The following is a 57,671-nucleotide window of genomic DNA, read 5'->3' as shown; positions in this document are numbered from 1 at the left end:
AGCAACACTTAGGGTGTCAACTTTTGGCGTAAACTCTTCTCGCTGACGATCATGTGCATTAACCATGGCTAAAGCATAAAGGAATTCCTACAGCAATGACGACTCAGGCTCCTCCTACTTCTTTACTTCCGCTGTCGCCGGAACAGTTGGCCCGCTTACAAACAGCGGTTGGTGATTTATCGTCAACCCAAATGGCATGGCTGTCCGGTTACTTCTGGGGCATGGTTAACCAGCAACCCGGCGTGGTGGCATCTCCCGCCGCGATAGCGCCACCGGCGGTCACAATCACCCTGATTTCAGCGTCTCAAACCGGTAATGCAAGGCGTTTGGCCGAACAGTTACGTGATGACCTCGTTGCCGCTAAGCTCAGCGTGAATTTGGTTAATGCGGGTGATTATAAGTTTAAGCAAATTGCGCAGGAACGCCTGTTAGTTGTTGTCGCTTCTACTCAGGGTGAAGGTGAGCCAGCGGAAGAAGCTGTTGCATTGCACAAATTCCTATTCTCTAAAAAGGCCCCCAAGTTAGCTGAAACCGCTTTTGCGGTGTTCGGTCTGGGTGACACCTCTTACGAACATTTCTGTCAGGCAGGCAAAGATTTTGACAGCAAACTGGCGGAGCTAGGTGCTGAACGGTTATTAGATCGTGTCGATGCTGATGTGGAATATCAAGAATCAGCCCAACAATGGCGTCAGCAAGTTGTTGCAGCGTTGCAGGCCAGAGTTCCCGCTCAATCTACGGCGGCAGTAGTCGCAACGCAAAGTGGCGCAGTTGATGAAATCACGTCTAGCCCCTACAGCAAAACAGCACCCTTGACTGCGCAACTGTCAGTTCAGCAAAAAGTGACTGGCCGTAATTCAGAAAAAGATGTGCGCCACATTGAAATTGATTTAGGTGATTCTGGACTGCGTTACCAACCGGGTGATGCACTGGGTGTCTGGTTTGACAATGACCCGACTCTGGTCGAAGAATTACTCGCGCTTCTGTGGTTGAAAGGTGATGAGTTAGTGAGTATTGATGGGCAAAACATGCCGCTGCAACAAGCGCTGATCAGCCATCTTGAGCTAACACAAAACACCACCGTGATTGTCGATAAATACGCAGCACTGTCTCGTGATGAAGCCCTGATTGCATTATTGGCCGATAAATCGGCGTTGCAGCAGTATGCGAAAAACACCCCAATCGTCGATATGGTGCGTCAAGCCCCCTCTGATTTGAACGCTGACCAACTCGTCGCGTTATTACGACCACTGACACCGCGCCTTTACTCCATTGCTTCATCACAAGCTGAAACGGAAACTGAAGTGCATATCACCGTGGGCGTGGTGCGTTATGAGATTGATGGCCGCCCGCGCACTGGTGGGGCATCGGGCTATCTGGCTGATCGACTGGCGGTTGATGGCGATATCCGTATCTTCATCGAACATAACGATAACTTCCGTTTACCGGCGAACCCAGAAACGCCGGTTATCATGATTGGCCCTGGTACGGGTATCGCGCCTTTCCGCGCCTTTATGCAACAGCGTGAAGCGATTGGTGCTACGGGTAAGAACTGGCTGCTTTTTGGAAATCCGCATTTCACCGAGGACTTCCTCTATCAGGTTGAATGGCAGCGTTATGTCAAAGACGGTTTACTGACTCGCATTGATCTGGCTTGGTCGCGCGATCAGGCCCATAAAATATACGTACAAGACAAACTGCGCGAACAGGGCGCAGAGCTGTGGCGCTGGATTCAAGACGGCGCCCACATTTACGTCTGTGGCGATGCTAACCGCATGGCAAAAGACGTCGAGCAGGTTTTACTGGACGTGGTGGCTGAGCACGGTGCAATGGATACCGAGCAGGCTGATGAATATTTAAGTGAGCTGCGCTTGGCGCGCCGTTATCAGCGGGATGTGTACTGATGAAAGAAAAACACCCAGGACCACTGGTTGTCACCGGAAAACTCTCCGATGGCGAACGCATGAAGTCGGAAAGCCATTTCCTGCGCGGGACGATTGCCGAAGATCTGAATGACGGTCTGACCGGTGGTTTCAACGGCGATAACTTCCTGTTGATTCGCTTCCACGGCATGTATCAGCAAGATGACCGCGATATCCGTGCAGAACGTGCCGAGCAGAAGTTGGAACCTCGCCATGCCATGATGCTGCGTTGCCGCTTACCGGGCGGTATTATCACTCCGCAGCAGTGGCTGGGGATTGATAAGTTCGCAGCAGATAACACGTTATACGGCAGCATTCGTATTACCAACCGCCAGACATTCCAGTTTCATGGCATCCTGAAGGGCAACGTAAAACCGGCTCATCAGTTGCTCAATGAACTGGGGCTAGATGCCTTGGCGACCGCCAATGACGTTAACCGTAACGTGCTCTGTACATCGAACCCCGTCGAGTCGGTGCTGCATCAGGAAGCTTACGAATGGGCGAAAAAGATATCTGAACACTTGTTGCCGCGTACCCGAGCTTATGCCGAAATTTGGCTGGATGCAGAAAAAGTGGCGACCACGGATGAAGAGCCTATTCTCGGCGCGACCTATTTACCGCGTAAATTTAAAACCACAGTGGTTATTCCGCCGCAAAATGATGTCGATCTCCATGCTAATGACCTCAACTTTGTTGCTGTCGCGGAAAAAGGAAAATTGGTCGGCTTTAACGTGTTGGTAGGCGGTGGGCTTTCCATTGCTCACGGCGATAAAAATACCTATCCACGTAAAGCCAGTGAATTCGGCTATATCCCGCTGCAACATACATTGGCTATCGCTGAAGCGGTGGTGACGACCCAACGCGACTGGGGTAACCGTACTGATCGTAAAAATGCCAAAACCAAGTACACGCTTGAGCGTGTGGGTGTTGAGACCTTCAAAGCGGAAGTTGAAAAACGTGCTGGCGTGAGTTTTGGTGCCATCAAACCTTATCAATTTACTGGCCGCGGCGATCGTATTGGTTGGGTGAAGGGCGTCGATAAAAAATGGCATCTTACCCTCTTTATTGAGAATGGGCGTTTGCTGGATTACCCCGACCGTAGCCTGAAAACCGGTGTGGCTAAGATAGCTAAAATCCATCAGGGCGATTTCCGTTTGACCGCGAACCAGAACCTGATTGTGGCGGGCGTGCCGGAAAAAGAGAAATCGCGTATTGAGGCATTAGCCCGTGAGCATGGTTTGATGGACGATAATGTCAGCTCGCAGCGTGAAAACTCGATGGCTTGCGTGTCATTCCCCACTTGCCCACTGGCGATGGCGGAGGCTGAGCGTTTCTTGCCTGAATTCGTGACCCGCATTGAAGGTATTTTGCAGCAACATGGCCTGCCCGATGAACATATTGTCATGCGGGTGACTGGTTGTCCGAACGGTTGTGGTCGTGCATTGTTGGCTGAAATGGGGCTAGTGGGGAAAGCGGTTGGCCGCTATAACCTACATCTGGGCGGCAATCGGGAAGGCACTCGCATCCCTCGTATGTATCGCGAAAATATTACCGAAGATGAAATTTTGGCGATTACCGATCAATTAGTGGGGCGCTGGGCTAAAGAGCGTCATACCGATGAAGGCTTCGGGGACTTTGTGATTCGTGCGGGTGTGATTGCGCCAGTGATTGATTCAGCCCGTGACTTTTATGAAGTGCAGGAGGCCGTGTGAGCCGAATCAACCTGAGTGAGTTGAATTCATTACCGAAAGTCGAGCAGGTACTGGCATTGGCGGCGGTTAACAATGAACTTGAGGCATTATCCGCACAGGCGCGGGTTAGCTGGGCGTTGGATAATCTCCCTGGCGAGTTCGTGCTTTCGTCCAGCTTTGGTATTCAGGCGGCGGTCTGCTTGCATCTGGTCACCCGCCAGCGGCCGGATATTCCGGTGATCCTCACCGATACCGGTTATCTATTCCCTGAGACCTATCAGTTTATCGATGCGTTGACCGAGCAACTGCAACTTAACTTGCAGGTGTTTCGTGCACCGCAAAGCCCTGCGTGGCAGGAAGCCCGTTACGGCAAGTTATGGGAGCAGGGTGTCGAGGGTATCGAGCGCTACAATGAGCTGAATAAAGTGGAGCCAATGAATCGTGCGTTAGAGACATTGGGCGCGCAAACGTGGTTTGCTGGTTTACGCCGCGAGCAATCGGGTAGCCGTGCACAGTTACCGGTGTTGGCTATTCAGCGGGGGGTATTTAAGCTATTACCGATCATTGATTGGGATAATCGGCAGGTTTATCAGTATTTGACCCAAAATGGCCTGAGCTATCATCCGTTATGGGAGCAAGGTTATTTATCTGTCGGTGATACCCATACGACACGTAAATGGGAACCCGGGATGAGCGAAGAAGAGACTCGGTTCTTCGGCCTGAAACGTGAATGCGGTCTGCATGAAGGCTGATGCGGTAGATCAGCTGTTGATGCATCAACCATATACATATAAAGGGCGCAGGTTGCGGGTGAAGTCATTGAGCGAGTACCTGTTGCACTGATGACAGGCAGATCGTAAAGACGCCGTGAATCCGTCCTTGGAGGCTTGAGCCACGCCATCCTTGGTGCGGACGCTTTACTCTTCTACCTGTTATCACCGTTGTCAGCAGTCTAGGGCGCAGATAGCGCCCTTTTTCTCACGATATGGCGACTAACTGTTAATTCGCTCTCGGGCTAATTCGGCGAGAAACTGGCTTCGATTCTTATAACCACGATTTGTCGCAATAAACTTATCAATGGCTGTCAGCAGGTTTTGTGACATGGTCAGATTGAATTTAACCGCCTTGCTTTCATATTTGGCCGGATCAATTTCAACAAATCCCAATATCCCACCATCATTTTTTAAGCGAGGGTCACCAATGTAGTGTTGTGGATCTCTCGCGGGGGCCGGTAAAGGAAATCCTTCATCCATGAGTGCTTCAATGTGAACAGCAAAAGCGTCTTCCGCATTTTTACTGATATCGGTAAATGTATTGCCTGCAAAGAAGCAACCATCAATATCAGGAAAGTAGCCGTCGAATCCTTCATCGGTACTGAAGATAAAAATAGGGTAGATCATGGTTTACTCTCTCAGCATTTTTGCTTTGGTTAAATCAGTTAAGTCCGGCCGTTCGCATCGCTTGTCTTTGTACACCTATGGAGACATCCTTGCGTGGATGGGGTAGCGTGATAATTTTATAAACCCCTGGTTTGCATAGGGTAATATGGCTACCACCGTTCGTTTTCTTACCGCCCCTGATGTGCCAGCCTGTATTTTCTAATCGTTTTATTAATTCGCCACTCTCCATGTGATCTCCTGGTGAGTTACTGGTGGTTATTATACCTACCAGCAAGGTTGAGTCAATTAGTTGTAGGTATCATACCCACCGAGAGTTATACGCGAAAAAGATGAGAAAGGGCGGCCAATATGACCACCCTAGCGTTGATTTCATTGAGTTTCTGCTTGTTTTGCGCAGTATTTCGCAGGTTGAGATTACTTCTTAGCGGCAGCTAACGCTTCTATCAGCGGTTGCAATATCTTGACGGTATCGTGGGTACGTTTGGTGATTCGCCCTGGCAAGAACTTATCCAGATAATTTAAGTTATCGAGTTGGCTCTGGTGGCGGGTCGTGCCCTGTGGGAAGTGGGTGCTGATGGCGCGTTGCTGGCAACCGTCTTTCTTGCCCAAACTGGCGTTACTGGCCTCGACAGATAACAGCGGCAAGCCGGCTGCCTCAAAGAGGTTTTTATCAGCCCGACACGGCGATACGGCCTGATATTGCAGGGGAGCCGCAGAGATGCCATAACGCCGCGCCAGCTTCAATGCTTGCGTTTGCGCTGCAATGGCTGACGGTTGTTGATTGGCGCTAAAATAAAGGCGATCTCCGGTGATCAGGCTATCCAAATTAATGATCAGTAAGGTGTTCGCCTTCTCTGTTTGACTCATGCGCTCCAAATAGCTCTCGGTGCCTTGCGCCCCAATCTCTTCTGCACTGAGGGCGACAAAGCGCAAATCATAGCGCAACGGAACCGCTTTTAGGCGCTCTGCCAGTTCTAGCATAACACCCACCCCAGCAGCATTATCATCAACGCCTTGCAGCGTCAGGCCGCCAAGGTTGTTATCTAAATCCATATCGCTTTGCGGCGTGTAGGTATCAAAGTGCGCCATGATAACAATCTGTTTCTGCTCATCCGCTTTAGCCGCAGCATTGGACTGAGTCATGGTCGCATTACGGGCGGCAATCACCGAGGTTGCACTCAGTGTCCGCCAGCTTTGTTTGCCATTTTTACTGGTATAAAGATAGCGCGTATTAAAGCCGCGTAGGTTGCTTTGATAACCCATCTGTTGGAAACGATGATTGATGTACTCGGCAGCCAACAGCTCTGCTGGACTGCCCGCCATTCGGCCGGGGAAGTAAGTGCTAATATGGCGAGTTTGCTGTTCCGCAATTTTACCGACGGCTTGGTCGTTGGCGGCCTGTAAGGGCAGAGCGGTAGTGAAACACAGTGTGAATAATGCCCACTTTAGGCGACGGCGGGAAAACATACCGAAATATCCTTGTCATAGTTTGGGCCATGTCTGTTGGCATGGTTAACGCAGTGCTAAGCGGCACTTAGTATGAAACTGTCCGCACAAATTAACAATTTGTATGATTCTTAAATTGCAGAAAGATGAACCCAAAAAGCGTTTCAATGATAACGAGCAAACATAGCTGCAAGCTATACCATTACGGCTATATATCATTATGGAACTTGTAATTACTTTTAGTCATTTCATAAGGCCATGCCCCCCCCCTATAGTCACCCTACGCTTTATCATGTAATTGAAGGCCGTTGTGGATTATCTACCTCTATTTGCCGACTTAAAACAGCGCCCCGTATTGGTCGTTGGCGGCGGTGAAGTTGCTGCGCGAAAAATTGACTTGTTGCACCGCGCTGGCGCTCAGGTGCGGGTAGTGGCGCAGACGCTTTCATCTGAACTTGAACAACAGCATCAGGATGGCCGTATTCACTGGTTGGCGAAGGTTTTCTTGCCGGAGCAGCTAGATGAGGTGTTTCTGGTGATTGCAGCCACTAACGATACCGCACTCAATGCGGCTGTTTTTACCGCCGCAGATCAACGTCGTATTTTGGCCAACGTGGTGGATGATCAACCTCGCTGCTCATTTATCTTCCCGTCGATCGTCGATCGTTCACCCTTAGTGGTGGCGATCTCCTCTGCCGGTCAAGCGCCGGTGCTGGCGAGGATCCTGCGTGAAAAACTGGAAGCGTTGTTACCCGCCAGTCTGGGGGAAATGGCTGCGGTCGCGGGGCGCTGGCGTGGCCGTGTTAAGCAACACATTCAAACCATGGGTGCACGTCGTCGTTTTTGGGAAAACGCCTTCAGTGGCCGTTTTGCCAGTTTGATCAGTCGTGGTCAGTTAGCACAAGCAGAAGACGAATTGCAGCAATCGCTGGACGGGCAGGGGAGCACACTGGGTGAGATTGCCTTGGTGGGAGCTGGCCCCGGAGACTCTGGTTTGCTGACGCTACGTGGCTTACAAGTGATTCAGCAGGCTGATGTGGTGCTCTATGACCATTTAGTCAGTCCAGAAGTATTGGATTTAGTCCGCCGCGATGCTGAGCGCATTTGTGTCGGTAAACGGGCAGGCGCACATTCAGTCGCGCAGGAAGAAACGAATCAATTACTGGTGACTCTCGCACAGCAAGGCAAGCGAGTGGTGCGGTTGAAAGGGGGCGATCCCTTTATCTTTGGCCGAGGTGGCGAAGAGTTACAGGTTGCCGCGCAAGCCGGTATTACGTTTCAAGTGGTACCTGGGGTGACAGCGGCTGCGGGGGCGACGGCCTACGCGGGTATCCCTCTGACTCACCGTGATCATGCACAGAGCGTGACTTTTATCACCGGTCATTGTCGCGGTGATGGCGATGACTTGGATTGGCAAGCATTGGCACGTGGTCGCCAAACGTTGGCGATTTACATGGGCACGGTGAAAGCGGCTGAAATTAGCCAGCATTTAATGACACATGGCCGAGCGAGTACGACGCCAGTGGCGGTTATTAGTCGGGGCACTCGCGCAGACCAACAAGTCCGTATCGGTACATTAGCTGAGCTTGAATCGCTCGCGCATCAGGCCCCCACACCCGCCTTGCTGGTTATCGGTGAAGTGGTGGATTTGCATCACCAAATCGCTTGGTTTGGGCAACAACGACAGACTGAACAGGCCATTAGCCCGTCAGTCGTGAATTTGGCATAAAGGATCTGTTATGGACGAAAAACGACTCACTCATTTGCGGCAATTGGAGGCGGAGAGTATCCATATCATCCGTGAAGTGGCCGCCGAATTCGGTAACCCGGTGATGCTCTATTCCATCGGCAAAGACTCCTCTGTGATGCTGCATTTGGCGCGCAAAGCCTTCTTCCCCGGTAACTTACCTTTCCCGTTATTGCATGTGGATACCGGTTGGAAATTCCGTGAAATGTACGAATTTCGTGACCGCATAGCCAAAGATTTTGGCTGTGAGTTGCTGGTACACCGCAATCCAGAAGGTGTGGCCATGGGGATTAATCCCTTTGTGCATGGCAGTGCCAAACATACCGATATCATGAAAACCGAGGGCCTTAAGCAAGCCTTGAACAAATATGGTTTTGATGCCGCTTTCGGTGGCGCACGGCGTGACGAAGAGAAATCACGTGCTAAAGAGCGTATTTACTCTTTCCGTGACCGTTTCCACCGCTGGGACCCAAAAAATCAGCGTCCTGAGCTGTGGCACAACTACAACGGTCAGATTAACAAAGGCGAAAGTATTCGCGTCTTCCCGCTGTCCAACTGGACGGAGCTGGATATCTGGCAATACATCTTCTTGGAAAAAATCGACATTGTGCCGCTGTATTTGGCGAAACCACGGCCGGTGGTGGAACGTGATGGGATGTTAATGATGGTGGATGATGATCGCATCGATTTACAGCCGGGTGAGGTGATCACTCAGAAGATGGTGCGTTTTCGCACCTTGGGCTGCTGGCCACTCACCGGTGCGGTGGAGTCTGAGGCTGAAACCTTACCCGCCATTATCGAAGAGATGCTTATCTCGACCACCAGTGAACGTCAGGGTCGAATGATCGACCGCGATCAATCCGGCTCCATGGAGCTTAAAAAGCGTCAGGGATATTTCTGAGGAGCGCCCGATGAACACCAAATTACACATTAAACCTGTTGCGGTAGATCAATCAGCGCCCGATAGCCGGTCGATGATTTTACAAAGCAGCTCCATCGCCGAGCAAATTGCCAACGAAGGCGGCGTTGAGGCTTATCTGCATGCACAACAACACAAAACTCTGTTGCGCTTTTTAACCTGCGGGAGTGTCGATGACGGTAAAAGTACCTTGATAGGGCGTTTACTGCATGATACCCGCCAAATCTACGAAGATCAGCTAACAACGCTGCATACTGACAGCAAGCGATTGGGTACGCAGGGCGAAAAACTGGATCTGGCGTTACTGGTGGATGGGTTACAAGCTGAGCGTGAGCAGGGCATCACCATTGATGTGGCTTATCGCTATTTCTCGACAGAGAAGCGCAAATTTATCATCGCCGATACCCCAGGACATGAGCAGTACACCCGTAATATGGCCACGGGCGCATCGACTTGCGATTTGGCGATTTTGTTGATTGATGCCCGAAAAGGGGTGTTAGACCAAACTCGTCGCCATAGCTTTATTGCGACCTTGCTGGGGATCCGCCATTTAGTGGTGGCAGTGAACAAAATGGATTTGGTGGATTATCAGGAAAGTGTCTTCGAGCAATTTAAAGAAGACTACCTGAGTTTTGCCGAACAGTTACCGGCCGATCTGGATATTAAGTTTGTGCCACTGTCTGCGCTGGATGGCGATAATGTGGCCTCTCCTAGCGAGCGAATGAATTGGTATTCTGGCCCAACACTGCTTGAAGTGCTGGAAAGCGTTGATGTGGTGAATGCTCGTCGCCAACAACCGTTACGCTTCCCAGTCCAGTACGTCAACCGCCCTAATTTAGATTTCCGTGGTTATGCTGGCACCCTATCTGCTGGCGTGGTGCGTGTTGGGCAAAAAATCAAAGTCCTGCCTTCTGGTGTGGAATCGACGATTGCCCGTATCGTGACCTTTGATGGTGATTTGACTGAAGCTGTCCCCGGAGAAGCGATTACGTTGGTACTGACCGATGAAGTGGATATCAGCCGTGGTGACTTGCTGGTGGATGCCAGCGATACACTAAAAGCAGCGCAAAATGCGTTGGTGGATATTGTGTGGATGGCTGAGCAGCCGCTGGTGGTTGGTCAAAGCTATGACATCAAAGTCGCGGGTAAAAAGACCCGTGCGCGGGTGGAAAAAATCCAATATCAGGTTGAGGTCAACTCACTGACCCAGCGGGTGGTGGAAAGTTTGCCGCTTAATGGTATCGGATTGGTTGAATTGGCGTTCGATGAGCCACTGGTGCTAGATAGCTACCAGAGTAACCACGAGACTGGTGGCATGATCTTTATTGACCGGTTGAGTAATGTGACGGTGGGTGCGGGTCTGATTCGCGAAACACTGGAATCGGTCTACCAAGAAAGCACCGAGTTTAGTGCCTTTGAGCTGGAACTGAATGCACTGGTTCGTCGCCACTTCCCGCACTGGGGTGCGCGTGATTTATTGGGGGGGAAATAGCGTGTCAGTCGAACATGCCACGCCAGCCGATGAGAATATCGTCTGGCACCCTCATGCTGTCACTCGGCAGGATCGAGAACAGCAGCATGGACATCAGGGCGTCGTGCTCTGGTTTACCGGCTTATCTGGCTCCGGTAAATCGACCGTGGCCGGTGCGCTGGAACAGGCCCTGTTCGCTCGCGGTGTTAGCACTTACTTGCTGGATGGCGACAATGTTCGTCATGGCTTGTGCCGCGACTTGGGGTTTTCTGATGATGATCGCCGCGAAAATATCCGTCGGGTTGGCGAGGTCGCCAAATTAATGGTGGATGCCGGTCTGGTGGTGCTCACGGCGTTTATCTCTCCGCATCGTGCGGAGCGCCAAATGGTGCGCGATATGCTGGCACCAGGTCAGTTTATCGAGGTGTTTGTCGACACGCCTTTAGCCATTTGTGAGGCCCGGGACCCTAAGGGTTTGTACAAAAAAGCCCGCGCTGGCGAGCTCAAAAACTTCACAGGCATCGATGCCGTTTACGAATCGCCGGAAGACGCAGACATTCATTTGCAGGGTGAACAATTAGTAACAAATTTGATTGAACAATTGTTAGACGTACTACGCGATAGCGCTATTATCAAATCCTAAACCTATAACCTACGTCAATACAGCCGCAGGGCCATCAATTAACGTTAGTGTCGTACACTCGCCCGACTCTCTTACTGATGTAAGCATATCGGGCTGAGTCTGCGAGCTGGCGTTGATGAAAACTGCCGAGTTGTCATGCCAAAGACGTTGGTATTTAGGGACTTATTGTCACGGGCAAAACGTCTTTAGAACGTGCCGGTAAACTGTACCTACAGGATTTGTATGCTGAATGTCACCCAAATTATGATCGACGAACAACGAGAGCGAGATGAACCTTCATACTCCTTCCTCGGTGGCGTTACTGGTTTTGTGTTCTATTGGTTGGCATTTGCGATCCCTTTCTTTATCTATGGCCCCAATACCCTCTTTTTCCTGTTGTACACTTGGCCGTTCTTTCTGGCACTCATGCCGCTTTCGGTGTTGATTGGGATCATGCTCAGTGTGCTATCGCGCGGTAATTTACTGATAACCATCGGTGGAGCGGGGATTGCGGTGCTGTGTTTGTTCTGGATGTTATTCTCATTTCTCACCGGTTGGTGAGCAGCAATCTGCGGGCCATTGGGTTACCCCAGTAACAGCCCGCCAGTCGACTTTTTACCTGTTATCTTTGAGCTGAGAGCACCTTACTCAGGAATGCTTGTGTGCGCTGATTGCTTGGCGCAGTAAAGATCTCCTCTGGTTTACCCTCTTCTTGAATCACGCCTTGGTCAATAAACAGCACGCGGTCAGCGACATCACGGGCAAAGCCCATTTCGTGGGTGACGACGACCATGGTCATGCCTTCTAGTGCCAATGCTTTCATCACAGATAACACTTCCTCCACCAACTCAGGATCGAGTGCTGACGTTGGCTCGTCAAACAACATGATAGTAGGTTCCATCGCCAGTGCTCTGGCAATCGCGACACGCTGCTGTTGCCCGCCAGAGAGGCTACTCGGATAAGCATCAATCTTATCCAGCAAACCCACTTTGCGCAGTAACAACTCAGCGCGTTCGATAGCCTGTGAACGCGGCAGTTTTTTGACATCCATCGGGGCCATAATCAGATTTTCCAGCACGGTCATATGCGGAAACAGATTAAAGCGTTGGAATACCATACCGACACTTTCGCGCATACGATTGAGATCCGTCTTTGGATTGTGGATCTCAAAGCCGTTCACTGTAATTTCGCCACCGGACAAGGTTTCCAACGCATTTATGCAGCGTAAAAAAGTACTTTTCCCAGAACCGGATGGGCCAATGATGCAGACCACTTCTTTTGGCTGAATGTCACATGAAATGCCACGCAACACATGGGTTTCACCAAATTGTTTTTGCAGGTTATGTACGTGAATCACTTTTACCGAACCTCTTTTCCATATGTCGCACTAACAGCGAAAGTAAAAACGTAATGACCCAATAAACCACTGAAATAACCAAATAGGGTTCCCAATACGTGGCATAGGCACCGGAGACGGTTCGTGCGGCATAGGCTAAGTCAGCCAGCCCAATGGCTGATGCCAACGATGAGTCTTTCACAATCGCAATGGCGTTGTTCCCCAAGGGGGGCAACATACGGCGGAAAGCCTGCGGCAGAATCACCTTACGCATGGTTTTACCGTAGCTCATCCCCAGCGAGCGAGAGGCTTCCATCTGACCACGATCGATTGATTGAATACCCGCACGGAATATCTCAGAGACATAAGCCCCGGCATTGAGAGTGATCGCCACGATACAAGATAAAAAAGCACCATAATCAGAGCGCAGCATGCGGGCAAAATCAGAAGACATAATGCCATTGGTGACGAGAATGCCATCCCGCGGATTGATAAACAGCGGCACCAGCGCAAAGTGCACCACCATTATTTGCACAAACAGCGGTGTTCCTCGAATCGCACTGATATAGACACGTACTGGCCATTGAACACAGTAATGCAGTATGGGCTTCCAAATACCATGAGGTGCCTGCGCCAACCGCCCCAGTCCCAGCGTTAGCCCCCAAGTTGTCCCCAAAATCACACAGATAATGGTGCACTTAATCGTCATCCAAGCGCCATCCATAAACAGCGGGGCGTATTCTTGAATGATTTCCCAACGAAATCCTGACATATGAAATCCAAATACCCGAGGATCTTGACGCGAACACCAAGATCCTGAGGGCTAAAAGTGTATTAAAGAATTATTTGGTCGGCAGTGTTGGCACTTGTGCATCAAACCATTTTTCGTAGATTTTAGCGTAAGTCCCGTCAGCCACGATTTTTTGCAGGCCACTGTTGATTTTGCTGCGTAATTCTTCGTTACCTTTTGCAACCGCGATACCGAAATATTGGCGTTCAAACTTATCATCAGAAACCAGCTCAAACGCTTTTTCTGGATGTGTTTTCAGATAGAATTTGGCAACACCCACATCACCCACTGCGGCAGCGATACCATCTTCATATAACTCTTGCAGCATCAGCGGCGTATTATCGAAACGCTTAATAGCGGTGCTATTTTTACCGAGCACATCAGAGACCACGATATCGCCAGTGCTGGAGTTCACGACGCCAACGTTTAAGTTTTTCAGTGCCGCAATAGAATCCACTTTAGAGCCTTTAGGCACCACGATGGTTTGTTCTGCTGGGAAGTAAGGGTCAGAGAAATCCACCATTTGCTTACGTTTATCGGTGATGGTGATGCCAGAAATAATAATGTCGCGATCACCTGAACCTAAAGTGGCAAAAATCCCTTCCCAAGGTGTATTCACCAGTTTGATCTGAAAACCTTCCGCTTGGGCAACAGCTTTGATGATATCGATATCAAAACCTTCTAATTGCTTTTGGCTGTTTTCATACTCGAATGGGCGGTAGGTACCACCGGAGCCGACCACATAAGTGGGTTCAGCGGCAATAGCAGTACCTGCTGACAACACGGCGGCCAGACAAGTCCCGACCAACATTAAACGTTTAAACATGCGAATCTCCCGGTTAAAAGATAAAGATGAGTGAGAATACGATTTTTTTATTTATGCAGTTTGAGTGCATAAAAATATACGCTTATAAATGTAAACTCAACCGCGATAGGGACTATTTATTTATGGCGACATTAAATATGCAAAATTATTTTATTGGCTGGCATAAGGTAATGGAAAAATTCCATTTTCCAGTGTTTACTTCTGAATGATTGGGGCGTTTTTTTCATCGGTAGCAGCGGGGAAAGAGTGCTGAAAATTAGCATTTAATGACAATTTGTTGGTTGGCGTGCTATTTTTGCCGCAAATCGTCCTTAATCTGAGCGTTGTGGCCTATTTCCGTCACACAGTGGAGTCCGACGAAAAGTTGTGGGATGATTAGGCAGTTTTCGGGGGGCGGGAATGGGAAAACTTACATTACTTTTGCTGATAATACTTGGCTGGCTCCAGTATTCACTGTGGTTGGGTAAGAATGGTGTTCATGATTTTGTTCGGGTTAAGGATGACGTGGCTCTGCAAGAGACCAACAACGGTAAACTTAAAGCCCGAAACGACCAGCTATTTGCTGAAATCGATGATTTAAACGGTGGTCAAGAAGCGATCGAAGAACGCGCACGTAACGAACTGGGTATGATTAAACCCGGCGAAAGTTTCTATCGTCTGGTTCCTGACCAATCCAGACGCAATGCGAGTCCTCCTTCGACGCAAAATAACGCACAATAATAAATAATGAGTAATTTTGCAGTTTCCCTTCCTGAAGTGATTGCTGTCTTACCGGCGGCGGGTATTGGCAGCCGTATGCAGGCTGATTGCCCTAAGCAGTATTTAACGGCGGGCGGTAAGACGATCATTGAACATGCTATTTCTTCTTTGCTGGATCACCCGCAGATCCAGCAAATTATTGTCGTCATACACCCGCAGGATACGCAATTTTCTACGTTACCCATTGCGCAGGATAGCCGTATTCGCGTCGTTCACGGTGGTGAACAACGGGCCGATTCGGTGATGGCTGGTTTACAAGCTGCGGGGCAGGCGGGGTGGGTGCTGGTCCATGATGCGGCACGGCCTTGTTTACACCGAGACGATCTCGACCAGTTATTATCGATCATGCGTCATAGCAAGGTGGGCGGCATTCTGGCGGCTCCGGTGCGTGACACCATGAAGCGCAGTGAAGCAGGCGTACAAGCCATTGCTCATACTGTCGATCGTCAAGCACTGTGGCATGCCCTGACACCTCAACTTTTCCCGTTAGAATTATTAAAATTATGCTTATTCCGCGCGCTACAAGAAGGGGCGGTTGTCACTGATGAAGCTTCAGCGCTAGAGCATTGCGGTTATCACCCGCTATTAGTTTCTGGCCGTTCGGACAATATTAAAGTGACGCGACCAGAGGATCTGGCGCTAGCAGAGTTTTATTTAACGCGATCACATCATCTGGAGAAAAACTAATGCGGATCGGTCACGGTTTTGATGTTCATAAATTTGGCGAGGACGGTAGTGGTCCATTAATCATTGGTGGTGTACGTATCCCTTATGAAAAAGGCTTACTGGCGCACTCTGATGGTGATGTGGCATTGCATGCTGCCACCGATGCCCTGCTGGGCGCTGCCGCATTAGGTGATATCGGCAAGTTATTCCCCGACACCGATCCCGCCTTTAAAGGCGCTGATAGCCGCGGACTACTGCGCGAAGCTTACCGCCGTATTTTGGCGAAGGGATATAAACTTGGGAATTTGGATATTACGATTATTGCCCAAGCCCCTAAAATGCTCCCTCATATCCCGCAAATGCGCGTTCATTTAGCGGAAGACCTACAATGTCATATGGATGATATTAACGTCAAAGCCACCACCACGGAAAAGCTGGGTTTTACTGGCCGTGGCGAAGGCATTGCCTGTGAGGCTGTCGCCTTATTGGTTAAGGCATAAAGATTAGGTAACGCATAAAAATGGATATGGAAAATCTCACTTGGCTGCACGGTAAACCTCGCGCGAGCGGTATCTTAAAAGCTAATCCAGAAGATTTTGTGGTGGTTGAGGATCTGGGCTTTGAACCAGATGGCGAAGGCGAGCATCTTTTAGTTCGTATCCGCAAGAACGGCTGCAATACCCAATTTGTCGCTGATTATTTGGCTCGTTTCGCCAAGATTCACCCTCGTCTGGTGAGCTATGCGGGCTTGAAAGATCGCCACGCCGTGACCGAACAGTGGTTCTGCTTACATCTGCCAGGTAAAGAAGGCCCCGACCTTTCCACTTTCGAACTGGAAGGTTGTGAAGTGCTTGAGTCCGTGCGCCAAAAAAGAAAGCTGCGTATTGGTTCACTGAAGGGTAACGCTTTTACCTTGATATTACGTCACATTACGGATAATCAAGATGTAGAGCAGCGCTTGCAGAAGATAGCTGCTCAAGGCGTACCTAACTATTTTGGCAGTCAGCGCTTTGGTCGTGGCGGCAACAATCTAGTACAGGCGCGTTTGTGGGCGAATAACGATATTCGAGTTAAAGAACGCAGTAAGCGCAGCTTTTACCTGTCGGCCAGTCGCAGTGCCATGTTCAACTTGGTCAGCAGCGAACGTTTGGCGCAGCAACAGGCCACAACGGTACTTGAAGGCGATGCTATGCAACTTTCTGGCCGTGGTAGTTGGTTTGTTGCGGGGGCCGATGAGTTGATTTCACTACAGCAGCGTGTCGATGCTGGTGAACTGAATATCACCGCCCCATTACCGGGAGACGGTGAATTGGGTACCCAAGGCGAAGCATTGGCTTTCGAATTAGCCTGCTTGGCAGAACAGAGCGAATTACTGGCACTGGTGAAACGCGAACGTGTCGAGGGCGCGCGCCGTGCAATATTACTAAAACCACAGAATATGACGTGGAATTGGTGGGATGAGGTCACGCTGGAATTGAGCTTTTGGTTACCCGCAGGCAGTTTTGCGACCAGTGTGGTGCGAGAAATCATGAACTTGGATAATCTTGATGCTACGGATATTGCTGAGTAACGATGACGGGATTTCCGCACCGGGTATCCAAACGCTCGCCACGGCTTTGCGTGAGTTTGCTCAGGTGCAAATTGTTGCTCCCGATCGTAATCGCAGTGGTTCATCTAATGCGTTGACGCTTGATAGCGCATTGCGCATCACCACTTTATCGAGCGGTGATATCGCCGTTCAGCAAGGAACACCGACTGATTGTGTCTATCTGGGCGTGAATACATTAATGCGCCCTCGGCCCGATATTGTGATTTCTGGTATCAATGCTGGCCCAAATCTGGGGGATGACGTCATTTATTCGGGGACGGTTGCAGCGGCAATGGAAGGGCGACATTTGGGGCTGCCAGCTTTGGCCATCTCACTTAATGGCCATCAGCATTATGAGACTGCAGCGTCGATCACTTGCCGCATATTGCGCGCGTTACAACATAAACCATTGCGTACCGGCAAAATACTGAATATTAATGTACCTGATTTACCCTTATCTGAGATAAAAGGTATTCGTGTCACTCGCTGTGGTAGCCGCCATCCAGCAGAGCAGGTATTTTGTCAGCAAGATCCGCGCGGGCAAGATCTTTATTGGATAGGGCCGCCAGGTGAAAAATTTGATGTGGCACCGGATACGGATTTCGCGGCGATTGAACAAGGTTATGTTTCTATCACGCCACTTCAGGTTGATTTAACGGCCTATGCGGCACAAGACGTGGTTGAAAACTGGTTAGCCAGTATTTCTGGTTAACCGACAAGAGGTTGACGGTGAATGGTAAATAAACGCATGCAAACATTGTTGATGCAGTTACGTCAGCAAGGCATTCAGGACGAGCGCTTATTACAAGCGATCGAAGCGGTGCCGCGCGAGCGTTTTGTTGATGAAGCCTTCGCGCATAAGGCGTATGAGAACACGGCTCTACCCATTGGTTCTGGGCAAACGATTTCTCAGCCTTATATGGTGGCGCGGATGACAGAATTGCTGCAATTAACCCCTAAGTCGCGGGTTTTGGAAATTGGCACGGGTTCAGGTTATCAGACCGCAATTTTGGCGCATTTAGTTGAGCATGTCTGTTCAGTCGAACGAATCAAAGGGTTACAGTGGCAGGCAAAACGTCGCCTGAAACAGTTGGATCTGCATAATGTCTCCACCCGCCATGGTGATGGCTGGTTAGGTTGGGCATCACGCGGGCCATTTGATGCGATCATTGTGACAGCGGCGCCGCCAGAAATTCCGCAGGCATTACTTGAGCAGTTGGATGATGGGGGAATATTGGTCCTTCCCGTCGGTGAGCAGGCTCAAACATTGAAATATGTCCAGCGCCGTCATAATGAATTCCAGATTGAGACGGTAGAAGCAGTACGTTTTGTCCCCTTGGTGAAGGGAGAGTTGGCCTGACTTGAATGTTTTTATTTCAACCCTAACTCGTTCATCTCATCCAAGAAGTCTATTTATGCAAAAATCGATTGATATAAAAAAATCGGTTTACGTGAAAGAACGGCCAAAAATCAGTAACATAAATTTTATGGTATGGCAGGCGTGGTATTGATAGCATGCGCGCTTCTGTATTTGATACATCGCTAATTATTGCTGTCATGGGGGAAGCATGAGCATGGGAAGCCCAATGATTACATTACGCCGGGTCGCGGCATGTACGGTTATGAGTTTATGGTTAGTCGGGTGTAGCAATGAGAACACCACTTCTGCACCGATCAGTAGTGTCGGTGGTGATCGTTCAGGGACAATGCTAAGTGGCTCCAGCACGGATGCGAATACGTCGGGTGAACGTATCGTTTATAACCGTAGCTACGGCACTATCCCCAAAGGAAGTTACAGCGGTGATACCTATACCGTGAAGCGTGGTGACACGCTATTTTATATCGCATGGATAACGGGGAATGATTTCCGAGATCTGGCGGCAAAAAATAATATTGCTGAACCCTATAGCCTAAATGTGGGGCAATCCATTCAATTGGGGAATGGCTCAGGCGGTGGAATGCTCGCCGCGACTGATGCCACATCAGGCGGAATAGCAAAACCACCGGCAAATATTCAGGACACAACTAATATTCAGAACACAACTACAACGGTTGATTCTCAATCAACTAGCGGGTATTCTGGAAATTCGGGTAAACAGAATGTTGGTAAAATGTTGCCATCATCAGGGGCGGTTGTCGCAACAACAGCACCTGTTACTGCACCTAGCAGTGCCATCAGTGATCCAACCAGTAATGGTGGTCCAGTCAGTAGCTGGAAATGGCCAACTGAAGGTAAAACGATCGATAGTTTCTCCGCTTCAGAGGGGGGAAACAAAGGGATTGATATCGCCGGTTCTCGTGGGCAACCAATTTTCGCTACAGCAAATGGGCGAGTTGTGTATGCGGGGAACGCACTGCGGGGTTACGGTAATCTAATTATCATCAAACACAACGATGATTACCTGAGCGCCTACGCTCACAACGATACAATGCTGGTCCGGGAACAAGAAGAAGTGAAGGCGGGTCAAAAAATAGCAACCATGGGTAGCACCGGAACCAGTTCAGTAAGATTGCACTTTGAAATTCGTTACAAGGGGAAATCCGTAAACCCGCTGCGTTACCTTCCGCAGCGATAGATTGGGCAGAATACGCTGTATTCTGCTCGCCGGATTCACGGGTAGGAGCAGCATATGAGCCAAAATACGCTGAAAGTTAACGAGTTGCATGAAGATGCTGATTTTGATGAAAACAGTACGGAAACTGAAATTTTCGATGAAAAAGCATTAGTAGAAGATGAACCTACTGAAAGCGAGTTAGCGGAAGATGAGCTGTTGGCGCAAGGCGTTACCCAGCGAGTGCTGGATGCGACACAGCTCTACCTTGGTGAGATTGGTTATTCGCCGCTGTTAACGGCAGAAGAAGAGGTTTATTTTGCCCGGCGTGCATTGCGCGGAGATGTGCCTTCACGTCGGCGTATGATTGAAAGTAACTTACGGCTAGTGGTGAAAATCGCTCGTCGTTACAGTAATCGCGGCTTAGCGCTGCTGGATCTAATTGAAGAGGGTAACCTCGGGTTGATCCGTGCGGTCGAAAAGTTTGATCCTGAACGCGGTTTCCGTTTCTCCACTTATGCCACATGGTGGATTCGTCAAACGATTGAACGGGCCATTATGAACCAAACCCGAACCATTCGTTTACCTATCCATATCGTCAAAGAATTAAACGTTTATTTGCGTACCGCACGAGAACTTTCTCATAAATTGGATCATGAACCGAGTGCTGAAGAGATTGCTGAGCAACTCGACAAACCGGTCGATGATGTGAGCCGTATGTTACGCCTCAACGAACGTATCACTTCTGTTGATACGCCTTTGGGCGGCGACTCAGAGAAAGCCTTGTTGGATATTCTGTCTGACGAAAATGAAAACGGTCCGGAAGATACAACGCAAGATGATGATATGAAACAAAGTATCGTCAAATGGCTGTTTGAATTGAATGCAAAACAGCGCGAAGTATTGGCCCGTCGTTTTGGTCTGTTGGGGTATGAAGCTGCAACGTTAGAAGACGTTGGCCGTGAGATTGGCTTAACACGTGAACGTGTTCGCCAGATTCAGGTAGAAGGCTTACGCCGCCTGCGGGAAATTTTGCAGACTCAAGGTTTGAGCATTGAGGCATTATTCCGCGAATAAACCGACCCACCTTATTTCAGGTTGCCGGCGCATTATTTGTGTCACAGCAAAATGGATGAGTGAGGGTACAGAGTGATTCTGATAAAACACAAAAACGGTGAACAGATGTTCACCGTTTTTTTATGGGCGCTATACCATGTTTTTCAGGCGGTAAATCCACTCCAATGCCTGACGTGGTGATAGAGAATCTGGATCCAATGATTCTAATGCTTCAACCGCCGGAGGTGTTTCTTCATTAAGCAGTGTCAGTTGCGAGCCATCAATGTTGCTGGCAGCAGCATGATTGGAAAGTGACTCCAACTCTTTAAGTTTCTGCCGCGCTCGCTTAATCACATCTCGCGGTACGCCAGCCAAGGCCGCAACAGCCAAACCATAACTTTTACTGGCTGCGCCATCTTGCACGCTGTGCATAAAGGCGATCGTTTCCCCGTGCTCCAGCGCATCCAAGTGCACATTGACCACACCTTCCATTTTTTCCGGGAGGGTTGTCAGCTCAAAGTAATGGGTAGCAAACAGCGTCATCGCCTTAATGCGACTGGCCAGATTCTCTGCGCAAGCCCAAGCGAGTGATAAGCCATCATAGGTCGACGTACCGCGACCAATTTCATCCATCAGCACTAAACTTTGCTCGGTCGCGTTATGCAGGATATTGGCGGTTTCGGTCATTTCGACCATGAAGGTCGAGCGGCCCGATGCCAGATCGTCTGCTGCACCCACGCGGGTAAAGATACGGTCGACTGGACCGATAATCGCCTGATCCGCAGGGACAAAGCTCCCCATGTGTGCTAACAGCACAATCAGGGCAGTTTGGCGCATATAGGTACTTTTACCGCCCATATTAGGCCCAGTAATGATGAGCATGCGCCGTTGCGGTGATAAGGTCAGCGGGTTAGCAATAAAAGGTTCACTCAGCACCTGCTCAACGACTGGATGACGGCCAGCGGTAATTTTAATCCCCGGTTTATCGCTCAGGCTTGGGCAACTGTAGTTGAGTGTTTCTGCTCTTTCCGCCAGATTAGACAGCACATCCAATTCAGCCAATGCATTGGCGCTGATTTGTAATTCAGACAGATGCGGTAGCAACAGATCGAAAATCTCTTCGTAGAGTCCTTTTTCTATCGCCAGCGCTTTGCCTTTCGAGGTCAGAACTTTGTCTTCATACTCTTTAAGTTCCGGAATAATGTAGCGTTCAGCATTCTTTAGCGTTTGTCTGCGGACATAATGAATGGGAACCAGATGGCTCTGGCCACGGCTAACTTGGATGTAATAACCATGGACCCCATTAAAGCCGACTTTTAGCGTATCCAACCCCAACTTTTCGCGTTCGCGAATTTCCAGTCGATCCAGATAATCGGTCGCACCATCGGCCAACGCTCGCCATTCGTCCAACTCGGCATTGTAGCCAGGGGCAATAACGCCGCCATCGCGGACTAATACCGGCGGCGTTTCCACAATCGCGCGTTCCAGCAGGTCTTGTAATTCGTCAAACTGACCGACTTGTGAGAGCAGGTTTTGCACGTGAGGGACATTGACCGGTTGCAGTAAACGATGGATCTCAGGTAATTGTTGGAAAGCGTGGCGCATACGGGCCAAGTCCCTTGGGCGGGCAGTACGCAAGGCTAAACGTGCCAGAATACGCTCTAAGTCGCCGACTTGGCGCAACGGAGTTTGTAGCTCATCGGTCAGTTCTTGCAAGCCACCAATGGCCTGCTGACGATTGTTCAGTACCTTGATATCGCGGATGGGCATATGCAGCCAGCGTTTCAGCATCCGGCTCCCCATGGCCGTCACGCTGCAATCAAGAATTGCCGCCAGCGTATTTTCGGTGCCACCGGATAAATTGAGTGTCAGTTCGAGATTACGACGAGTGGCGGCATCCATCACGATGCCATCTTGCTGGCGCTCCATGGTCAAACCACGGATATGCGGCAGGGAGGTACGCTGCGTATCTTTGACATATTGCAGCAGGCAGCCAGCGGCGCGTAATGCCTGATGGGCTTGCTCAACACCGAAACCAATTAAGTCGCGAGTGCCAAATTGCAGGTTAAGCTGCTGCTTAGCCGTTTCCAGCTCAAATTCCCACATGGGGCGACGACGTAAGCCATGTCGATGCTCTATCAACGACATTTGCTCGAAATTTTCTGGGTATAAAAGCTCGGCAGGATTGGTGCGTTGTAGCTCGGCGGCCATCGTTTCCATATCGGCAGGTTCTGCCACGCGAAAGCGACCAGAGCTAATATCTAAGGTTGCGTAACCAAAACCGCGGGCATCCTGCCAAATTGCGGCAAGCAGATTATCTTGGCGTTCTTGCAGTAAAGCCTCATCACTGACTGTACCGGGTGTCACGATCCGCACGACTTTACGCTCAACCGGCCCTTTGCTGGTAGCTGGATCACCTATTTGTTCGCAAATAGCCGCTGATTCACCTAACTGGACCAATTTCGCCAGATAGTTTTCAATCGAATGATAAGGAACACCGGCCATCGGAATAGGTTCACCGGCGGATGCACCCCGTTTGGTCAGTGAGATCTCCAACAATTGTGATGCACGCTTTGCATCGCTGTAAAACAGCTCATAAAAATCCCCCATCCGGTAGAACAGCAGTATGTCAGGATGCTGGGCTTTAAGCCGAAGGTACTGCTGCATCATTGGGGTGTGGGAATCTACATTTACATTGTCAGTCATAGACTTAATCTTTTATTCCATTGAATTTAAAGTAAATTGTGATTTTCGAGGTTCTCGTTAGATATCACTTGTCATCCAAAGACATAAGATGAGGAAGTCGACAGACAAGAATAAGGCTGCTATCGATGAAAATCGAGGCTTACATGTTAAGGGGGATGCTAAGGGGATCAAGCTCTTTTTCCAGCCTGTTAATAAAAACGTCATCAAAAGCTGTTACTACATTACCTTGCTAATTTATAGGGTTATTAGGGATGATCCAAAATGCTAGGAAAAACAGCAGTATCTGCGCTGTGTAGCGCAGTCATTTTTTATCTGGGATCGGCCAATGCGGCTGAGACAAGAATTATCAACGCAACAGAGCTTATCTCCGGATTCAGCCAGCTTAACAGTCATACCGCGGGGCAACAGGCTCTGGCTGAAAACCTCAACACTTCAATCGCTATCAACAACAATGCCTCTGAGGCTCAACGCGCCAGAGCCATTGCAGACAATACGATCTCGGCGCTTATCGGTTCAATGAGTAATGGCCTGCTGGTGGCTGACGCACTAGGGCCAAAGATGAGTGAAATCTTCTCCACGCACAACGCTGTTAACGCGGCAACCTATACTGCGACGACGTTTTCTCAAAATTTCGTCGCCCTGTTCTCACAGGTTAATGCGCTGATTCAGGCTGATTCCAGCTTCGCCAAAAACTATTATGCGAATGGCAGCGCCAACGGAAACCCTGCGCTACCCGCAACTGGGATCGCGCTACCCGCAGACGGCGTCTATAACGTCTACGATCTGGCTTATAACCCGCTAGAAGAAAACCGCAATGCCGTCGGCAACTCGCGCCCCGTTCAGGTTGCGCCTGACAGGATCATCAGTTTCAGTGCTCCCGACTTTTTTGGAGTAGAGACTGACAGCGCGGTGGCCATCCTACCAACCGTGAAAGGTAATGCATCTTTCCCTAGCGGCCACTCGGCTTTCGGCTTTGCCAGCACCCTGTTGTTTGCAGAAATGGTGCCAGAGCGTTTCCAAGAGTTTCTGTTGCGGGGCTCTGAATATGGCAATAGCCGTATCACGTTGGGCGTCCACTATGCGTTAGACGTTATCGGCGCACGTATCATGACCACCTACGCTCTGGCGCAGATACTTAACAATAACCCCGATTATCTGGGGCAAAACATTTCAAGCATGCTGGGCTCGCCGATGGTTACGACCAACGACTTTCAGGCGTTGACGTTGGCCGCGCAGACGGATCTGCGCACCATGCTGGAGCAAGGATGCCAGACGACCATTGCCGAATGCGCAGCAATAGACAAAGCGGCACGTTTAAGTGAAGCGGCGAGCAACAAAGCCGATTACCTCTACAGGCTGACTTACGGCTTGTCTCCCGTTGGTCCGACGGATCTCGCCCCGGTAGTACCGGTAGGTGCCGAGGTGCTGATTGCCACCCGTTTCCCGTACCTGAACGCAGAGCAACGGCGTGAAGTTCTCGCGACCACGGAAATAGAATCTGGGCATGCGCTCGACAACGGTTCAGGCTGGGCACGTCTCAATCTCTATGCCGCTGCCGACGGTTATGGCGCGTTTAACGGCAATGTCTCGGTTACGATGGAGGCCAGCCAAGGTGGTTTCAGTGCCTATGACACCTGGGGCAATGATATCGCTGGGAACGGTGATTTCGTCAAAAAGGGGTCAGGCATCCTTGAGCTGACGGGTAACAATAGCTTCTCTGGTACAACGACGGTTGCCGGTGGAGCCTTAATCATCAACGGTTATCACGGGTATTCTTCCGTGATGGTCGATGAAGGGGCCATGTTGGGTGGTTCCGGCACGGTTGGCACATTGACCGCACGCTCCGGTGCCGTGATCGCTCCTGGCAACTCGATAGGTATCTTGCATGTCGCGAATGACGTTACCTTTCAACCTGGGGCTCTCTATAGGGTGGAAATCGCCGCAGATGGCCGCAGCGATCTTATTCAGAGCGCAGGGGCCGCAGTGTTAAACGGCGGTGAGGTGGCTATCTCATTGGAGAATAGCGGTAACCTGCTTAGCCAGAACGAAGTACCGAGTTTATTGGGCAAACAGTACACCATTCTGACGGCGCAACAGGGCATCCACGGGGATTTTGATAGCGTACAGTCTGATTATCTGTTCTTGGGCACCGGTTTATCCTATCAACCCAACCAGATCGTCCTGAATGTGGGGCGCAACGCGACGGCCTTCAGCGATATTGCACAAACGCCAAACGAGCAGGCACTCGCAGCGGCGGCAGATACTCTGAGCGCTGGCAACCCAGTCTACGAAAGCATCCTGACCAGCAGCACTCCTTGGGAAGCCCGACAGGCGTTTCGGCAATTATCAGGGCAAATTCATGCTGATATCGCCTCTGCTCAGATCAACGAAAGCCGTTATCTACGTGACACGTTGAACGAACGTCTGCGCCAAGAAGAAGGGCTGACTCGTTCATCCGGCATCAAGGCAAACGAAGGCGGAGCTTGGGCACAACTGTTAGGCGCATGGGATCGTGCCGCTGGGGATATCAACGCCACGGGCTATCAGGCATCAACTTACGGGATCCTGCTAGGGCTGGACTCAACGCTCGCCGAAAACGGGCAGCTCGGTATCTCCACCGGCTATACCCGCACGTCGCTGGACGGGGGATATGGCTCCAACGCCGACAGCGATAATTACCACCTAGGGATCTATGGCGGCAAGCAGTTTGGCAATCTGGCGCTACGTGCTGGCAGTGCTTACACCTGGCACCGTATTGATACCTCTCGCAGCGTCAACTATGGTGCGCAATCCGATAGCCTTGTCGCCAAATACAGCGCCCGCACCCAGCAAGTGTTTGCCGAAGTTGGCTATGGTTTAAAAGCGGCGGAAGTCAATCTCGAGCCCTTCGCTAATCTGACCTATGTCAATTTCCAAAATAACGGTCTTGCTGAAAATGGCGGTGCGGCGGCGTTACGGGGAGATAGGCAGCATACCGACGCCACGCTCTCAACGCTGGGGCTGCGTGCCGACACCCAATGGCAGGCGGTAACGCTGCGTGGCGAACTGGGCTGGCAGCACCAATATGGGGAGCTGGCGCGAGATACCGGTTTGATGTTCAGCGGCAGCCACTCGACATTTGTGGTCAACAGCGTACCGGCATCACGCGATGGTGCCGTATTGAAAGCCAGCATGGAAGTTGCAGTTAGTAAGGATGCTGTGCTGTCGTTAGGCTATGGCGGATTAGTCTCGCAAAACCATCAGGATAACCGCGTCAACGCGGGCTTTACCTGGCACTTCTGATCGTGCTGGCTTTTCCCTCTCCTCAACCGGAGGGGGAAAAGGTGACTCCCAAAATCACACGGCTGAGTGAATCAATACGGCTTTTATCAACGTTGATAGGGAGGGGGGCCCGTTACAGGTTGTCTCGCTTTTAAATCTACCCAATATTAATATTTAATTTCCTGCTAAAAGCTATTTTTCTAGGCGAGTATATTTCTACATAATGGCGCGCTAAATTTTATTTTTTCTCATGTGAATTATCGATTTAACTAAATAATCCATACGAATTTACGCCACGTCCTACACGTGTAGTCCAATTCTCTCGTGAAAATAATCCTTAGCCTATATTTAATTTATCTGAGGGTAAGTATTATTTATTCATCAGCTAATACCTGATGGTTAAATATAATCTCAATCGTATTAATATATATTAATGAAGGATTTTTTAATGAAAAGAATTATCGCCCTTGCGCCTGTTGCTTTAATTATGGGTCTTACTGGTAACGTCCAAGCTGCAACTCAGGCTGACGTCCAACTGCAAGGGACTATTGTAGACACGACTTGCGAAGTGACTGCAAATAATGGTGCTGCAACTCTAAACGTGGGTTCGTTCTCTAAAACAGCATTTGACGCAGCTAAAAAACAAATCGGTCAAGAACCCCTGACCGTTAGTCTGACAAACTGCAGCGAAGAAGAAGCGGGTGCTCTGCAGGTGACTGGCGTTGTGGGTACTGAAAACAACATGTTCTTGAGCGATACCGCTAAGAGCGCTGGTTTCATGCTGAAGCAGTCAGACAATACCACTCAGGTAACGAATAACACTAGCATTCCAGTTGTTGCTGATGAAAACGGCGCGCTGACCTATACCTTCACTGCGGGTATGGCTGTAATGGATACAGCAAACATCGAACCAGGTGCCTACACTGCGCCAATCAAGATCTCTTACGTTAATAACTAATCGTAAGATATTCTTAGTTCGACATTAATAGTCAGAAATGAATAGTCAGAAAAGAGAGGGGCTTTTCCACCTCTCTTTTTCATTAAGCAGATAGAGAATATTATGAAGTGTTATTGCAAGTTAGGCATTATTTTAAGCCTGAGTTTGTTTTTAATCCAACCGGCAATGGCCAGTATTGGCATTGGCGCATCACGTATTATTTTTGCCGAAAGCGACAGCAGTCAAAGTATTAACATTAATAACCGTTCGCAGAATCAACCTTATCTTATTAATGTTGGTATTTCAGAAAGTCTATCAGCGAAACCAACGAACAGCGTTTTTATGTCGACACCTGCGTTATTTCGTATTGAACCTGATTCGATGAATAAAGTTCGAATTTTGAAAAAATCAAATGCTTTGCCTAAAGATAAAGAGTCGGTCTTTTATTTGAATATTATGGCAATTCCAACCGGTAAAACGGGCCATGACAGTAATGACGACAAGGTTGGTGGCACTCTCCAAGTCGCGACGGGGAACACGTTAAAACTATTCTATCGCCCAGATGGTTTAGCCATCACTCACAAAGAGGCGATGGGGAAATTACAGTTTTCCAAAGAAGGTCAGGGCATTAAGGTTTCGAACCCAACGCCTTATTTTATTTCACTGAACAAACTGCAGATTGATGGCAGTAAAGTCAAACTCGATGTCATTAAAGGCACCAGTATGATTGCGCCTTTTGCCTCCAATACCTATCCGGTTTCTGCTGGAAAGGGAAAAGCCGAATGGGCAGCCATTAATGATTATGGTGGGGTAGAGAAATTCAGTGGCACCGTAAATTAGAGAGATTGAATCAAGTAACTAACTGATTTTATTTTGAGTAAAAGCCATTTTGGCCGTGCTGCTGCACTGCCGTGATGATCCATTGCTCACGATAGAAACGGCCAGCGCAAAAAGCACGTTCGCCTTTATTTTTCCCTAACGCTTTCAACAGACAGACACGATGAAAAATCACAACACTTTATCAGGGCAAACCCTTGCCTTGAGGGCTTCGCTTTGCCTGTGCCTGCTGGCGATGGCAACCCAAGTAACAGCAACGGATGTGCAGTTTACCGCGACGTTTCAGGCACCAACCTGTCAGGTCTCAGCACCTCCGGTTATTGATTTCGGCACTGTGCAGTCATCTGACATCAAAAATGGAGGCAGCGAGGAAAAGCCGCTGACGATCACCCTCTCGCAATGTGCTGGGTTTATTGGCGCAGTACAGAAACCAGGTGTGAAAGTTTCAGGTGCGGGAAACACGGCGAGCGGCGACTTTTTATTCCTGCAACCCGCCTCTTCTCAGGTGGTGAATTACGGCGTGCGCATTGTGACCTCTCAGGGTGACGTGGTGGATAACAACACCTTCCTGCCAGCAGTGATTGACGGCTCCGGCTTTGACGGGGGCAGCGCCAGTATTCCCCTGCAAGCTGCACTTTCTTGTGGCAACAAATGCAAGGATGCCGCCACCAAAGGCGGAAAGCTGAATGCCAGTATCACCTTCGATTTTGCTTATCAGTAAGAGGTTTCCTTTGCGTTCTATTCAACTATTTTTACGCTGGGGCCTGTTTGTCAGCGGGATCATGATGGTGCTCATTCAAGGCGCGGCCGCCGCTGACGGCGGGGTCAGTCTGAGCCGCACACGTGTCATTTTCCAGTCAACAGACAGCGTGCAAACGCTGACGATACAAAATCACGGCTCGCGACCTTATTTGGTGCAGTCTGCGGTGGTGGTTTCGCCGCAAGGGCGTGAAGCAGCCCCGTTTCTTACCACGCCCCCTCTGTTCCGGCTGGAAGAAAACAGCAAAAACACCCTGCGCATTCTGCATAAGGACGATGCTGCCCTGCCTGCTGATCGTGAGTCAGTATTTTATTTTACCGCGATCGCCGTGCCCGCCATGACGCAACCGAAAGAGTCGGAAGACGCCTCGCTATCGGCACGTATTGCCGTGGGTATTCAGAACACGATCAAGCTGTTTTATCGCCCTGTAGGGCTATCGATGAAGGTGGAAGAAGCACAAGGGCGCTTAACGTTTCATCTTCAGGACGGAAAGGTTCAAGTACAAAACCCGACGCCTTATTACCTGACGTTCTCGCGTCTTGCATTTGATGGCAATGAAGTTGCGGTGCGTGATATCGCGCCGATGATTGCGCCTTTTTCGCAGGTCAGCTATCCGGTAACGGGCCACGTTAAGCAGGCACAGTGGACGGTGATTAATGATTATGGCGGCAACAGTCCGTTGTTCATATCAGACGTGCTGAACGGGGGGAAATCATGAGGTTTTCTCTGAAGCTGCCTTTACTTATCGCCGCGCTCACGTTGCCGTGTTTTGCCGCCGCAGAGCAACCGTCGGGCCTTTCGATCAATCAGTTTCGGGTTGTGTATCCGGCCTCGCAAACCAAGGGCATAACGTGGTCACTGACGAATAACACCGATCGGGCGTATCTGATGCAGTCATGGGTACGGCCGATGGACTTCGCGACCGGCCTGCCCGCAGCAGAAGCCGATAATAAAGGGCCAACGGATGCGATTCCGCTGCTGGTCACGCCGCCATTAAAGCGAGTGGATCCAGGTGAACAATTCACACTGCTGATTCGCCTCACAAAAATGTCATTGCCGCAGGACCGAGAGTCCGTCTTTTACCTTTCGGTAAAAGGGATCCCCTCCACGCCGGATAAAGCCAGCCAGACCGGCGGGCAACTGGTGCTCGCGGTGGTGAACAACATGAAGTTGTTTTATCGCCCTGAAGGATTACCTGAGGGCGGTGTGGCAACAGCATCTAAGCAGCTCCGTTTCAGCTTACAAAACAATGAGCTAGTGGCCGAAAACCCGACGCCTTTTTATATCAATTTTAGCCAGCTGTCTGTGGGGGGAAAAGCACTCCCTGCTGGTGCCTTGCGCAGACTTGTTCCGCCTAAAGGTCAACAGCGTTATCCCCTCGTGAGTGATATGCGAGGGGAAGTGGAATGGCAAGTTATCGCCGAAAATAGTCAGTTGATGCCGTTACAACGTCAGGCGCTGTAGGGCTCGGGAAAGAGAATAATGAATCGTAGAGTAGGGATGATCTTGAGTCAGAAATTGACTTCCTGTTTAAGAACAAATGACCGCGCCTTACCGCGCAACACACTGGCGTTACTGGTCTTAATGAGTTGCCAGAACACTTGGGCTGAGGATTACTTCGAGCCTGAATTACTTTCGCTGGGGGCGGGGGGAACTGAAGTCGATCTCTCTGCATTTTCCCATGCTGGTGGGGTGGGGGAAGGTCGCTATCTGGTCACCATATTTGTGAACCAGCACGAAGCAGTATCCCGTGACCTGATGTTTGGCAAAAATACACACGGCAACATTGCGCCAGAGCTGACGCCAGAATTACTCAACGCACTCGGCGTTAACGTTGACCAGTTGCCCGCGTTTAAGGATTTACCGAAAGATAAGCCAGTGGATGATTTGCCCGCCCTTATCCCAGAATCCACGGTGAAATTCGACTTATCGCGCTTGCGTCTGGATATCAGTATTCCGCAGGTGGCGATGCAGCCAGGCAGAGACAGCCAGTTTGATCCTACTCAGTGGGACGATGGGATCCCTGCAATGTTGTTTAACTACAACCTGAGTGCCGGACGTAACGAACAGACAATCAATAGCGAACAAAATACGACTAATAACGTTTTTGCCAACGTACAAGCGGGGGCGAATGCGGGGGCGTGGCGTCTGCGCAGTACCATGACGCACAGCCATTCTGATTCCAATAATAATGGCAGTAGCGACAGTACGAATTTCTCCAGTACCTACTTGTCGCGCGATATCCGCAGTTGGCGTTCGCGCCTGACGATGGGCGAAGCCAATACCGGAAGCGACGTGCTGGACGGTGTGCCGTTCCTCGGTGTGCAGTTGAGTTCGTCAGAACAAATGATGCCGGCACGTTTGCGCGGTTTTGCCCCGCAGATCAATGGCGTGGCTAACAGTAATGCGCGTGTCACTGTGCGCCAGAATGGCTATGTGGTGTATGAGACTTACGTGGCGCCTGGCCCATTTGAAATCAAAGATCTCTTTCAGGCAGGCATGTCCGGTGACCTCGATGTGTCGGTCACAGAAGCTGATGGCAGTGTCCGTACTTTTGTGGTGCCCTATTCCTCCCTGCCAGTGATGCTGCGTCCGGGGGCCATGAAATATGAGGTCACGGCGGGCCGCTATGACGGCGGGACCACGCAAGGCTCGCGCGAGTCTGAATTTGTGCTGGCCACGCTGATTTATGGCTTACCGAAAAACCTGACACTGTATGGCGGCGCATTGGCTTCACAAAACTACAGTGCGTTGAGTATGGGTTCCGGTATTTCAATGGGTGATTTTGGCGCCATGTCCGTTGATGGAACCTTCTCCAGCACGAAGTTTGAAGATGAAGAACGTCAGGCTGGCGGTTCATGGCGCATGCGTTATTCCAAAAGTATGTTGACGACAGGAACGTCAATGGATCTGACTGCGCTGCGTTATTCCACCCGAAATTATTACAGTTTTGCGGAATACAACAGTATGGGTTATGCCCAGCGGGAAGATGTTTCACCTTGGACGTTGAGCCGCCGCCGCAGTAGTTTCCAGACTCAGGTCACCCAACAATTGGGTGGCTATGGTTCGGTGAGTCTGCGTGCCAACCGTGATAATTATTGGGGGTCAACGAAAACCCTGACCAGCCTTTCGGCAGGTTATAACGGCAGCTATCACAGTGTGAGTTATGGGCTTTACTACACAATTGATCGGATGAAAGACAATGGTAACTGGCCGGAAAATCGCCAGATTTCATTCAACCTAAACGTGCCGTTCAGCATATTTAGTCACTCGTCTGCGTTGCAAAATACTTTCGCGAGCAGCCAGGTTACCCATAACAACCAAGGACGAACCCAGAACCAAGCGGGTATTTCTGGTAGCGACCGAGACGGTGCGCTTTCTTACCGCGTGATGCAAGGGTGGGGCAACCAAGGACAGGCCAGTAACAGCAACCTCAATCTGGGCTATCAAGGCAGTAAAGGCAATATTGCTGCGGGTTACGGCTACTCGAATGACATGCGTTCGATGAACGTCAACATGAGCGGTGGGGCGGTTGTCCATGCTGAAGGCATAACGCTGTCACGCACATTAGGCAGTTCAGTGGCGCTGGTGAGTGCGCCGGGAGCCGGAGGTGTCAGCCTTTCCAACGGCGGTGGGAAGATTGATTCGCGCGGTTTCGGTGTGGTGCCTTACCTGTCGGATTACACACGTAACAGCATTGGCCTTGACCCTAGCACATTGCCGGACGGTGTCGATTTGCCGCAGAACCAGCAGACAGTCTACCCGACCAATGGCGCAGTGGTGAAAACGAAATTCGCGACGCGTATTGGTTATCAAGTATTGATTAATTTGACTCGTGCGGGTGGGACCGGTGTGGTGCCGTTCGGGGCGACTGCCTCATTACTGGATAACGCCAGCGGTGAAGAAATCAGCAGTATTGTCGGTGATGACGGACAGGTTTATCTGACCGGTTTGCCGCAAAAGAGCCAACTGTCTGTGTCGTGGGGTAAGGGCGAGGATAAACAGTGTCACGTCAATTACAACCTTAACGGGCTAGAACCAACGCCGCAGATGCCGGTTATCCAGTTGAATGGCGAATGTCGCTGATAAAAGGTCGCTTAACGCTGCGCGGCTTTGCTTAAGAATAGTGTTTTCATAGGAATCAATATGTCTGATTTAAACCACATCATCACGCAGCCTGATACTGGCAATGTGATTGGACGCACCTCTCAATTGCTGTCTCATTTTTTCGTGAAAGCCACTCGCAGGCACTGGCTCAAGTGGGTTGTTGCTTTCGTATTGATGCCGTGGCATATGGCCTCAGCGCTGGTTATCACGGATGGTTATAACAGACTGGGGACTTGGACACCGTCTATCGTTGGAACGGCGTATGGTCCTTATAATGGCAACACAGCGTTAAGTTATAGCTGGGGCTGGAAATTATCAGCTTGGCAGACAACACCTACTGACGCAAATGGTGCAACGTGCGGCATTGCTGGTCTGCCATATACCACGATAGACGGATGGTCCGGATACCAGATTCAGCCGGGCGTACTCATCATCCTGACGGGAAGCCTGAGCGCAACGGCAATCACAGGTACGCCGAGCCCTACCGCGAATGTTATCACCGATAACTATTCCGCAACTTGGAACAATAAAGGGGCAATAGCAGCTAGCTGGTTGACGCCTGGATCACCGACACATTGTGCTGCCATTCAGCGCCCGATAAGCGGTAACTTCTACAGTTTGGATGGTTCAATGACCTCGATGAATGTGACCTACGGGGTATATGTCTCCCCATCGGCTGCCGCGGGGGCGCTTCCCATAACGTATCTCCAACTTCATAAAACCAGCGGCGCCAACAAGCAGTCACTACTGTCTTTCAGCGGTCTGACGATCGCCAGAACGGAATGTTCGATGAATACAGCCAACCTCGTTCCATTTGGTGACGTGACACCCGCTCAGGCAACAGATGGGAAGGGGATTGCCGTGCAGTCTTCGCTGAGTGTGAGCTGTACTAATGAAGGCGGTGCTACCTCGGCTATCACTTATTCAGTCACGCCGAAAACGCAGGCTGGAAGTCAATACACTCTGCCGCTGTTGTCGACAGTAGGGGGAAGTATTGCAGGGGATATTCGTGGCTTTATTGGCGCAAATGCCACTACTGACGCAGGATGCACAGACAAGGCGTCCTCTTTACGCATGGATAAAACGAAAGTTGCCCTCCGAACAGTGACGTCAACACAGTCATGGTCTGATCCGCTGGTATGGGTCTTGTGCCCGCGTGAAACCGCTGAACCCGGCCCCGCCACCGCAACAGCCACCCTTGATGTGAATTGGTAATAAAAAAGGCGGGCTGCATAATAGCAACCCGCCTTTTTCGATGGCAATACTGCCCGCTCGTCGCAATATAAAGACTCTGCTAATCAGCTTAAATCGACATTCTTACTGCCAAACAGCCAAGTCAGAACGAACCCAGCAATATAAGAGATAATAATACCGGCGACATAAACCAGCATGCCCGCAAAGATGCCTTTCGCCGATGTCATCAGAGGAATCGAGACCAAACCAGAAGGGCCGAAAACCGTATTAAGCCCTATTGGTAACCCCATCCAAGCCACCAGACCGATAAAGAATCCCCCGACTGCGCCACCCAAGCAGGCAGTTACAAACGGCTTCAAGCGTGGCAACGTCACCCCATAAATCAGTGGCTCGCCGATCCCCAGTAGACCTGGGAAAATGGCCCCTTTGATCTGAGTACGCAACAGCGAACCTTTGGGCGAGCGAGCGAACAGCGCCAGCGATGCCCCGACTTGGCCAGCACCTGCCATCGCCAAAATCGGGAACAGCGAGTTAAAGCCTTGCGCATCCATTAACGCGAAATACACCGGTACAAACCCCTGATGAATACCGAAAACCACGCTAATCAGGAATAACCCAGCCAGTATGGCGGTACCGAACGGGTTGCCATTAAGGTGCATAAATAGCCATGACATTCCCTTAAACAGCTCGCCACCCACCGGCATAATCACCACAAAAGTAATCGCACCGGTGATCAGCAGGGTAATCGTCGACGTTAGGATCATATCCAAGTTATCAGGGATCACCCGACGCACCTGCCGTTCAATCCATGCGCCCAGAATACAGGCCAGCAGCACGCCAATAATGTTGCCACGTGGATCGATAACCATGCCAAAGAAGTCGCTCATCCCAGCGTAATAGCCAACAGTGCCTTCTGGCACATAGCGTAAAATAAACAGCGACGCGATAATGGCGCCATTCACGCCAGTCCCGCCAAAGGCTTTCTGAGTGTTATAACCAATCAGAATGCTCAGGAAGGTAAACAAGCCGATGCTGAATACTTTCATGTAAGCGATCAGGCTTTTCAACCAAACGGCTGGCGTCACGCCATCAACGACCAGCGTTTGCTGCATTAGCGTCGCAAACCCGAGTAATAGCCCTGCGGCAATAAAACCGGGGATCAGCGGAGTGAAAATAGTGGCGAACTTGGTGAGAAAATTATGCACCGCACTATTTTGTTTGGCTTTCATCTGCTGCTTGTTTTGGCTAGCTAACGATTGCAAATCCGCTTGCTGGTGGTTGCCCTGCGTTTGACGTGGTTGCGCGTTTAGCAGCGTGTTCATCATTTCACTGGCCGTCTGGGCTTTACCCGGGCCGAGGATGATCTGTAACTGATCGTCGCCGTTAACGACCCCTAACACGCCCGGTATTTTCTTCAGATCATCGAGCTGGATTTGCTCGCGGTCGCGCAACGTCAGCCGCAAACGGGTCATACAGTTACCACAGATAATGATATTTTCACTACCGCCGGTGAGCTGTAAAATCTGCTCTATCATGGAAACGGTTATTTTCGCCATGGCTATGCCTGTATCCCCTCTAACGCCTTACGAATAAAGCCTTTATTTTTACTCAACACCACGGCCGCCTGTTGTGCTGTCAGGCCACCGAGGATCATGACAATGGCGGTTTTACAGTGGCGTTGGCATTCATTGAGCGCGCTTTCTGCTTCTTCTGGGCTGCATTCTGTGGCTTCAACCACGATATTGACTTGGCGTTGCACCAGTTTGGCGTTGGTGGCTTCAACATCCACCATCAGATTGCTGTACACCTTGCCGCTGCGGATCATGGCACCCGTGGTGATCATATTAAGGATCAGTTTTTGCGCCGTCCCTGCTTTCATGCGTGATGAACCAGTGACGACTTCAGGACCCACCACGGGCTCAATGGCAATATCGGCGGCCTTGCTCATTTCGCTGTTCTGATTACAAGAGATAGCGGCGACCGTTGCACCGACACTGCGTGCGTAAGCCATTGCGCCTAAAACATAAGGTGTGCGGCCGCTCGCGGCGATCCCCACCAATACGTCACGGGAGTTGAATTCGAGATTACGTAAATCTTGTTTCCCCATTTCAGGGTTGTCTTCTGCGTTCTCAACCGCCAGCAGAATCGCGGTATGTCCACCCGCAATCAGGCCGATAACCTGCTCACGAGGCGTGCCGTAGGTTGGTGGGCACTCGCTTGCATCCAGAATGCCCAGCCGCCCAGACGTACCAGCACCGCAATAAATTAATCTGCCGCCGTTGGCGAAAGCCTCAACGACCAAATCCACTAATTTGGCGACCTCTGGCAGTGTGGCCTCCACCGCTAAGGGGACTTTTTTATCCTCCGCGTTGATCACCGCAAGCATTTCCAGTGTTGGCAGCATATCAATCTGAGAACTGGCCGGATTGCGGCTTTCGGTCACCATCTTGCTTAAATTAATCTTCATTGGGGCTTCCATTTGATTAGGTTTTCGGCGATGTTAAGGAATTATTTATTCTTAAAGTGTGATTATTATCACAGCAAATCTATTCTGATTCTCTGTTTGATGAGGAATAAACATCGAATAAAAAGATAAAATAAAAAAATATTTTCAATACTTTCATGCAAATAGGTTAATGGAATGAAAGGCGTCATGAGTGGAATAATCTATTACAAATAACGGAGGTATTTTTGATGTCAGTGTTAAATGAGATCGCTTGGTTGCTACCTGAACTCGCTGAAAGCCAGCAAAAAATTGCTAAATTCATTCTGGATAATCCTGAGGCTATTCTAAGCATGTCCTCTTCCCGCTTTGCTGAAGACGCTGGGGTGAGTCAATCTGCTGTTATCAAGTTTAGCCAGAAGATTGGTATGAAGGGCTTCCCCGCGCTCAAGATTGTCATCAGTGAAGAACTGGGCAGAAACAACCAATTTAAAACCTACCCGCACAAGGCGTTGCATAACGCTATCTCATCTGAAGATTCGCTGATGGTGATGGCGCAAAAGCTGGCACATGAAAAAACGGCCGCGATCATTGATACCACCAAAAAAATAAACTTCGCAGTATTTCAGCAGGTTGTGGATATTATCAATCATGCTCAACGGGTACAGATTGTCGGCATTTGGGGGTCTGGATTAACAGCAAAAGACCTGAGTTACAAACTGCAAAAGATAGGTATTCTCTGCTTAGCGGAAGCCGACCTTCATGTTCAGTTAGCCACTGCTCAAGCCCTGACGCCGAAAGATGTGCAGATCGTGTTGTCGTTCAGCGGCAAGCGCAAAGAAATGCGGATGGCCAGTACCATGGCAAAAGCGCAGGGAGCGACGGTCATCGCCATCACGGGTAACAAGGAAACACCTTTGGCTAAACTTGCTGATTTTGTGCTGGAAAGTATTTCTGATGAAAATGAATGGCGTAGCTCTTCGATATCATCACGAACGGCGCAGAATACCCTGACTGATCTCATTTTCTTAGCGCTATTGCAACGACGAAAAGAAATCGCCAAACCACTGGTCCTTAACGCCAGTATGACCATCAACAATCTGGACGATTAACTCAAACCGAGGCTGGTTCTCGCAAAAAAACGCAAACAAACCGTATGCGGGTGCCCACATTATTGCCGTAAATTCCTCTTCTTCGGCCACGATGCGACGCTTTTTTACGGGGCCAGTGACCTGAGCAGTCAAATTAATATTCCATGATAAACGCCCTAAAAGCTAAAGGGGCAATATTGTTATTGATTATATAATAGGACTATTCTTGCAAATTGAAATGCCACAAAAATAATTAAAGAAATATATTCCAAAAATTAATTCGCTATTCCTGATGAATCCCCTTGAAGTAACCAGTTTGCAGCCAAAAAATCTTGAATGGAAAATAAACATTATTCCATTGATAACCAAAAACACGAATCGACCACCTGTGATAATTGTCACTTTATTACTCATTTTGGAATGTACAATCGCTGGGAAATTGACACCATGGAGCTATTCATGAAAAAAATAATATCTGCCGTTTTTTTATTCAGTACTGGAAGTTATGCTGCCACTATTTCAGATTCACAATTGAAGGAAATGTGGCAGTCGCCAAAAACCGCCGCCGAAACATTAATAAATCAAATGAGTTTTGAGGAAAAACTCGGACAGATGTTGATGGTCGATATTCGCTCTTGGGATGAAAGTAACACTGAAAATAAGACGCCATTTATCACGATAAATGACAACGTCAGTAAAATGATTAAAGATTACTCTCTGGGTTCGGTGATTCTGTTTCGTGAAAATTTAATTGATACGCCGCAGACAGTGGAATTAATTAATCATATTCAGAATGCACGCAATAATTTACCATTATTTATTAGTACCGATCAGGAAGGGGGATATGTCACCCGTTTACGTGTCGGGACTGAAATGCCGGGGAATATGGCCTTAGGGGCGACAGGATCGCCGGAGTTGGCTAAACAAGCTGGGACAATTCATGGCTATGAATTAACGAGTCTTGGTTTTAACTTTAACTTTGGCCCCGTGGTGGATGTTAACAATAACCAAAACAACCCTGTTATCGGTGTTCGTTCTTATTCCGATGATCCGATTTTGGTCGGTAAATTGGCTCGTAGCTACATTGAGGGTATTCAGCAATATCCGGTACTGACCTCGTTAAAACATTTTCCTGGGCATGGCAACGTGAGTTCAGATACCCATTTTGCGCTGCCTAGCATCAATATTGACAAGGCAGCCTGGTCGCAGATTGAGCTTAAACCCTTCCTTGAAGTGATGCCGGATAGCGATGCCATCATGACTGCTCATGTGGTCGTTCCCGCGCTTGATGATGCTAAGTTGACCAACACGAAAGGAGAGCAAATCGGTACTCCGGCCACGTTATCGAAGCCTATTCTGACGGACCTTTTGCGCCACCAGTTAAAGTTTGAGGGCCTCATCCTGACTGATGCCATGGACATGGGGGCCATCACCGGTAATTTTGATCGCCAGTGGTCTATCAAACAAGCGATCCTCGCCGGTAATGATATTGTCTTGATGCCATTGGCGATTAAGGACAAGGGCAGTATCGAGCAACTCGGCGAACTGTATCGCTATCTGAAAACTGAAGCAGGCAAAGATGCGGTGCTTAAGCAACGTATTGAGGAGTCAGCACAACGCGTTATCTATACCAAACTGAATAAACAGCTTTCTCCAGCACCGCATGATGCCGCCAAGGCACAAACTATCGTCGCATCTAAGGCACATAAAGATTTGGAAAATGCGATTTCCGAGCAGGCCATTACGCTGATTAAAAACGATCAAGTACTGCCTTATCGTCTTAAACAACAGAATGAGATGATAGTATTTTCCGATGAAGGACCACGTAACGAGCTTATTAGTAAGCATTTGAATGATATTGCCAACGAGCTAAAGGTTTCATTAAACGTTAAGCATCAGATAATCAAGTTAGGTCTGGATACGCTAACGACAGAAGAGATTGAAAAACAAATTGAAGGTCAGCAATTCATTATTCTTGCAACTTATAATCTCAAAGAAAATCCAATGAATGCTCAGCGGATTATAGATGTTGCTAATAATAAAAAGATTCCGCTAGTGGTCATATCCACGCGCAACCCCTATGACATCGCTTATTTATCTGGCGTGAAAGCAAATATCGCTATTTATGGTATTACGGGTTTTGATGTGACGAATAATGTCCGCAATAGTCTGGAAACTAATATTCGTAGTGGCTTAAGAACGCTATTCCAAGGGCCAGCAGGTAAACAAGATATTCTCGCTAAACCTCAAGGGAAACTCCCCGTCGATATTAAAACACCTGATGCTAATAAAGTGCTTTATCCGCGCGGTTATGGATTAACAATATTATAAAATAATGGAAAATAAAAAATGAATCGTTTGACAGGGTTAGTGATCCTCAGTGCTATAGCGATGTCTGCGCCTGTAATGGCAGATGAGTCTTCAACCGATTACGATCAGGAAATCTTAAAACTGAACCAACGTATTTTAGCGATGGAAAAAGAAAAAAAGAAGCTCAGGCAAAGCTCGAGAAAAAAGTCTGGAACTTTGATACTTATATTGGCGTTGAGCAAGAAATAGACAGTGATGATAACTGGAAATTTATGAAAGGGAGCATGGCGACTTCGCCTTATCTCGGTGCTTTTATTTATCAGAATGATTCGCTGTGGCTCTATGATGTGCAATTTTTGAAAACCTATTTGGACAATATGCAAGAGTACGATCGTACTCGCTGGCAGGCGGGGGTCACGAGAACATTCCCCTTCACGCTGGATGGGAAAAGCGGCAATACGAAATTGCGCATAGGCTATCGTAATGACAACTGGCATTATCCGTCGATAAACAACCCCGCGCTGGCTGTTCCAGAATATCAAGGTGATGTGCGCAAAGGCGAAGAGCGGCACGAATTCTGGATCCGTCCACAGGCTTACTATAAGTATTCCGACAGTGTGAGCTTTAATGCCAGTCTCTCTTTCCGCTTGATCGACCGTAAACTGGATTACGCGCGGGCAAAAGGAGAATATGGCGTCTACAAGCGTGACTGGAGCCAAATCAACGAGCATTTTGCGGGTGCCAACTTCACGTTTGATAAAAAGAATTCGTTGTGGCTGAACTACTTGTATATCGACGAGCAACTGGTCAATACGCTTTATAACAAGGAACATTTCCTGTGGGGGATCTACCGCTACAAGTTCGATAATGGTGTCATGCTCATGCCGTACACCCGTCTGGCGTTGACCAAAGGAACACAAAGTTTCCGCGACTCGCGTAACAATGAAACCCTGTTTAAGGAGAAGAATCGTAGCCGCTACGGATTCCAGGCGATCTATCCCTTTACCAAACAAACGTCGTTATTCGTCGATACCTATTATCGGCCAGAGCAGACTTGGATAAATGGGCATAAAACCAGCAACAACTTCTGGTTCTGGGCAGCGGAGTTGCGGCATAACTTCTAAGGCCTCTTCCCACGGGCAAATTCATCCATGATAAGAGAGAAACAAGGCATGAGACACTTCCTGCTGACTTTACTATTTTTGTGTTCTGCGTGTGTTATCAGCATTGGTTCTGCCAATGCGGTACAAAGTATGGTTTTGGGCGTTGATCGGGAAGATATTTACGGACCGCTGCTCAAAAACAAGCGTGTTGGCTTGATGGTCAATCAAAGTTCTATCAATAAAGATGGCCGTCACACCATTGATAAATTGCTTTCTGAGCAAGACAAGTTTGGCTTTACCGTCACGACATTATTTTCGGTTGAACATGGGATCCGCGGTAAGGCCGATGCGGGCTTGGGCGATGATAACCACCTTGATAAGCAAAGTGGCTTGCCGATCATCTCTCTCTATGGGCGAGATGAAGATGGTCGGGCGCGCGCTCATCCCACTGAAGCGCAGTTAGCCAATGTCGATGTGGTGATCTATGACTTGCAGGATGTTGGTGTACGTTATTTTACCTATACCCTCTCCCTGCACCACATGCTGGAAAGCCTGCAAGCCAGCCAGAAGAAGTTGATGGTGTTCGATCGGCCTAACCCGTTGGGGAATCATGTCTATGGGCCAATACTGGAAGAAAAGAACATGTCGGGAATCGGCATGCATCCTATTCCGATGGTTCATGGCCTGACTTCGGGCGAGTTCGCTCGCATGATCGTGGGTGAGGGCTGGTTGACACATTTTGATGACAGCAGTTGGCAGGCATTTGGTATCCCCGCCTACCAGTTACCGCCACAAGACTTAGTGGTTATCAGCATGGCAAATTATACCCATGATATGCCTTATTCGCTGCCGGTTCGGCCGTCACCAAACCTGCGCAGTGATCTGGCGATCCAACTCTATCCTTCTCTGGGGTTGTTTGAAGCCACTAGTGTCAATATGGGCAGAGGTTCAGATCACCCGTTTGAGCAATTAGGTTTTCCTTCGCGCCAGTTCTATGTCAATACCTGCTATCAGGTCGACATTAATCAGCAGAAAACCGGTTGGCCTCATGCGGGCAAACAGGTTTGCGGCGAAAATCTTTCTGAGACCGATATCAGTCAGATTAAGCCAACGGTGCGTTACTTTGTCGATTGGTGGTTCAAGTTTAAGGCTGCGGGCTACCCGATGGTGATCCCTGCTGCACAAGAAGCGAAATATCTGGACTATCAGGAAGCCTTCTTTTTGCTACGCCCGCTCTGGTTAGCCAAACTCACTGGTGCGAGCAATCTCGTGACATTGATGAATGAAGCAAGCGAGAGAAAACTTTCCGTTGATGAAACCGTCAGTTTCCTTGAATCTCACTGGCAACCTGATGTGGAGCGTTACTTACAACTCCATGAGAAGTACAAAATTTACCCATAAGAAAATGCAGTCTCTTTGACTTTTGAGGTGATCGCCTAGGCTTTCACCTCTTTTTTTGCTTGTTAAAGCGCAGGAAAGGCCATTAGGCCCAAAAAAGCGCTCGCCTAAAAGTGGGGAGCGCTGCTTAGAGAGGGTTATTTGAAGCTGGGATTATCAGGGAATAAAGCCCGCGCAGTTAGGCGCAGGTGATTCGCTTGCTCAACATCGCCCTGATAATGAGTAATCATGATAAGGCTTTGATAAACATTCGGATCATTGTGCAGTTGAATGTACTGTTTTGCCCATGCCTTAAATTGCGTCAGTAACTCAGGGTCTTGGCGCTGGTTGAATTGCAGTAACAGATTGATATGCCGTATGTACTGATATCTTTCCCATTGTATGTAAGGATTTATCAGGTCATCTAATGGTCGCATATCCACTAAGCCACTTCTTTCTGTCATGGTCAGTACGCGACCCGTTTTTAATCCCGTCACCATAAAGATCAATGTGCATAGCGCCGCGAAAATGATCGCACCGTTCAACCCACGTTGCCATAGTGTTGATGCTGATGCTGATGCTGATGCTGATGCTGATGCTGATGCTGTCAGTAGCGTTTCCGGCATCATCAGCCGGCCAAGGAGAATAAGGACCAACCAATGGGCCGCAGATTGGTAAAGAGGATATTCGGTCATCAGATGCAACGCGATCGGCAACGTGAGGACCCAGATTGGAAACACGGTTTTGGGCTGCATCAATAAGGGTTTTACATAGCCGATAGCGAGTAACAACATCCCAATCAGTGCTGCGATACCCCCTTCCACCCAGCCAAACAGGACTTCATTATGGGGATGTGAAGGATAAATAAAGTTGTCGGGTACTTGCCCTGCTTGCGCAAGCGTGCGAGCAAAAGCAAACTCAAACTGACCGTAGCCCCAACCTAGCCACGGGTGTTGCGATATCATGTGCCAAGTGTAATGCAGTAACAGCCTGCGCTCTCGGTTGCTGCCTTCTTTGAGGACGAGTGCACTGTCACTCCACTGGCTCAACACATAAACAGCGGCCAGCACGCTCGCGAGACTGAATAACCATAACCCAAGGATTTGCCGCTGACGCCAGTAATAGAAAGAAAGTAGTAGTAAGGTTGAAATCCCCCCAACCCAGCCGATCCGTGATTGGAGCAGCACCAATAAACCAGGGAACACTAAAAGCGTCAGGGTACTGATACCGCGGACCACTCGCTTATTTGAAACCATGAACAGGTAAACTGCGCAGGCATAACCCGTTGCCAGATAACTGGCCAGCACATTCACTTGTTGAAAAATGCCATAAGGGCGTTGTGTAGGATCGAACTCCATCCAGTTGTCAGCAGTAAAAACAAACCATTGCAGTAGGGTCAATACGGCCTGTCCCCAAGTGGATAAGAGGATCAGCATTAGCCACATTTGTCGTGTTTCTGCGTTCAGCCTCAGCCTACATAGCCCAAAGAACAGGATTATCCCGCCCCATAGACCCAGAATACGCGGCAACCAAGCACCAATATGCCGTAATGACTCAGGCCAGAGTCCAGGGATACTGATCATCAGTGCACCCGATAGCAGCCATAAACTACTGGGTGAGCTGAAGGTATGGTTTGCCTCAGACTGAGGCCAATAGAGTGTCATCGTAAGGATCGCCATCATCGCCCAGATGAGGATATTGGCTGGCAGATGAAGTCCGGCTCCGCCTCGATTGATTTCATAGTGCATCATAGCCAGAAAGGTAACGGCAATCATCGCCATTATCATTGCGTTCATTTTTTGCGCAGGCAAATTGAATCTTATCATGGTGGTTGACTTAAATTTCATATATATCAGATGGTTGGGTTCTATTTGTATACGCGATTTTTGGATTAATGGTGATGAGCCAGAAACGAGTCACATCGCTGGAACTTAATCGCCGTCCTCATATTTATTTGTCTGCTGGGTGAGCAATAAACCAGCGTAATGAATTTAGGACCTTAGTTTCTGACATCTTTGCTCTGTCCTCATCAACCAATTTCATCAGGACTAGCCTTGCAGTATAAATATCCAATTCAGCTTTATCAGCCAACTCTCTGGTTTTTGGCCAACTGTCCACAGGGGGGATTGACTCGCTAAACTGTTTTTTTAAGAAAAGACATCTTTCTTCCAAAATACTCATGACTTCTTCTTTGCGTTGATTTTTAGCTTTCATCTTTTTTCCTCATATAATCTAAATTAAGAATGTCTCATTTTTTATTTCTAATATTCCCTTGTTTGCTTGTGTATTTCCCACCTTGGTGTAGGTCATTTCCTACAAACTAAAAAGATGTTTCCTACGGTAAGCATAATGGCATCTGATTTATTTTATATTTTTTTTGTTATTCTTTTTTTAATAGGCTAAATGGCACTATTAAAATAATGGTTTTACAAGATTTAAAACCAGATAAATAGCATTATCTCTAACATCGGTAAATATGGTGATTTATTTCACATTAAATTAATAACGGATGTTTATTTATATTTTTATGATTAAAATCAACTAGTTATACTGCTTTATTTGTATGATTAATTAATGGTTTTAGCGCTGCCTAATAGGCTTTTGGGACGTAATTATGTTACCAATCAGTTTTTTATTCCTTTAGCGCGCGCCGCGCGAGGATTTAATCTCGATTATAATTTCACTTATGGAATAAGCAATCGTTAATTTTGGAAAATCGCGTTTTAACGATCAAATGTGTCGGTATGTTCTTTTTGATAGAGATAAGTGTCGAGGGTGTGGGGTTTATCGATCAATCTTGTCGATATTATTTGGTAAGCGTAAACAATAGAGCTAAAGACTCTGAATTTTGATTTTTTGAATTAATTAGCTATGAAGAACATACTGAAGTTTGTATTATCTGCGGCGAACAAAGAATGCCTTAAACGTTATTTGAAGTTTTTTTAAAATGTAGATGCTTCTTAATGTCTACATGTTGAATTTATCGAACTCCATTTTTATCGGTTTATCATTTCGTATTATTACGAAAACAAGCCGTACGAGCTCATATTTTTCAACTACTTCGATGCACTATATACCTTGATCGGATTAAGGTATTTCAGCTTGCTAAACTTAAAATTGTCTATAAAGGAATGATGTAATGAATCTGAATAAAACTATCTTGGCAGCAGCATTGGTATTAGGTTTCGCTTCTGTTGCTAACGCAGCTGATCAGGGCCAAGGTACTGTAACTTTCAACGGTTCTATCATTGATGCACCATGCTCAATCGCATCTGGTTCTGATTCTCAAACTGTTGAACTGGGTCAGGTTTCTAACGTAGCTCTGATGAACGGCGGCAAGTCTCAGCCAAAACCTTTCAACATCAAATTGGAAAACTGTGACATCACTACTCTGAAAACAGTAACGACTACTTTCGGCGGCGGTGAATCATCTGCAGTCCCAGGCCTGCTGGGTATCCAAGGCATCGGTCAAGGTGCTGGCATCGCAATCGTTGATGGTACTGGTACTGTTGTTACTCTGGGTACACCAAATGCAGAACAAACTCTGGTTACTGGCAACAACACGTTGGCTTTCTCTGCTTACCTGCAGGGCAGCACAACTTCTGGCGCAATCATCCCAGGCAGCTTCACCAGCGTAGCTAACTTCACACTGGCTTACCAATAAGCACCCCTTTATTGATGGGACATGCGGATTTATCCGCATGTCTTTTTATCTTGCAAAAGATACGTGTTGGATGAGCCAGGTGATTTATGTTCCGGTCATTATTTTTGATAGTACCTCCTTCCTTACTGATGGTGTCATTGATGAGTTTTACCACAATGGCGGACCCCATGAAGACAGACTTGGGCTTCGTAAGTATGGAAGGAAGTATTACTGATACATCTTGCGCGATAGATCCTGGCAGTCAGGAACAGACCATTGATATGGCCATTATGCCTATTGCTCAATTGGCTGAGAGCGGCGTAGGGGATGAGCATCCGTTTGCTATTCGTTTACTCGATTGCACGATAACCCATGCAGACCCAGATAAATCTAACCGACAGCATTTTACGGTGACATTTGACGGTGCAGCGGACGGTAATAATTTCGCGGTTAATGGCGGGGCCGAGGGTGTTGCGATGCAAATCATTGATGATAAAGGATATGCATCTATCCCTGGCGTGGCATCACCGGAAATTAACATTACTCCTACCGATGAGATGAGACTCAATTATGCCCTGCGATTAGTGGGCAATGGCAAGATGCTGCGTGCTGGACCTTACTATTCCAGCGTTCGTTTCAAATTGGATTATTACTGATTTCAATGAGTAAGGTGACATATTCCATGCTATTCGATCGTCCCATCACTCACGGTATTGCCCGCAGTGGTCTGTTACGCCTTTTGATTGCAGTTGCATTAAGTGGCAGTGCTTATGGCGTGTCAGCCAATGATGATATTCAGTTTAATACCGATGTATTGGATACCAATGATCGCGCCAATATCGATCTGAGCCAATTTTCCCAACGTGGTTACATTATGCCTGGGAGTTACAACTTATTGGTTCATATGAATAAACAAGAACTCAATGAACAACCAGTGATGTTCTACGCCTCTGAAAAAGATCCAAAAATAAGTGAGGCGTGTATATCACCTAAGTTGGTTGAGTTGATGGCGTTGAAAGAAGGCAGCCTGAACAAGCTGACTTGGTGGCGCAATGGGGAATGCCTAGATATCAGCAGTTTGCCCGGTTTGACCGTGCAAGGGGATCTGGCAACGTCTTCACTTTTTCTGAGTGTGCCACAAGCTTGGTTGGAATACAGCGAACCCGATTGGGATCCACCTTCTCGTTGGGAAGATGGGATTTCAGGGGTGCTGTTCGACTATAACATGCTGGGGCAATTGAACCGTCAGCAGTCAAATAACACCAACAACAACAGTTTGAGCGGTAACGGAACCACAGGGGCCAACCTAGGTGCTTGGCGTTTTCGTGCCGATTGGCAAACACGTGTTGATCAGGTATCCGGTTCGCCGACTGATCGCCAATGGGACTGGAGCCGTTATTACGCTTACCGCGCGATACCGAGTCTGGGTGCCAAGTTGACGTTGGGTGAAGATTTCCTGAACTCAAAAATTTTCGACAACTTCCGCTTCAGCGGTGCCAGTTTAGCGACTGATGACAACATGCTGCCACCCAATTTACGTGGTTATGCCCCTGAAATCATGGGGGTTGCTCGTACTAACGCCCGTGTTGTCGTGAGTCAACAAGGCCGTGTTCTGAGTGAAACCTTGGTTGCAGCCGGTCCTTTCCGTATTCAAAACCTCAACAGTTTTGTCTCAGGGACGTTGGATGTACGAGTCGAAGAACTGGATGGTCAAGTTCAGCAATTTCAGGTCAATACCGCCAGTATTCCTTATCTAACCCGTCCCGGTATGGTGCGATATCGCGTTGCGGCCGGTAGACCGTCAGAAATTGGCCACAGTGCCCAAGGGCCCGCATTTGGTACAGGGGAATTCTCTTGGGGGATCAACAACGGTTGGTCACTGTTCGGTGGTGGGATCAGCGGTGAAAACGAATATCAAGCCGCATCCATCGGGGTAGGGCGTGATTTGATGGAATTTGGCGCTTTGTCGGTGGATATGACGCAATCGTGGGCCAACTTACCGGACCAAGGTAACTTGAGTGGTGGTTCATACCGCGTCAACTATTCGAAAAACTTCCAAGAAACAGGCAGCCAGGTGACGTTTGCGGGTTATCGCTTCTCCGAACGTAACTTTATGACCATGACCGACTATCTTAATGCGCGTTATCGCGGCGATACCGTCGGTGGCAATAAAGAGATGTATACCGTCAGTTTTAGCCAACAATTCAGTGATCTGGGGTTGAGCGCCTATCTGAATTATTCCCATCAGACCTATTGGGATCGCTCAGCGAATGACCGCTATAACCTGTCCGTCGCGCGTTACTTTGATATAGGCAAATTTAAGAACGTTAGCCTGACATTGTCTGCTTTCAGCAACCGGTATAACGAGAACAATGATGATGGGATGTACTTATCCTTATCCATGCCGTTCGGTAACAACGCGACGTTGAGTTATAGCGCGTCAGTAAGCAATGGCGAAAATACCCATCGGGTCGGGTACGCAAACCGCCCAGATGCCCACAATAACTATCAGGTTACAACCGGTGTTGCCCGTAGCGGCGCATTGGTGAGTGGTAACTATAACCACATGGGTAATAGTGCGGATATCAACGCCAACGCCAGTTACCAAGAAGGGCAATACACTTCTGTTGGTTTAGGTGTTCAAGGTGGTGCCACTGTCACGGCTGAAGGTGCGGCATTCCATCGGGCTAATGTCATCGGCGGGACTCGATTACTGCTTGATACCCAAGGTGTGAGCAACGTACCGGTTCAGGGTTATGGCTCAACGGTACGGACTAACTACTTCGGTAAAGCCGTGGTCAGTGATGTGAACAGTTATTACCGTAACCGAGCCAGTATCGATATCGACAACTTAGACGATAACGTTGAAGCCAGAGCCACGGTGGCGCAAGTCACACTGACCGAAGGCGCGATTGGCTACCGCCGCTTTAATGTGATTTCGGGCGATAAAGCGATGGCGATGCTACGCATGGCCGATGGCTCAGCCCCGCCATTTGGCGCGACGGTTTTAAATAAGAATCAGCAAGAAACCGGCATTGTTAATGATGATGGTTCTACGTATCTCAGTGGAATTAATGCCGGCGAAACCATGTCAGTACACTGGAACGGGCAAGCGCAATGTAGCGTAACGATCCCAACAACGCTGTCTCCAGCGGTACTGACGAATTTACTGTTGCCTTGTCAGCCGATAACGGAAGGGGATAAACCCCCGGTATCACAGTAAAAAGGTTTAGCAATGGACCTGCGGATAACAGCCCGTTTAGTAAACAGAAAACGTTAGGCACCATAGGGTTCTGACTTGATTAATTTGAAGGATAAGGTAATGAAATTGAATAAAAAACTGCGTATCACTGCCATTTTGGTGACGGCATTGATGGCCCAGCAGGCAAGCGCGGCGATTGCGCTGGACAGAACTCGGGTGATCCTCAACGGTGGCGATAAGTCCATGAGCCTGAACATCAGTAACCAGAATAAGCAGTTGCCTTATCTGGCGCAGGGATGGATTGAAGATGAGCAGGGGAACAAAATTAATACGCCGCTGACGGTGGTTCCCCCTGTTCAGCGTGTAGAACCAGGTGCACTCAGCCAGTTAAAAGTACAGACGTTGCCTGCGATAAGCCAATTGGCACAAGACCGTGAAACACTGTACTACTTTAACCTGCGCGAGATCCCGCCACGTTCAGATAAAGCCAATACATTGCAGATTGCACTGCAAACCCGCATCAAACTTTTTTATCGGCCAGAAAGTATCGTGCCGCAGAAAACCGATTTATCGACACCTTGGCAAGAAAAGCTCCAGCTGACCCGTCAAGGTGATCGCTATCAGGTGAATAACCCGACGCCGTATTACGTCACGCTGGTGGACGCCACTGACAAAAAAGATGGCAAAACGGCAGCCGGTTTTGAGCCGCTGATGATCGCACCAAAATCGCAGAGCATGTTGTCTGTCAGCGCAGCGGCATTAGGCAGTAAACCTGTCCTGACTTACGTCAATGACTTTGGTGGCCGACCAAAATTGATCTTTGGTTGTACCGGCAGCACCTGCTCAGTGGTTGAAAGCATCAAATAACCGTGCTGCTCGGCACGGTTTTCGCCGAGTACATGAGACGACAGGCGAATGTCAGACTGAATGATAAAAAAGGAATATGGGATGACTTTTGTTTGTAGTGGCTCTGTGAGTCGTAATGTTGCTAACCGATGGGTGCCGATGGTCATGATGACCTTTATCGGGGCGGCGACATTGCTAAGCAGTTCTGCCTGGGCGCTGAATAAAGTTGCTGCGGTCAATGTTTCGGTCACTATTTTTGCTGCGCCGCCTTGTGTGATCAACAGCAACAACACCATTAATGTCAATTTTGGCGATGACCTTCTGACGTCAAATATTAACGGTGTTAATTACAAACAGCCGGTGAACTACACATTGAACTGTAATTCAGCAGCCTCAAATGCATTGAAAATGAGCATCATCGGTAATGGTGCAACGTTTGATACCAGCAAGTTGAGAACGAGTAATTCACAGTTGGGGATCCAACTGATACGTAATGGGCAGCCATTAACATTGAACAGCACATTCAACTTTACCTATCCGACGCTTCCGGTATTAGAAGCCGTGCTGGTTAAACAAACCAATAGCACCTTGAGCACAGGATACTTTTCCGGCACTGCGACCTTAGTTGTGGAGTACCAGTAATGAACATTCACTCACTGATGTTGCGCTGTTCCGTTGCAATGGTACTGGCGCTGGGCAGTACGTTGGCCTATGCAGATAATATGATGTTTTCCGGCACGTTGAATGATTCACCGCCTTGTATCATCAACAACAGCGGTACCATCCTTGTCAATTTTGGCAATGATGTTCTGACTTCTCGTGTTGATGGCACAGAGTACATGCAGACCGTGACTTATACATTGAACTGTAATGCGGCTGTCAATAATGCGTTGAAAATGACGATCAAAGGTAATGGTGCGGGTTTTGATAACAATGTGTTGAGTACCAATAATTCATCATTGGGCATCAAACTGTTACGCAATGATCAAGCATTAGCACTCAATAGCACATTCAACTTTTCTTATCCAACCATCCCCGTGTTAAAGGCGGTGCCTGTCAAAGCAACCGGTACAACCTTGAGTCCTGGGGCGTTTTACGGTACTGCGACCATGGTTGTGGAGTATCAGTAATGAAAAACAGATTATGGTTATCGAGTTGTTTTATCGCAATGCTTCTCGCATTGAGCAGTACGCTGACCTATGCGGATGACATGTTGTTCATGGGGACATTAATTACCCCTGCACCCTGTGTCATTAGTGGGGGGGATACCCTTGATGTTCCTTTTGGGGAAAATCTTGGGGTGAATAAAATTGATGGCATCAATTATACCCGGGCTGTGCCTTACACTGCGGTCTGTAGCTCACCCGTTGGCAGCGCAGAATTGGGCATCACGATCGTGAGTGGTGCGGTGACAACCTTTGATACCGCCGCTATCCAAACGAATACGCCAAATTTGGGTATTCGTATACTGAAGAATGGTAGCGCTTTTACCCTCAATACGCGTATTCCCTATGACCAAAGTAATCCACCTGTACTTCAAGCGGTGCCGGTTCAAGCCCCAGGGGCGACCTTAGCTGAAGGGAGCTTTGAGGCGACCGCTACACTACTCGTGGATTATCAATAGGATCACATGATGAAAAAATTAAATCTGCTGATGCGCCCTAGCCGAATTTTATTTAGCTTTTTGATGCTGAATCTCTTTTTTGCGATGCCGACATGGGGAGCAGACAATATGCGTTTCCATGGCGCATTAGTGGCTGAACCCTGCACCATTCGTCCTGGTGATGAAGCTATTACCATGAGTTTTGACCCCGTGGTCGATAAATTAATCTATTCGAGACAGCGTACTTTAGGTAAGCAATTCGACATTCATCTGGTGGATTGTGATATCACCTTGGGGAATATCGTCACAATTAAGTTTACCGGCAATAATAACCCTAAATTACCGGGGTTATTGGCGGTGTCAGATCCTAATATGGGTGTGGGTATTGGTATTGAAACTCTCGCAGGGAATTTATTGCCCTTAGATCAGTTGAGTGACGAAATGATTCTGACCAATAACAGTAATACGATTAGCCTGAAAGCCTATGTTCAAGGTGAACCTGATGCCATTAGTCAACGCACAATTAAGCGCGGTGAGTTTAATGCCGTGGCGACCTTTAATTTGCAATATTATTGAGCGGCGTTTATCCCCGCTTGATGCTACATCAACATTAATGTGTTGCCGCTAAAATTTATTATCAACAGCCCCCGTGCTGAAAGAAAAATGGAACTTAAACAAATGGAACAGCCTAATATGCGATTAAATCATGGATATTTCTGGCTAATAGCTTGCGTGCTGTTCTTATTGCCGCTCTATAGTCAAGCCAGTGCTTGGGTTTCGACACAAGTGCGTGTTGGAACACAATATCAAGGAACATTCTCTTGGCCGAGCGAAGAAACTTCGGGCGTACTTTGTACCTCATCATCTTGTTCTGTCGCAATATGCCATTACTCAAATGCAGCCAATGCTGAAATATGTGGTAACCCATCAAATGCATTGACGCGCGTATTAGTTCCCAATGGGGCAACTGCGCAAGATATGAGAGCTGCTTTTGTGCAAAAAAATGGTGTGTCGGGGAGCTGGGGAACAGTGACGCCGGATCCATTGCGTGCGGTGGGGAGTTGTTTTGGTGTGATGTATTGGCAGGGAGCGAATGACGGTAACTTAAGTGGTCGCGTGATTCCAGGCTCATATTGTGGTGCGGTTCCGCCGACACCTGAAACCTGTGAAGTGACTGGAGATGTTTACATCAATCATGGTCTTTTGAATCAGCAAGCCATTGATGGATCGACAAAAACTGAGCCGTTAATCATCAATTGTACCGTCAGAACATCGGTGATATTAACGCTGGTCGGTGGCAAAAGTATCGACTTAGGGCAAAGCGGTAACCTCACGTCAACCTTGAAAACATCAGGGCAAGACTTATCCAACGGTGTCACGGTGACGGCAGGTGTAGGGAATACTTCATTCCAAATTGAATCAACGCTTCATACGATAGGTTTACCAAGTACCGGCACATTCGGTGGTAGCGGAGTTGTGATTATGTCATATCTATAAATAAGAATTACATGCACTCTTTATTTGAGTGCATGATAACTATGAATATAAAATAGTGAATTAAGATACTGTTTTAATATTCATGAAGTGAGATGTTTTACTGTCATTTAAATATGGCAGGGAACGCTCACGGCATTTATTTGTTGTTATTATAAAAATAAATAAATGTTATTTTTGGTTGTAATTTGTTGTGCTTGTATAGTATAAAATTGTTGTGTTTTTAGGTTGATTGTTAAGATTTAAATTATAACTAAAAGCACACAACTCACTGGGCTATTAAATAATAGGCTGTAAATAATTTTATTTTTTCTTTAAGGATTCTTTCATGAAAAAGATGAACATGGCTGATGCCAATACAATCGTTGGCGGTACTGGTGTAACTTGTAAAGATACTTATCAGTGGCTGACCGGTAGCACCACTTTAACTTGCCAAGCAGTGACAACTTGTACTGATAAACACGGTAAAGTGACTAGCACTTCAACTGCACCAGCTAACGTTGCTAACTGCAAATAAGCTATTGCGTTAAGTTATCGTTAATCTGTGTTGATATTTAACGATACCTTGGGTAAGCACAGGGCAGCTAACTGTGCTTACCTAATTTATTTTCATTAGTGCGAGACTGATTTTCAAATTCAAGAATTTTCGCATTATTTTAATGTTAATAAATACAATATTTAACCGACATGAATGTGATTTCACCGCCATTTATGTCTTTATTTAACCTTGGAAGTGAATACACCTTTATGTCTATAAATAACGAATTGTCGATAAAAAACAGCATAATTAGAAATAAGGGATTCTTTATCGGCTATACACTGGTGGTTATCATTATTTCTGCTTTGATAACAACAGCTTATTACCAATACTTTGTGTTTGCTCAAGATGAACAAGAAACTCTGTTTTCTCTTAGCGACAGTGAAGTTGCTAACAGCCCGATTAAAGACGACAAAACGATTATCGAAATTTTCTCCTATGGCTGCCATTACTGCTCCATCAATGAAGAGAATATCGCCAATTTAGAAAAGCGCATGCCAGAGGGCAGCCGCTTCGTTCGCTTGCATATTAGCAGTGATAAAACTTCCGGATTGGGCCGCTTCGCCCCGATGTTTGCCACCTTATCGGTGATGGGCATTGAATCACAGCACCGCCAAAGTGCCTACAAAGCGGTGCTCGAAGAAAACATTGACCTGAGTGATAAGGCCCAGCTTGAGACTTGGTTAAAAGCCAACGGCATTGATGTTGCGAAATATCAGCAGGTTAGCCAATCAGAAGAAGTGAAAGAGCTGCTCGCGTATATGAAAGCAGTGACGGCGCATTACAAAGTGGATGCCACCCCGACCTTTATCGTCGGCAAGAAATGGATTGCTTTGCAGGACCGTGAATTCTCAGCGTTCTCTGATCATCTGCTGTCGTTACTTGAGCACGATAAGGCGCTGGATAAGTAATGAGACTGCTAGCGGTATGGGGCTATTTTGCTTGGAAAAACCAGTTGGATAAGCTGGCTTTTCGTGGGCGAGTGTTCGCTCGCTGGCAGGCTCAACTGGCTATCTGGTTATTACGTCACGGTGATTACCGCTTTCTCTTGATGCTCGGTGCCTTGCGCCGAGCTTTCGGCTTAACGGCGCGGCAGCAGAAAAATCTGGCGCGTGTGGCCGCCGCGAATAGCCAGTGTTTGCTAGTTGGGCATAAAAGTTTGCTAGCCGGACAGAAAAGCCCTTCGGCTCGGGATTTCATTCGTACCGCTCAACGGCGTCAAATCTTGGAGTTGGCCGCCACTTATGGGCAAAACAAGCAGGTTTTAGCGCAGTTAGCGAGTTGCACTCAGCAGTTAGATAGCCACGTCAAAGCATTGCATGATGCCGGATCCCCCGTCATTTTGGCCCCGCTGCATATGGTGTCTGATGTGCTTGCTGGCATGGTGGGGGCAGGGGTTTATCCGGGGCAGGCGACGGTGGTGGTCTCGGCCAGTGCTGAAGTCTATGAAGAACAGGCGCGCCAAATGGGTGGTGTGAATATCTCTTATTGCTCTATTCATGCCGATAGCCGCGCAATCGCCGGTAACCTGATGGATGCCATTATGGAAACGGCTGACCATAAGCGAAACATGATGGTTTTTCCGGACATTACGCCGGATTACACCGTCAATAACCGGATGGCCGAAACTGCCAAAATGTCCTGTCAGTTGTTTAACCGTCCCGCCAATTTGCACAGCGGCATTATCCGCATGGCCAGAGCGCTGTCAGCTCAGGTGGTTTTTTATTACCTGTATTACGACAAAGAAATAAAAATTCATATCTACCCAGCGATTAGCGCACGGGAAGTGAAAAAGAAATTACCTGAATTGATCGAAACGTCAATGACGCAGCACCCACAAGATTGGCTGTTATGGCACTCACATTCATTGTTTTTTATTAATGAATAATGTCACTCATAAAGAAGTGTAGAAAATGGAAACGATAATCCCAACCCAAGTTTTTCAAAGCGAAACCAATGAGTGCGGCTTGGCCTGCATTTCGATGCTGGCACAAACGCAAGGCATCAACGCGCCGTTGGAAAGCTTGCGGGAGCGTTATCCTGCCTCACAACATGGCACTTCACTGGCGACGCTGTGCACTATTCTCTCCGAGTTAGCGATCCCCGCTTATCCGGTGGTTTTTGAGCACCAAGAGCTGTCGGCGATTCCGCTGCCTGCCATCTTGCATTATGGCGCCAGCCACTATGTGCTGCTGGCTTATCGCCAGGGTAACTACGTTTGCGTGATGAATCCTGCTATCGGGCAGCAGCTATTACCGATGGATGCCTTAAAAGCGGATATCAGCGGCTATGCACTGGTACTGGACGCTGAAACGCCCGCAGATCCTGAAGCGGTCAAAAAGATGGAACGCAGCAAACGGCACAGCGCGCTCGACTGCATGAGTCTGAAAGAGACGGCAAGTGTTCGTGGCATTTACTGGTTGATGACGCTGGCGTTCTTAATCTCGCTAACGCTGTTTATTATGCCAACCATGGTCAGCAGCGCCATTAATGATGTGTTTTCGTCGGCGGGCGATAAAGACTTCCCCTACTTCTATTTCTTGTTGGCCTTTGTGGTGTCGACGTCATTAGCGTTTTGCGTACGCTATATCACCGAGCGCTATATCAAACACTTTGTGGTGCTCAAGAGTGTGGCGGGTTTCTCCCGTTTGCTCAGTCATTCGCTCAATTTCTTCGACAAACGCGCGCCTGGCGACATCTTCAGCCGTTTCTCTAACTGGCAGATGGCAGCAACACAAAAAATTGAATTGGATAACGGCCTACGCACCGACTGGATCATCGGCGCTATTGCGTTGTCGGTGATGTGCTATATGAGCCCGTTGCTGGCGATGGTGTCGGCCATTGGCGTGATGTTGATGGGCCTGATCAGCATTTGGGCCATCTATCGCGACCGTTATTACACCCAGCAGTTGCAGGTTAAAGGTGCTGAGCAAAGTGATTTTATTTTGGAAACCATTCAGGGTTTCTCGACCATTAAATCTGCCGGTTTAGCCAGCCAACGCCAAGGGGTCTTTGCCGCATTAGCGCTGTCCTTGTTCAGCGTGTTACAGAAGAAAAAGATCTACGATCAGGTCAAAAACAGCCTCTACCAACTGATCGGCAGCTTGGAAATGGTGTTCTTTATGCTGTTGGCGTTGCCACTGCTTAAACAAGGCACACAGGGAGCTTGGGCGAGTTTTTCGCTTACAGCTTTGTGCGCGAAATTTTCACCTCGTACATCACCAAGATTTTCTTTGCGATCATCCAAAAAAACCAGCTACACGTGATTGATATCCGCGCCCGTGATTTGTTCCCCGCGGAGCAACCTACGCCGCCTGAAAACGCCTCGTCGATACCGCCCAAAGTACCGGCGTTTACGCGCCAGTTGGACTATCGGCACATCCGCTTTGCTTATGATGCCAACCAGCCGGTATTACGGGACTTATCGCTAT

General features: G+C 48.5%; 50 protein-coding genes and 2 pseudogenes (1 of these 52 cut by a window edge). 41 read left to right on the top strand and 11 right to left on the bottom strand.

Annotated elements, in window-relative coordinates:
- Nucleotides 1–95: 95 nt before the first annotated feature.
- From cysJ to BN68_RS09875, 3 genes are read left to right on the top strand one after another with little or no spacing between them, the layout of a single operon-like run.
- Nucleotides 96–1,901 (top strand): NADPH-dependent assimilatory sulfite reductase flavoprotein subunit, encoded by a 1,806-nt coding sequence (cysJ, locus tag BN68_RS09885; protein ID WP_019211013.1) that lies wholly within the window; start codon nucleotides 96–98, stop codon nucleotides 1,899–1,901.
- A complete protein-coding gene (cysI, locus tag BN68_RS09880) occupies nucleotides 1,901–3,631 on the top strand; it encodes an assimilatory sulfite reductase (NADPH) hemoprotein subunit (protein WP_019211012.1) in 1,731 nt (576 codons plus the stop codon). The genes cysJ and cysI overlap by 1 nt, the downstream gene beginning before the upstream one ends.
- On the top strand, nucleotides 3,628–4,362 hold the full coding sequence (locus BN68_RS09875; protein WP_019211011.1) for a phosphoadenylyl-sulfate reductase: 735 nt from the start codon (nucleotides 3,628–3,630) through the stop codon (nucleotides 4,360–4,362). Before cysI ends, BN68_RS09875 begins: the two co-directional genes overlap by 4 nt.
- A 240-nt stretch (nucleotides 4,363–4,602) precedes the next feature.
- Here the strand turns inward: BN68_RS09875 and BN68_RS09870 are convergent, their stop codons facing one another.
- The 3 genes from BN68_RS09870 to BN68_RS09860 all read right to left on the bottom strand — a co-directional run bounded on the left by BN68_RS09870 (nucleotide 4,603) and on the right by BN68_RS09860 (nucleotide 6,477).
- Complete coding sequence (locus BN68_RS09870; protein WP_019211010.1) at nucleotides 4,603–5,010, bottom strand: type II toxin-antitoxin system HicB family antitoxin; 408 nt, start codon at nucleotides 5,008–5,010, stop codon at nucleotides 4,603–4,605.
- A 34-nt stretch (nucleotides 5,011–5,044) separates the two neighbouring features.
- On the bottom strand, nucleotides 5,045–5,239 hold the full coding sequence (locus tag BN68_RS09865) for a type II toxin-antitoxin system HicA family toxin (protein WP_019211009.1): 195 nt from the start codon (nucleotides 5,237–5,239) through the stop codon (nucleotides 5,045–5,047).
- Nucleotides 5,240–5,424: 185 nt separating this feature from the next.
- Nucleotides 5,425–6,477, bottom strand: coding sequence for an aminopeptidase (locus BN68_RS09860; RefSeq protein WP_019211008.1), 1,053 nt, complete (start codon nucleotides 6,475–6,477; stop codon nucleotides 5,425–5,427).
- 289 nt (nucleotides 6,478–6,766) lie between these two features.
- Between BN68_RS09860 and cysG the strand changes: the two genes are divergently transcribed.
- From cysG to BN68_RS09835, 5 genes are all read left to right on the top strand, one after another.
- Nucleotides 6,767–8,185: a siroheme synthase CysG gene (cysG, locus tag BN68_RS09855; protein ID WP_019211007.1), complete on the top strand. Its 1,419-nt coding sequence runs from the start codon at nucleotides 6,767–6,769 to the stop codon at nucleotides 8,183–8,185.
- A 10-nt stretch (nucleotides 8,186–8,195) separates the two neighbouring features.
- Nucleotides 8,196–9,104, top strand: coding sequence for a sulfate adenylyltransferase subunit CysD (cysD, locus tag BN68_RS09850; RefSeq protein ID WP_019211006.1), 909 nt, complete (start codon nucleotides 8,196–8,198; stop codon nucleotides 9,102–9,104).
- A gap of 73 nt (nucleotides 9,105–9,177) precedes the next feature.
- Nucleotides 9,178–10,614, top strand: coding sequence for a sulfate adenylyltransferase subunit CysN (gene cysN, locus BN68_RS09845; RefSeq protein ID WP_081578809.1), 1,437 nt, complete (start codon nucleotides 9,178–9,180; stop codon nucleotides 10,612–10,614).
- Nucleotides 10,553–11,236 carry an adenylyl-sulfate kinase gene (gene cysC / locus BN68_RS09840; RefSeq protein WP_186375657.1) on the top strand — a complete coding sequence of 228 codons (684 nt, stop codon included), beginning with the start codon at nucleotides 10,553–10,555 and terminating at the stop codon, nucleotides 11,234–11,236. The genes cysN and cysC overlap by 62 nt, the downstream gene beginning before the upstream one ends.
- A 222-nt stretch (nucleotides 11,237–11,458) precedes the next feature.
- On the top strand, nucleotides 11,459–11,776 hold the full coding sequence (locus BN68_RS09835) for a DUF3561 family protein (RefSeq protein ID WP_019211003.1): 318 nt from the start codon (nucleotides 11,459–11,461) through the stop codon (nucleotides 11,774–11,776).
- A gap of 61 nt (nucleotides 11,777–11,837) precedes the next feature.
- On the opposite strand, the gene BN68_RS09830 is transcribed toward BN68_RS09835, so the two are convergent.
- The 3 genes from BN68_RS09830 to BN68_RS09820 form a co-directional block, all read right to left on the bottom strand.
- A complete protein-coding gene (locus BN68_RS09830; RefSeq protein WP_019211002.1) occupies nucleotides 11,838–12,572 on the bottom strand; it encodes an amino acid ABC transporter ATP-binding protein in 735 nt (244 codons plus the stop codon).
- Nucleotides 12,556–13,323, bottom strand: coding sequence for an amino acid ABC transporter permease (locus tag BN68_RS09825; protein ID WP_019211001.1), 768 nt, complete (start codon nucleotides 13,321–13,323; stop codon nucleotides 12,556–12,558). Before BN68_RS09825 ends, BN68_RS09830 begins: the two co-directional genes overlap by 17 nt.
- A gap of 70 nt (nucleotides 13,324–13,393) precedes the next feature.
- The gene (locus BN68_RS09820; RefSeq protein ID WP_019211000.1) at nucleotides 13,394–14,167 is read right to left on the bottom strand and encodes a basic amino acid ABC transporter substrate-binding protein; all 774 of its coding nucleotides are present in this window, start codon (nucleotides 14,165–14,167) and stop codon (nucleotides 13,394–13,396) included.
- Between the two features lie 399 nt (nucleotides 14,168–14,566).
- On the opposite strand from BN68_RS09820, the gene ftsB reads away from it, so the two are divergent.
- The 8 genes from ftsB (at nucleotide 14,567) to rpoS (ending at nucleotide 20,809) form a co-directional block, all read left to right on the top strand.
- Nucleotides 14,567–14,887 (top strand): cell division protein FtsB, encoded by a 321-nt coding sequence (gene ftsB / locus BN68_RS09810; protein ID WP_019210998.1) that lies wholly within the window; start codon nucleotides 14,567–14,569, stop codon nucleotides 14,885–14,887.
- 6 nt (nucleotides 14,888–14,893) lie between these two features.
- On the top strand, nucleotides 14,894–15,613 hold the full coding sequence (gene ispD, locus BN68_RS09805; protein ID WP_019210997.1) for a 2-C-methyl-D-erythritol 4-phosphate cytidylyltransferase: 720 nt from the start codon (nucleotides 14,894–14,896) through the stop codon (nucleotides 15,611–15,613).
- Nucleotides 15,613–16,092, top strand: a complete 480-nt coding sequence (gene ispF / locus BN68_RS09800; protein ID WP_019210996.1) for a 2-C-methyl-D-erythritol 2,4-cyclodiphosphate synthase — start codon at nucleotides 15,613–15,615, stop codon at nucleotides 16,090–16,092. Before ispD ends, ispF begins: the two co-directional genes overlap by 1 nt.
- Before the next feature lie 20 nt (nucleotides 16,093–16,112).
- Nucleotides 16,113–17,162 carry a tRNA pseudouridine(13) synthase TruD gene (gene truD / locus BN68_RS09795; RefSeq protein WP_019210995.1) on the top strand — a complete coding sequence of 350 codons (1,050 nt, stop codon included), beginning with the start codon at nucleotides 16,113–16,115 and terminating at the stop codon, nucleotides 17,160–17,162.
- Nucleotides 17,140–17,892, top strand: a complete 753-nt coding sequence (gene surE / locus BN68_RS09790; RefSeq protein WP_019210994.1) for a 5'/3'-nucleotidase SurE — start codon at nucleotides 17,140–17,142, stop codon at nucleotides 17,890–17,892. The genes truD and surE overlap by 23 nt, the downstream gene beginning before the upstream one ends.
- 21 nt (nucleotides 17,893–17,913) lie before the next feature.
- Nucleotides 17,914–18,540 carry a protein-L-isoaspartate(D-aspartate) O-methyltransferase gene (locus BN68_RS09785; RefSeq protein ID WP_019210993.1) on the top strand — a complete coding sequence of 209 codons (627 nt, stop codon included), beginning with the start codon at nucleotides 17,914–17,916 and terminating at the stop codon, nucleotides 18,538–18,540.
- Between the two features lie 226 nt (nucleotides 18,541–18,766).
- Nucleotides 18,767–19,756 carry a murein hydrolase activator NlpD gene (gene nlpD, locus BN68_RS09780; RefSeq protein WP_019210992.1) on the top strand — a complete coding sequence of 330 codons (990 nt, stop codon included), beginning with the start codon at nucleotides 18,767–18,769 and terminating at the stop codon, nucleotides 19,754–19,756.
- A 54-nt stretch (nucleotides 19,757–19,810) separates the two neighbouring features.
- Nucleotides 19,811–20,809, top strand: coding sequence for an RNA polymerase sigma factor RpoS (rpoS, locus tag BN68_RS09775; RefSeq protein WP_019210991.1), 999 nt, complete (start codon nucleotides 19,811–19,813; stop codon nucleotides 20,807–20,809).
- Between the two features lie 129 nt (nucleotides 20,810–20,938).
- On the opposite strand, the gene mutS is transcribed toward rpoS, so the two are convergent.
- Nucleotides 20,939–23,494, bottom strand: a complete 2,556-nt coding sequence (gene mutS, locus BN68_RS09770) for a DNA mismatch repair protein MutS (protein WP_019210990.1) — start codon at nucleotides 23,492–23,494, stop codon at nucleotides 20,939–20,941.
- Between the two features lie 261 nt (nucleotides 23,495–23,755).
- Here mutS and BN68_RS23650 point away from each other — a divergent pair, with 261 nt between their 5' ends.
- The 8 genes from BN68_RS23650 to BN68_RS09725 all read left to right on the top strand — a co-directional run bounded on the left by BN68_RS23650 (nucleotide 23,756) and on the right by BN68_RS09725 (nucleotide 34,611).
- The gene (locus BN68_RS23650) at nucleotides 23,756–26,776 is read left to right on the top strand and encodes an autotransporter outer membrane beta-barrel domain-containing protein (protein WP_019210988.1); all 3,021 of its coding nucleotides are present in this window, start codon (nucleotides 23,756–23,758) and stop codon (nucleotides 26,774–26,776) included.
- 427 nt (nucleotides 26,777–27,203) lie between these two features.
- A complete protein-coding gene (locus BN68_RS09755) occupies nucleotides 27,204–27,713 on the top strand; it encodes a fimbrial protein (protein WP_019210987.1) in 510 nt (169 codons plus the stop codon).
- 102 nt (nucleotides 27,714–27,815) lie between these two features.
- Nucleotides 27,816–28,532, top strand: a complete 717-nt coding sequence (locus BN68_RS09750; RefSeq protein WP_019210986.1) for a fimbrial biogenesis chaperone — start codon at nucleotides 27,816–27,818, stop codon at nucleotides 28,530–28,532.
- A 160-nt stretch (nucleotides 28,533–28,692) separates the two neighbouring features.
- Nucleotides 28,693–29,250: a fimbrial protein gene (locus BN68_RS09745; protein ID WP_080995214.1), complete on the top strand. Its 558-nt coding sequence runs from the start codon at nucleotides 28,693–28,695 to the stop codon at nucleotides 29,248–29,250.
- A 10-nt stretch (nucleotides 29,251–29,260) separates the two neighbouring features.
- Nucleotides 29,261–30,007 carry a fimbrial biogenesis chaperone gene (locus BN68_RS09740; RefSeq protein WP_019210983.1) on the top strand — a complete coding sequence of 249 codons (747 nt, stop codon included), beginning with the start codon at nucleotides 29,261–29,263 and terminating at the stop codon, nucleotides 30,005–30,007.
- Nucleotides 30,004–30,753 (top strand): fimbrial biogenesis chaperone, encoded by a 750-nt coding sequence (locus BN68_RS09735; RefSeq protein ID WP_019210982.1) that lies wholly within the window; start codon nucleotides 30,004–30,006, stop codon nucleotides 30,751–30,753. The genes BN68_RS09740 and BN68_RS09735 overlap by 4 nt, the downstream gene beginning before the upstream one ends.
- An 18-nt stretch (nucleotides 30,754–30,771) precedes the next feature.
- Nucleotides 30,772–33,375 (top strand): fimbria/pilus outer membrane usher protein, encoded by a 2,604-nt coding sequence (locus BN68_RS09730; RefSeq protein WP_231294031.1) that lies wholly within the window; start codon nucleotides 30,772–30,774, stop codon nucleotides 33,373–33,375.
- A gap of 60 nt (nucleotides 33,376–33,435) precedes the next feature.
- Nucleotides 33,436–34,611 (top strand): hypothetical protein, encoded by a 1,176-nt coding sequence (locus BN68_RS09725; RefSeq protein ID WP_019210980.1) that lies wholly within the window; start codon nucleotides 33,436–33,438, stop codon nucleotides 34,609–34,611.
- A gap of 83 nt (nucleotides 34,612–34,694) precedes the next feature.
- Here BN68_RS09725 and murP read toward each other — a convergent pair whose 3' ends face one another.
- Complete coding sequence (gene murP, locus BN68_RS09720) at nucleotides 34,695–36,146, bottom strand: PTS N-acetylmuramic acid transporter subunit IIBC (protein ID WP_019210979.1); 1,452 nt, start codon at nucleotides 36,144–36,146, stop codon at nucleotides 34,695–34,697.
- 2 nt (nucleotides 36,147–36,148) lie between these two features.
- Nucleotides 36,149–37,057, bottom strand: coding sequence for an N-acetylmuramic acid 6-phosphate etherase (murQ, locus tag BN68_RS09715; protein WP_019210978.1), 909 nt, complete (start codon nucleotides 37,055–37,057; stop codon nucleotides 36,149–36,151).
- Between the two features lie 227 nt (nucleotides 37,058–37,284).
- Here murQ and BN68_RS09710 point away from each other — a divergent pair, with 227 nt between their 5' ends.
- The 4 genes and pseudogenes from BN68_RS09710 (at nucleotide 37,285) to BN68_RS09695 (ending at nucleotide 42,938) form a co-directional block, all read left to right on the top strand.
- A complete protein-coding gene (locus BN68_RS09710; RefSeq protein WP_019210977.1) occupies nucleotides 37,285–38,145 on the top strand; it encodes an SIS domain-containing protein in 861 nt (286 codons plus the stop codon).
- 438 nt (nucleotides 38,146–38,583) lie between these two features.
- Entirely contained in the window at nucleotides 38,584–40,455 is a 1,872-nt protein-coding gene (locus BN68_RS09705; protein WP_042806622.1) for a glycoside hydrolase family 3 protein, read from the top strand.
- 18 nt (nucleotides 40,456–40,473) lie between these two features.
- Nucleotides 40,474–41,558: pseudogene (locus BN68_RS09700) on the top strand (hypothetical protein).
- Between the two features lie 48 nt (nucleotides 41,559–41,606).
- A complete protein-coding gene (locus tag BN68_RS09695) occupies nucleotides 41,607–42,938 on the top strand; it encodes an exo-beta-N-acetylmuramidase NamZ family protein (protein WP_019210975.1) in 1,332 nt (443 codons plus the stop codon).
- Nucleotides 42,939–43,072: 134 nt separating this feature from the next.
- Here the strand turns inward: BN68_RS09695 and BN68_RS09690 are convergent, their stop codons facing one another.
- Both BN68_RS09690 and BN68_RS09685 read right to left on the bottom strand, forming a co-directional pair.
- On the bottom strand, nucleotides 43,073–44,710 hold the full coding sequence (locus BN68_RS09690) for a PglL family O-oligosaccharyltransferase (protein WP_269212173.1): 1,638 nt from the start codon (nucleotides 44,708–44,710) through the stop codon (nucleotides 43,073–43,075).
- Nucleotides 44,711–44,864: 154 nt separating this feature from the next.
- Nucleotides 44,865–45,128 (bottom strand): faeA-like family protein, encoded by a 264-nt coding sequence (locus BN68_RS09685; protein ID WP_019210973.1) that lies wholly within the window; start codon nucleotides 45,126–45,128, stop codon nucleotides 44,865–44,867.
- 925 nt (nucleotides 45,129–46,053) lie between these two features.
- Between BN68_RS09685 and BN68_RS09680 the strand changes: the two genes are divergently transcribed.
- The 13 genes and pseudogenes from BN68_RS09680 to BN68_RS09620 all read left to right on the top strand — a co-directional run.
- A complete protein-coding gene (locus BN68_RS09680) occupies nucleotides 46,054–46,578 on the top strand; it encodes a fimbrial protein (RefSeq protein WP_019210972.1) in 525 nt (174 codons plus the stop codon).
- Nucleotides 46,579–46,706: 128 nt separating this feature from the next.
- Nucleotides 46,707–47,213 (top strand): fimbrial protein, encoded by a 507-nt coding sequence (locus BN68_RS09675; RefSeq protein ID WP_051144550.1) that lies wholly within the window; start codon nucleotides 46,707–46,709, stop codon nucleotides 47,211–47,213.
- 26 nt (nucleotides 47,214–47,239) lie between these two features.
- Nucleotides 47,240–49,780 (top strand): outer membrane usher protein, encoded by a 2,541-nt coding sequence (locus BN68_RS09670; protein WP_019210970.1) that lies wholly within the window; start codon nucleotides 47,240–47,242, stop codon nucleotides 49,778–49,780.
- Nucleotides 49,781–49,879: 99 nt separating this feature from the next.
- Nucleotides 49,880–50,626, top strand: coding sequence for a fimbria/pilus periplasmic chaperone (locus BN68_RS09665; RefSeq protein WP_042806621.1), 747 nt, complete (start codon nucleotides 49,880–49,882; stop codon nucleotides 50,624–50,626).
- Between the two features lie 81 nt (nucleotides 50,627–50,707).
- Nucleotides 50,708–51,247, top strand: coding sequence for a fimbrial protein (locus BN68_RS09660; RefSeq protein WP_019210968.1), 540 nt, complete (start codon nucleotides 50,708–50,710; stop codon nucleotides 51,245–51,247).
- Nucleotides 51,247–51,735: a fimbrial protein gene (locus BN68_RS09655; RefSeq protein WP_019210967.1), complete on the top strand. Its 489-nt coding sequence runs from the start codon at nucleotides 51,247–51,249 to the stop codon at nucleotides 51,733–51,735. Before BN68_RS09660 ends, BN68_RS09655 begins: the two co-directional genes overlap by 1 nt.
- A complete protein-coding gene (locus BN68_RS09650) occupies nucleotides 51,735–52,229 on the top strand; it encodes a fimbrial protein (protein ID WP_019210966.1) in 495 nt (164 codons plus the stop codon). Before BN68_RS09655 ends, BN68_RS09650 begins: the two co-directional genes overlap by 1 nt.
- A 9-nt stretch (nucleotides 52,230–52,238) precedes the next feature.
- Nucleotides 52,239–52,784: a fimbrial protein gene (locus BN68_RS09645; protein ID WP_019210965.1), complete on the top strand. Its 546-nt coding sequence runs from the start codon at nucleotides 52,239–52,241 to the stop codon at nucleotides 52,782–52,784.
- Nucleotides 52,785–52,871: 87 nt separating this feature from the next.
- Nucleotides 52,872–53,705 (top strand): MrpH family fimbial adhesin, encoded by an 834-nt coding sequence (locus BN68_RS09640; protein ID WP_019210964.1) that lies wholly within the window; start codon nucleotides 52,872–52,874, stop codon nucleotides 53,703–53,705.
- 325 nt (nucleotides 53,706–54,030) lie between these two features.
- Complete coding sequence (locus BN68_RS09635; protein ID WP_019210963.1) at nucleotides 54,031–54,219, top strand: DUF4762 family protein; 189 nt, start codon at nucleotides 54,031–54,033, stop codon at nucleotides 54,217–54,219.
- Nucleotides 54,220–54,524: 305 nt separating this feature from the next.
- Nucleotides 54,525–55,151, top strand: a complete 627-nt coding sequence (locus BN68_RS09630; RefSeq protein ID WP_042806619.1) for a DsbA family protein — start codon at nucleotides 54,525–54,527, stop codon at nucleotides 55,149–55,151.
- Entirely contained in the window at nucleotides 55,151–56,128 is a 978-nt protein-coding gene (locus BN68_RS09625; protein WP_019210961.1) for a lysophospholipid acyltransferase family protein, read from the top strand. The genes BN68_RS09630 and BN68_RS09625 overlap by 1 nt, the downstream gene beginning before the upstream one ends.
- Before the next feature lie 25 nt (nucleotides 56,129–56,153).
- Nucleotides 56,154–57,671, top strand: a pseudogene (locus BN68_RS09620) (peptidase domain-containing ABC transporter) (it continues 638 nt past the right edge of the window).

Origin of the sequence: Yersinia massiliensis CCUG 53443, assembly GCF_000312485.1 — a bacterium.
Classification (GTDB): domain Bacteria; phylum Pseudomonadota; class Gammaproteobacteria; order Enterobacterales; family Enterobacteriaceae; genus Yersinia; species Yersinia massiliensis.
The sequence above is the reverse complement of the archived record's forward strand: the minus strand, read 5'-3'. Positions and strand labels throughout refer to the sequence as shown.

Bases quoted from the DNA above. Each gene is read 5' to 3' on its own strand.
- cysJ (WP_019211013.1), top strand. From the start codon at position 96: ATGACGACTCAGGCTCCTCCTACTTCTTTACTTCCGCTGTCGCCGGAA.
- cysI (WP_019211012.1), top strand. From the start codon at position 1,901: ATGAAAGAAAAACACCCAGGACCACTGGTTGTCACCGGAAAACTCTCC.
- BN68_RS09870 (WP_019211010.1), bottom strand. From the start codon at position 5,010: ATGATCTACCCTATTTTTATCTTCAGTACCGATGAAGGATTCGACGGC.
- BN68_RS09865 (WP_019211009.1), bottom strand. From the start codon at position 5,239: ATGGAGAGTGGCGAATTAATAAAACGATTAGAAAATACAGGCTGGCAC.
- BN68_RS09860 (WP_019211008.1), bottom strand. From the start codon at position 6,477: ATGTTTTCCCGCCGTCGCCTAAAGTGGGCATTATTCACACTGTGTTTC.
- cysD (WP_019211006.1), top strand. From the start codon at position 8,196: ATGGACGAAAAACGACTCACTCATTTGCGGCAATTGGAGGCGGAGAGT.
- cysN (WP_081578809.1), top strand. From the start codon at position 9,178: ATGATTTTACAAAGCAGCTCCATCGCCGAGCAAATTGCCAACGAAGGC.
- cysC (WP_186375657.1), top strand. From the start codon at position 10,553: ATGCACTGGTTCGTCGCCACTTCCCGCACTGGGGTGCGCGTGATTTAT.
- BN68_RS09835 (WP_019211003.1), top strand. From the start codon at position 11,459: ATGCTGAATGTCACCCAAATTATGATCGACGAACAACGAGAGCGAGAT.
- BN68_RS09825 (WP_019211001.1), bottom strand. From the start codon at position 13,323: ATGTCAGGATTTCGTTGGGAAATCATTCAAGAATACGCCCCGCTGTTT.
- BN68_RS09820 (WP_019211000.1), bottom strand. From the start codon at position 14,167: ATGTTTAAACGTTTAATGTTGGTCGGGACTTGTCTGGCCGCCGTGTTG.
- ftsB (WP_019210998.1), top strand. From the start codon at position 14,567: ATGGGAAAACTTACATTACTTTTGCTGATAATACTTGGCTGGCTCCAG.
- ispD (WP_019210997.1), top strand. From the start codon at position 14,894: ATGAGTAATTTTGCAGTTTCCCTTCCTGAAGTGATTGCTGTCTTACCG.
- ispF (WP_019210996.1), top strand. From the start codon at position 15,613: ATGCGGATCGGTCACGGTTTTGATGTTCATAAATTTGGCGAGGACGGT.
- truD (WP_019210995.1), top strand. From the start codon at position 16,113: ATGGATATGGAAAATCTCACTTGGCTGCACGGTAAACCTCGCGCGAGC.
- surE (WP_019210994.1), top strand. From the start codon at position 17,140: ATGCTACGGATATTGCTGAGTAACGATGACGGGATTTCCGCACCGGGT.
- BN68_RS09785 (WP_019210993.1), top strand. From the start codon at position 17,914: ATGGTAAATAAACGCATGCAAACATTGTTGATGCAGTTACGTCAGCAA.
- nlpD (WP_019210992.1), top strand. From the start codon at position 18,767: ATGATTACATTACGCCGGGTCGCGGCATGTACGGTTATGAGTTTATGG.
- rpoS (WP_019210991.1), top strand. From the start codon at position 19,811: ATGAGCCAAAATACGCTGAAAGTTAACGAGTTGCATGAAGATGCTGAT.
- mutS (WP_019210990.1), bottom strand. From the start codon at position 23,494: ATGACTGACAATGTAAATGTAGATTCCCACACCCCAATGATGCAGCAG.
- BN68_RS23650 (WP_019210988.1), top strand. From the start codon at position 23,756: ATGCTAGGAAAAACAGCAGTATCTGCGCTGTGTAGCGCAGTCATTTTT.
- BN68_RS09755 (WP_019210987.1), top strand. From the start codon at position 27,204: ATGAAAAGAATTATCGCCCTTGCGCCTGTTGCTTTAATTATGGGTCTT.
- BN68_RS09750 (WP_019210986.1), top strand. From the start codon at position 27,816: ATGAAGTGTTATTGCAAGTTAGGCATTATTTTAAGCCTGAGTTTGTTT.
- BN68_RS09745 (WP_080995214.1), top strand. From the start codon at position 28,693: ATGAAAAATCACAACACTTTATCAGGGCAAACCCTTGCCTTGAGGGCT.
- BN68_RS09735 (WP_019210982.1), top strand. From the start codon at position 30,004: ATGAGGTTTTCTCTGAAGCTGCCTTTACTTATCGCCGCGCTCACGTTG.
- BN68_RS09730 (WP_231294031.1), top strand. From the start codon at position 30,772: ATGAATCGTAGAGTAGGGATGATCTTGAGTCAGAAATTGACTTCCTGT.
- BN68_RS09725 (WP_019210980.1), top strand. From the start codon at position 33,436: ATGTCTGATTTAAACCACATCATCACGCAGCCTGATACTGGCAATGTG.
- murP (WP_019210979.1), bottom strand. From the start codon at position 36,146: ATGGCGAAAATAACCGTTTCCATGATAGAGCAGATTTTACAGCTCACC.
- murQ (WP_019210978.1), bottom strand. From the start codon at position 37,057: ATGAAGATTAATTTAAGCAAGATGGTGACCGAAAGCCGCAATCCGGCC.
- BN68_RS09710 (WP_019210977.1), top strand. From the start codon at position 37,285: ATGTCAGTGTTAAATGAGATCGCTTGGTTGCTACCTGAACTCGCTGAA.
- BN68_RS09705 (WP_042806622.1), top strand. From the start codon at position 38,584: ATGAAAAAAATAATATCTGCCGTTTTTTTATTCAGTACTGGAAGTTAT.
- BN68_RS09695 (WP_019210975.1), top strand. From the start codon at position 41,607: ATGAGACACTTCCTGCTGACTTTACTATTTTTGTGTTCTGCGTGTGTT.
- BN68_RS09690 (WP_269212173.1), bottom strand. From the start codon at position 44,710: ATGAACGCAATGATAATGGCGATGATTGCCGTTACCTTTCTGGCTATG.
- BN68_RS09685 (WP_019210973.1), bottom strand. From the start codon at position 45,128: ATGAAAGCTAAAAATCAACGCAAAGAAGAAGTCATGAGTATTTTGGAA.
- BN68_RS09680 (WP_019210972.1), top strand. From the start codon at position 46,054: ATGAATCTGAATAAAACTATCTTGGCAGCAGCATTGGTATTAGGTTTC.
- BN68_RS09675 (WP_051144550.1), top strand. From the start codon at position 46,707: ATGGTGTCATTGATGAGTTTTACCACAATGGCGGACCCCATGAAGACA.
- BN68_RS09670 (WP_019210970.1), top strand. From the start codon at position 47,240: ATGCTATTCGATCGTCCCATCACTCACGGTATTGCCCGCAGTGGTCTG.
- BN68_RS09665 (WP_042806621.1), top strand. From the start codon at position 49,880: ATGAAATTGAATAAAAAACTGCGTATCACTGCCATTTTGGTGACGGCA.
- BN68_RS09660 (WP_019210968.1), top strand. From the start codon at position 50,708: ATGACTTTTGTTTGTAGTGGCTCTGTGAGTCGTAATGTTGCTAACCGA.
- BN68_RS09655 (WP_019210967.1), top strand. From the start codon at position 51,247: ATGAACATTCACTCACTGATGTTGCGCTGTTCCGTTGCAATGGTACTG.
- BN68_RS09650 (WP_019210966.1), top strand. From the start codon at position 51,735: ATGAAAAACAGATTATGGTTATCGAGTTGTTTTATCGCAATGCTTCTC.
- BN68_RS09645 (WP_019210965.1), top strand. From the start codon at position 52,239: ATGAAAAAATTAAATCTGCTGATGCGCCCTAGCCGAATTTTATTTAGC.
- BN68_RS09640 (WP_019210964.1), top strand. From the start codon at position 52,872: ATGGAACTTAAACAAATGGAACAGCCTAATATGCGATTAAATCATGGA.
- BN68_RS09635 (WP_019210963.1), top strand. From the start codon at position 54,031: ATGAAAAAGATGAACATGGCTGATGCCAATACAATCGTTGGCGGTACT.
- BN68_RS09625 (WP_019210961.1), top strand. From the start codon at position 55,151: ATGAGACTGCTAGCGGTATGGGGCTATTTTGCTTGGAAAAACCAGTTG.